Raw genomic sequence first — 57,506 nt, 5'->3', positions numbered from 1 at the left:
TTAACAATCCCGGATTAACAAGCTTTTCCCCGGTATATCTGTCTATAAATCCGTCTCTTACAAACTGCTCATACTTTTCCTTATCTGTATAGCTTCTTCCCTCCGGTTTTAACTTCTTAAATGGATATTCCTTATTTATAAGATTCTTTGCCGATTCGATATTACCTGTGAGAATACTCTTAGCACTTTGTTTGATTGTTGTAATCTTATCCATAAAAACGCACCTGCTTTCCTTTATCAGTTTTATAAACAGGAATTGAGATTTCATGTATTCCAAGGGATTTAATAATTGTTATATTTTATTATCAAATATCTCTCAAGCCTTTGAAAACACTAAGTTTGGCGCAGGTGAGCTTTCCCTTATTGTTTCCCTTGTGTTATATCGTCCCACCAGTGTTTACGAACTCTGATAAGGGCAAATACAAGGGCAAAAAAACTGATAACACATTATAGCACAAAATGAAAATGACATGGTGAACTGATTGAAACGCTTCTGATTTTTGTAAGAAATGATTGATTGAATGATAAGGAGATTTGATACAATGAGAACAATATTTGCAGAATACAATCCACAACGTAATAGTGTTGATGTTTATACCTCTGCGAGCTATATGCTCCGCATTGACTGTTGGGAAGCAGAAAAGAATTTAAAAACTACGCCTGGCTCAGATTGTGCATTAAATGCACTTGCAATTGATGAACCGCTTGAATATGTACGATTATATCTGGATGGGAATATGCAGATGTGGGTAGATGCGGAAGATTCATTGGAAATCTTTTAAAATAATCCAAACTTACGTCAGCTACCACATACATGTAAGTTGTCATCTGTTTGTGTAATCACTAAAAACATTGACTTTAAAAATCAAAGCCGCCGTTATATAAATACATGAAATTGAATCTGCTTTGCGACGGCTTTTTCTTTTACCATTTGTAAAAATAGAAATAATCAATATAGTTCAGGCACTTTTCTTTTAAAGATAAGTAGTGTAGCAATGACGGTAACAATAGCAACTAAGATAACTTGCATTATGGACTCCTGATTGGTTGTGTTTTTGGTGATAATAACTTGCCGTAACACAATAACAATCAAAGAAGTAACGATTGTTGCAGGAACAGATTTTCTGATCATGCCAATAATAAATGACCACAGAGACAGCACCATACATATAATCACAGTGGTTATTGCCATTGGTATCCATGTTCGGAGCATTGATGGTTGAAATGTTCCCTCCAGCATATTAAAGGATTTATCCGCAAATATAATATAACTGCTACAACAGATATATCCAATCGTCATTGAAATCGCTGTATAAACCATGATTATAGTTAATTTGCTGGCAATCAATTTTATTCTGTTTAAAGGATAAGAAAACATAATCGTAATTGTTCGATGATTATATTCTCCAATAACCAGCTTTGCCGTTAAGACCGACGAGTACACAAGAAAAATGAATGACATCAATAAGCCAATGACAAGGTATGTGCTTTCAAATGTGTCTTTGACCTGTTTGGGGTCTGTCATGCTATCCCATAAAGATATTGTAATGAAAAGGATGCTGAAAAGAATTGCGGCAAACATAAAGATAATATTTTGTGCAATACCAAATTTTTTCAGTTCCAGTTTGATCAAATGTGTCATCTCATTTTTCCTTGTATGATAATTAGGAAGTTAATTATCACACGTTTCCTTTCTTTTAATATCGTGGTTCAATACATTCAGATACTGTGGACTTTTGATTATTTCCCTGTAGCTCTGACTACTCTAAGGAGTGTATTGCCGCTACCTTTATCTGAATTGTTTATAGCTGGATGTTGCCGGAGTAATCCGAGTACTTATTTCCATCAAGTCTACGATGATAATCGCTGGTGGATATCACGGTATCAGACTTTAGAAAGGGAGGTACAACCTCATGATTTATGTAGGCATTGATATTGCCAAACTAAACCATTTCGCCTCAGCCATTTCTTCTGATGGTGAAATCATAATCGAGCCGTTCAAATTTACAAATGACAATGATGGCTTCCAACTGCTGATCTCGAAACTCGAATCATTCGATAAGAACAGTCTCATCATTGGTCTTGAATCGACGGCACACTACGGCGACAACCTTGTTCGATACCTTGTTGCCGGTAATTACAAAGTGTGTGTGTTGAACCCCATCAAGACTTCTACTATGCGTAAGAATAACGTGCGCAAAACGAAGACTGACAAAGTCGACACATACATCATTTGTAAAACTCTCATGATGCAAGATTCCCTCAGATTTGTGACCTTCTATGATCTCGATCTGATGGACCTCAAGGCTCTTGGCCGTTTCCGCCAAAAGACCATTAAGCAGCGAACCCGTTTAAAGATTCAGCTGACTTCTTATGTGGACGAGGTATTCCCTGAATTGCAGTATTTCTTCAAATCAGGTCTGCATCAAAAATCTGTCTACGCTCTCCTTAAGGAGGCTCCTACACCGGAAGCTATAGCTTCTATGCACATGACTCATCTGGCTCATTTACTCAAGGTGAACTCCCACGGACACTTTGATAAAGAAATGGCTCAGCAGTTAAGAGTTCTCGCACAGAAGTCTGTCGGTGCTAGCGACAGTGCTCTATCTATTCAGATAACTCACACCATTGCACAGATCGAGTTACTGGATAGCCAGTTAGAAAGAGTTGAAGCTGAGATGACTGATATCATGAAATTCAATGATTCTGTCATCATGACCATTCCGGGTATCGGATACATCAACGGCGGAATGATACTTGGTGAAATCGGTGATATTCATCGTTTCTCCAGCTCCAACAAGCTGCTTGCATATGCAGGTCTGGATCCTTCTGTTTACCAGTCCGGAAACTTCCAGGCTAAGAAAACCAGAATGTCTAAGCGTGGTTCCAAAGTACTCAGATATACACTTATTAACGCAGCTCACAATGTTGTAAAAAACAACGCCACCTTCAAGGCTTACTACGATGCCAAAATGGCGGAAGGCCGGACTCACTATAATGCCCTTGGGCACTGTGCCGGCAAACTTGTCAGAGTCATCTGGAAGATGCTTACTGACGAAGTAGAATTTAATCTCGAATAAGAGGTCTGTATACCAATATCGATAGATTTTGAAAAGCACACTTATGGGAGTCTTATTAAGGTTACCCTTTTTTACCACCGATAGTGAATACGAATTTCCAGCTAATTTATGCTTGACTTTTCATAGCTGGTCTCCTCTGTAAGCTGGAAAAAGAAATCTTCCAGTGTGTCTTGCTTGCGTCCCATGCTCTCCAAACCAATCCCGTTCTCAATGATGGCTTTTGACAGAGCTTTACCTGAAATATCAGAATCATAAATGTGGATAAATTCTTTATCTAATACACTAAAATTCGTGATTCTCATGTTTTCAAGCAGTGCAGCAACACGAGTCACATCGTCAACCTGCAAGCTGATATAATCTGTTTGATGCTTATGGATTTCTTCGATAGGTAATTCTGTTAAGAGTTTTCCGTGTTGAATAATTCCAATCGTATCAGCAAGAAGATCCACTTCGGATAGAATGTGGCTGGATATAAAAATAGTTGTTCCATCTTCTTGATTTAGCCGTTGAAAAAGGGTTCGCATTTCACGAATACCCTCAGGGTCTAAAGCATTGATCGGTTCGTCTAAAATCAAAAATTCTGGCTTTGCCAGAATAGCTCTTGCAATAGCAAGTCGTTGTTTCATACCCAACGAGTAATGACAAACTTGTTTTTTCTCGACATTCTGCAAGTCCACCAAATGCAAAACCTCATCGATTCGTTCCTTGTTGGGAAATCCCATATACTCACAGTGCAGCTCTAAGTTTTGTCTGGCAGTCATTTTATCGTAAAAGTATGGATTCTCAATAATAGAACCAACCTTTTTGAATATTTCATAACTGTGACTGGTAACTTTTTCGCCTAAAAGCTGAACCTCTCCAGCATCTGGCTGGATAAGACTCAAAATCATTTTCATAACCGTGCTTTTTCCTGCGCCGTTTGGACCAACAAAGCCATATATTGCCCCTTTAGATATATGCATATTTACATCGTCTACAACAATATTATCTTTGTAGGCTTTTCGCAAACCTACGGTTTCCATAATATAATCCATTTTGTGTGCCTCCTTTATAGCTGCCATTATACAAAATGGACTTCTCTTTTCTCTGTCATAAATCTAACGATTTTCTAACTTTTTCAAGATGATTGAGAAAATAGTTTGCTCATTTTGTACACTATAAACTTCTAAGTCTGCCCCAATTTGTTCAGCAAGACATTTTGAAATTGAAAGCCCCAAACCACTGCCGGAAGTTTTTCGGGCTGTTGTATAATTCCTTTCAAAGATCTGTTTTTGCTGCTGTGGTGATATCCCATCTCCTCGATCTTCTATTTCAATAATGTTTTTTCCATTTGATGTGATGAGCCTTAAAGAAATATACTTACCATCACCACCATGTCGGATGGCATTGTCTATCAGATTTTTTAAAATGCGTTGTAACGCCTCGTTATCTGTATAGGCAAAAATCGGTGTATCCGGTATCTGAATATTGACTTCAAATTGTTTCTGTTCAAGAAGGTCATAGTAGTCCAAAATTGTATCTTGGCAAATCCTTGATATATTTTCCTTTTTCATTTTAATAGAAAAATCTCCAGAAGTTATTTTAGACATTGTAAAATAGTCGTTAATTGTTGAGATTAAATCATCAGCCTTTTGGTCTATTTTAACAGCCATAGCATGAACATTTTCAGATGCAGAGTAAGTGTTTGTTATATTGGAAAGCATTTCACTATTTCCTTTTAGAACAGTGAGTGGAGTTCGGATGTCGTGAGAGATGTTTGTAAGGACTTTCGCCATTGCCTGTTTACTCTGCTCAAATTGTGACTTTTTTGTATAAAAATCCTGAAGCAGCTTATTAAGTGCAGCGCTTAATTTCTTGATACTATCATTATCTGTAGGTATAAGTACAAAGCCATTTTCAGAAATGACAGAAATAGTATCAAGCCTACTTGTAATATAATCAATTTCTCGTACTAATTTTTTATGCTGTATCTGTTGCCAGATCAATATAAAAACCATAACAAATGAAAGAACCACAAATAAAATCATCATCTATTTCTCCTCCATCTTATATCCAATGCCCCATAAAGTTTTAACATAGGCTGTACTGTCTTCTGCATTGCTCTTCAATTTCAAGCGAAGACGATTGATGTGTGTATTCAACACATTTTCATTTCCAAAATATGGTTCTTTCCAAATCAGTTCATATAGCCTTTCCTTTGAATAAGCCTGCCCCGGATGGCTTGCTAAAATGTATAAAATTTGAAATTCAATTGGCGTTAAATCTATGGTTACTCCTTTGCGCTGAACCATGTGACTATGAGGGTCGATTTCTATATCTTTAATTTTGATAATTGAATTATTCGGTAACGCCTGGTAGGTTCTTGCTCGTCTGATGTTAGCCTTTATTCTAGCAGTAAGCTCAATGAGTGAAAAAGGTTTTACCACATAATCATCAGCACCCAAATTCAATCCTAATGATTTGTCTATATCATTGTCTTTAGCAGTAATAATAATAATTGGTATCTTGCTGACTTTACGAATTATCTTAATAATCTCCATCCCGCTTATATCCGGTAACATAAGATCAATAAGCGCAAGCGCATATTCATCATAGCTTGTAATTTTCTGGATAGCTGACATACCATCATTAAAAGCTGTCACTTCAAATTCTCCTGATAAATAATCGTTTATCATTCCTCTTATTTCTTTATCATCTTCAATCAATATTATCTTGTTTTCTATCATGATTACTCCTTGATTTTTTATTCTTCCGTCAATAGGTTTTTCTGCATCTTTTTTTCTCAACCAAATGGTTGTCTTTTTTACTTCTACCAAAACATTATAGTTCCCTTGCTCGGACAAAACAAGTTATCCACTTTCATTCATTCACAGAATCTGTATATCGACATAATCAGTCTTTTTATCTTGCATCATGAAATGACCAATTATGCCGATTTATTGTTTAACAGTTTTAGGCATGGTATAGTATGTTTTAGTAATATCCCCTTGTTTCCCGCCAGCCTTTCACATACCATCTTATCACGACATATATTACCTGTACCAATAACAATAGAAACAGTAGATTGACTGGTAATATTGTCCTTATCCAATCTGCGAAATAGATTGCTATTGCCATACTTACGAGTATCACCATTATGGTAATCATATCCCAACAGTATTTCTTATATAGCCCTGCAATCTTTATTTCGATGAATGCCAAAAGTATTCCCACACCCACCAGACATCCACCGGAAATCAGTATTCTTATCATCCAGTATATAATTCCGACAACGACAGGATTGGATATTCCATTGCTAACCTGTGCCACATTCTTCCCTGCCAGTATAGTCAATCCTGCAATGTTCTGTATAAAAGTGGCGATTGTATCAAAGAATACCACGCAATCAGAAATAAATATTTTTGACCGTATCATCTGAAAAAGAGTAGTTGATACGGAATACCATATCAGCAGAAACATCAATGCTTCATATATAGCTGTTTTTGCTTTATATCTGCCTGCCAGTTTTTCTCTCTGTGTATCATACCTTTCCTTAGCTTTCAGATAAGCTGTCTGTTTACAATTCCCGCACTTTTGATAGAGCACCGGCTTTTCAACCGGTATCTCTACTTTTTTCTGATGGGAGAGTGCATAATCCCGTTCCTGTTCTGCCTGTCTCTGCTTATCTCGACATTCCTCTATCATGGCTTGGGCGGTGTGCGTTTTCTTTTTCTCGCTCTGCAATAATTCTTTTGTTTTCCTCAAGTCGTTCTTTAAGGCTTGAATGTTCCCTGCTCTGTTCTCGCTGTTTAACCTCTCGTTCAAGGTCAGCGATTCGTCGAGCTGCACTTTCAGTTTCCTGATAGTCCGGTCTTTCTGGTCGAGTTCTTCCTGCATCTGCTCCGTCAGCATTAGCAGTTCTTCCAGTTGATCGTCGTTCTTTGAGTTTCTTAATTCGTTCATCAATCAACCTTCCTTTCTCTAATTGCTGTTCAAGTTCAGTAATTCGCTGTTCTGTTTCTGCAATAGCCGGTTCTCGCTGTTCAATTTCTGTGCCAATTCCTGCCATTGCTGATTTTCGTCTGTGAGTTTCTGTATCTGGTCTGTCTTTTCTTCCAGAAGCATCAACAGTCCTTCTGTATCCGGTAAGATTTGTAGCAGCTCTGACAATTCTTTCTCTAATTGCTGCAATCGTTCTTCCTGCTCCTGAAAGCACATCAGCTTCTCGTCCTTTTCCTGTATCTCCTGAAGCATCTCTGCCATGATATTCTGCTGTTCCTCTATCTGTGTAATCATTGCTTCCATCATGGGAATTACTTCTTTGCTTTCTTCTAATGTCATTCAACCACTCCTTCCATATTGACAATGCACCGGATACCTTACCAAAGGTTGTGATTACCTTTTGCAGTAGTGCATTTTGTTTTTTAATCATCTGGTTTTCCTCTACCTTCCATGAACCATTCCATATCTGTCCGGTGAGATATTTTTCCTCAATCTTTCTTGCATCCGCACCCTCATGAATCGTAGGGACTTTTAATTTGCCCTGTCGTTCATAAGAGCGGTGGTCAATCTGATTGTCTATGGATAAATGCTGGTTACACATCTTAGCCCATTCGCTTCGCCATATCTCACAATTCTTTGGATTGTTCCATCCGGTAGCATCGGTCAGAACCCGTTTCCATTGTTTTCTGTTTCTTGCCCCGACTTTCTGTACTCCGTTTTCATCAAGTACCGGAATACGGATTCCATGCCGGTCAGGGTTTTTCTTATCCTGCCACCAGTCCGGGTGGGATTCATCAACTACGATATTTCCGTCAGTATCTCTGACAAAATCCCAGTCCTTGACTTCTTTGTTGCCCCATGAATGGTTCGGATTGAATGGTCGCATGGTTACAAGTAAATGCACATGTGGGTTCCCGTCGCCCTTATCGTGTATGCTCCAGTCGGCACACATTCCCTTATCTACGAAAGTTTTTTGAATATATTCGGTTGTATAATCAATCTGTTCCTGTCTGCTCCATTCTTTCGGCAGGGAAAATTCAAATGAGCGTCCAAGCTGTGCATCTGCATTTTTTTCTATCTTCAATACCTCATTCCATAGACGCTGTTTCTGAAATGTGATTTTAAACTTTTCCAGTGCGGCATCTTTATCATCCGCTCTTTTATAACGGATAGACTGTTGAAACCTTTTTATATTTTCTTCCGGTACATGCAGCCATTCAGGAGGTGCATTTTCGCACATCATCAGACTGGTGTAGACGACTTCCTTTTTGGAAGTATAGTAACTGATTCTGCCTGTTTCCTCATTCTTCATCACATCTCCATTAAGATATGCCGATGCGGATATGACAGATTTTCCTTTACTGCGCCCGACAATCTTTACTGTAAAGTGAAATATCGCCATGATACGATTCCCCCTTTCTGCCGTATCCGGCATTGATTTCCGACAGCATCTTCTTCTGGTTTGGCAGAAGTGAAGCTGTCGGAACGCCCTCTGCGCAAGAGTGCCCCCTGCGGCATGAGCAGGTCTGGCTGAAAGCCCCGCCGACGGAACGAGCCCGGCAAGCGTAAGCGCAGACCGGTTGCCACTTGTGGCAAACTTATAAGGACGACCTCTGGTTGTCCATAAGTGCGCCCTTCATTCAAAGGCAATGAAGGGAATGGAAAAACCACTCCCTCCGCCATTACACTTCCTCCATATCTGTAAGTGGCTCTTTCTGCATCGCCTTTGAGAAAAACTTTCCGTTTGTTTCCTGCCTTTTTAAGAATCCTATCAACTTTGGTAAATCTTCCTCCTCAATCGGACAGCCAAGAACCGATTCCACTGCGCCACCAATCTGACAGAGCCTGTGGGTTCGTTTTTTACTTTCCTCTGCTTTCTTTCTCTTTTCCAGTTCCTTCCGCTGTGCTATGAGCTTTTTTGTAGCTTCAATGCTTTCCTGTTCCTTTTTCTCTAATGCAAGTATTCTTTCTTCATAAGTCTTTGTTGATTTCGCCATATCGTCTTCATCCTTTCTTTTTCCGATAAACAACAGTTCCCGGTTGCATATCAGGAGAAGCACATGGTATAATCCTCTTGCGTGTAGGTATATCATGGCTTCGGTCTGATAGAACCTTTGGCGGTTTCGTAGGAAGCCGCCTTTTTAAGTTGCCACATTTCTTGTGACAGCTTTTACATTTCCTTTATCCCTCAGATCTCGCCCCTCGTTGGCTTCCATGAACTTTTCCAGAATGTCAGTTTTAATAAGGACTTTTCTTCCGACTTTTAATACCGGAAGCTTCTTCCATTCAACCAGCTTTCTCAAAGTGTTTCTGCCAATTCCTGTATAGTCGGCTGCTTCCTCGATGGATAATGCAATCTTTCTTTCCGTCATCTTGTCACCTCCTGTTAAATTGCATTATGCAATTTTTGTTGTGCTGTTAGTATAGCGGTTTTATATTGCGTTGTCAAGCGTTATGAAATTTTAAAAATAATCATTAAATTGCATATTGCAATTATGTGAGGTACATGCTATAATTCATACATACCGAAAAAGGAGGCAATCAGCATGAAAGATAAAGAACTACGCAAGCTGATAGGTAGCAGGGCAAAACAGCGTCGTCTGGAATTAAATCTGACACAGCCTTATGTTGCAGAGAAGATGGGAGTTACCGCTTCCACAATCCTTCGTTATGAGAATGGTTCGATTGACAATACCAAAAAGATGGTGCTGGAAGGTCTTTCGGAAGCACTTCATGTATCTATTGAATGGCTCAAGGGGGAAACCGATGAATACGAAACCGATATTACGGATAAGAAAGAATTACAGATTCGTGATGCAATGGGCGATATTCTCAAACAGTTACCTCTCGACCTTAGTAAAAAGGAAGATGCTTTTTCCAAAGATTTACTGCTGTTGATGTTAAAGCAATATAACCTGTTTCTGGAATCATTCCAGTTTGCCTGCAAGAATTACAAGGGCAGCACAAATGAAGCTGATATTGCAAAAGTAATGGGGTTTGAATCGAATGATGAATATAACGAGATTATGTTTCTCCGGGAGATCACCCATACTGTTAATGCTTTTAATGACATGGCAGATATTGTAAGGCTCTATTCCAAGAAACCGGAAATGGCAGAACAAAGGCTTGAAAATCTTTTATCAGAAGTTTTGTATGAGGATTCCGATTCGGTATAGAACGACAACCGGAGTTATGATACAATGAGCACGAGCGAGTCAGGCTGTTTACAGATTTGACGAGCGGCGAATTGGCTTATGGACTTGTCCATAAGATGCCTACACGCAAGAAGCATTTCATCAGTTCCGATTGTCTGATATCGAAAGGAGACACACGATTATGGCAAAAGGATCTGTAAGAAAAAAAGGAAAGAAATGGTACTACCGCTTCTATGTAGAAGATGCAAGCGGCAATCTGGTTCAGAAAGAATACGCTGGAACAGAAAGCAAAAGTGAAACGGAAAAACTGCTCCGTCAGGCAATGGACGATTACGAAAGCAAGAAATTCATTGCAAAGTCGGAAAATATTACAGTTGGAGAATTACTTGATATATGGGCAGAGGAAGAATTAAAGACCGGTACTCTCAGTAATGGAACAGTCCAGAATTACCTCGGTGCTATTACCAACATCAAGAAGCATCCAATTTCAGAGAGAAAGTTGAAAAATGTAACATCTGAGCATTTACAAGCCTTCTTCAATCTGCTTTCCTTTGGTGGCACTTATCCAGATGGTTCAGAAAGAAAAGGTTACAGCAAAGATTACATTCGTTCTTTCTCGGCAGTATTACAGCAGTCATTCCGGTTTGCAGTATCCCCAAAGCAATATATCACTTTCAATCCGATGCAGTATATTAAGCTGAAATACCAGACGGATGAGGTTGACCTGTTTTCTGATGATGACATGGATGGCGATATACAGCCAATTCCACGAGAGGATTATGAAAGACTGATTGAATTTCTACAGGATTACAATCCACCGGCAATACTTCCAATCCAGATAGCTTATTATGCAGGACTTCGTATCGGTGAAGCCTGTGGTCTGGCATGGCAGGATGTAAATCTTGAAGAACAGTGCCTTACGATCAGACGAAGTATCCGATATGATGGTTCAAGGCACAAGAATATCATCGGACCAACCAAACGAAAAAAGGTAAGGATTGTTGATTTTGGAGATACACTGGCAGAGATTCTTCGCAATGCCCGAAAGGAACAACTTAAAAACCGAATGCAGTACGGAGAACTTTACCACAAAAACTACTACAGAGAAGTAAAAGACAAAAACAGAGTTTACTATGAGTTCTATCATCTGGACGGAACAGAGAATGTTCCAGAAGATTATAAGGAAATATCCTTTGTCTGCTTAAGACCGGATGGAAGTTTGGAACTGCCAAGCACGTTAGGAATTGTTTGCAGGAAGATTGCTCAGAAACTGGATGGATTTGAAGGATTTCATTTTCACCAGTTGCGACACACCTACACAAGCAACCTTCTGGCAAATGGAGCAGCTCCGAAAGATGTACAGGAACTGTTAGGACACTCAGATGTCAGTACCACAATGAATGTCTACGCCCATTCCACAAGAAAAGCCAAGCGGGAATCCGCAAAGTTACTTGATAAAGTGGCAGGCAACGACTAAATAAAACTTTCCCTTATTTCCCTTACGATTATCTCATAAGGGCAAAAATAAGGGAAAATACATATCATTTCACTAATGAATGGGCTGAAAAGCCTGTAAAATAGGGAAAGTTAGAAAGATATTTCGGCAAACTTGAAATTGTCGATTTCTTTACATCGATAAAGTTCAATTTATCTCTCGATTCATAATTTTCTCTTCAAGTAAATTACCCACATGCTGTGTTTCAAAAAACATTTCTTTATTTATAACAACAATTATAATTGCCGCAATAACAACAAAAATAGTTTGTATACATTTTGTTTCAGGAGTCATGTTTATCTTTTCCTGCATAATATTTATAAACAAATGAAAAATAATTGTTGCAAGCATACTTCTGTTATTCTTTACATATACCCATGTCTGAAGGAAATCAAGTGGTATCACGCTAAGAAGAAAGTTAATCACATACATGATTCCCATCTCTTTAAGTCCATACTGGTACGTTCCAGGTATCCAGAATAATGGCAAATGCCACAAAGACCAGATACATCCAAAGATGATAGACTCCTTAAACCAGCTGTTGTATGCACCAACAGCATCCTCTCCATAACCTCTCCAACCTAACTCCTCTATGCAGGATGCCAACAAAATTGTAAGAAATGCAGACGTACCACCTATAGAAAATGAAAAGTCTTCTGTAAATGAAAACTGATTTATACTGCCGCCAAATAATACTGATGTACCGATTGAAGCCGTCACTATCACAGCAAATATCAGCACTGCAATTAATATATATTTAGGTTTTATTCTATAAAACCCAATCAGCTTCTTCTTAAAGTCATTAATGAGTGCTTTATTCTTAGATGTAAATACAGTTACTACGGCAACTACGGCAGGTGAAACCAAGCCAAGAAACATTCCAAGATAAAGCCCTGTCCCTTCATTAAGTAAAATTGCAAATAGCCACCAGAACCAAGTGCAGGCAAATGTAATCAAATAGAATCTGACCGGTCGATATATATACTTTTCCATGACTACACCTCAGCCTCTACAATCACAAGCTCACTCTTTATACCATTGAGCTCGATGTAATTGTCTGCTTCGGCATCTGAAAAGTCATCAACCTTTTTGCCCTGTCTCTCATAATAAATATGAGTTGCTATTCCCTTTTTTGTGCTTCTAAATCTATAATCTGCAGGAATTGTAAGTCTTGATGTTGCTGACAACTGATTAATCTCAATCGCACCCTCATGTGATAAAACACTGATCTGCATATCAAGATTTGAATCTATCTCAATTTCACTTTTATTTCCCTGAAGGGTAACTTCGCTAATTTTGCCATTTACCTCAATATGTTCATTTTCTATGTCAGTAATATTCAGTGTCCTTGCATTAACTGATAACTCGATTTTTCCAATATATTTTACTGGAATAAAAATAGTAATGACCAAACTCTCCTTTGCATCTGCTTCACTGGCTTCATTAAATCTGTTAAGATCAATATCGATTCGGTTTTTTATATCATCAATCTTAACTTTATAATCTGCCAGAAGATTCTTATAGACATTTGAAAACATTGCGACTTCAATTTTTTCTCCATGATATGCCTTTAAATCTACAGCATATGCTCCACCAAGCTTGATATCAAAATTCTTCTTACCATCAATATCGTATTCAGTACGACTTTCATAGATGTAATTAGACTGCTTTTTCTCTGATTTCTCATTCGAAAGTAATTCATCTACTGATATCTGGAAGAGATCTGCTATTGCCATCAGATTTGCAATATCCGGTGTTCCGGTTCCTGCTCGTGTCAACCCCAGACCAAAAAAAATTGATTTTTTTGTACCCTCAAATATCACTTCCCATTATACCTGCTATTGCAGTATATTGAAAGCAATATTTATACTTGCAGAAGAAAGGAGTGCCACATTTTCTCGGCACTCCAAACTCTGTAACCATCCATCTTACTTGAAAAATGGATCATCTGTATTCCATATAATCTCTATATTGTCCTCTCCATTGATAATCACTTTTTTGATTACTTTCTGGATTTTCTCTCTGTCAAAAGATTCCATATTGATGATACTTTCTAACTGTGTCTCAAACTTACTAGAAGAATTATCTTCTGGTGGTATTTCTGTTTTAAGCTGTTCGATTTCCTGATGCAATTCATCAATCTGCTCCACCATCGCCTTTGAACGCTTGACATACTCTTCTCTTGTGAGCTTGTCATCCTTATAATCAGAATACAACATCATCTTTTTACTGCTGAGGCTCTTCACCTTCTTTTCAAGTGTTGCAATCTTTTCTTCCGGAGATACTTCTTTCGATTTACCAGCTTTCTTTATTCCTTTCTCATCCAGATAAGCTGTTGCATACATATTTACAATTTTCATGATTGTATTTTCAACCTTGGCAATTTCCACCCTGTTGCTTTTGCATGGAGAATTTTCCTCAATTCTAGACGAGGAACAAAGAAGAATGTCACCTTTTACCCTTTTGCTGGGTACCAAGGCTCTGCCACATACCCCACAATAATAAAACGGATTATAGTTTCTCTTACCACGCTTTGGACGAATATATTTTTTTGAATTAGCATGTGCCGTATCAAATAATTTCTGAGTAATAATAGGTTCATGACAATTCTCTATCACAATCCATTCGTCTTTAGGCACATAGGTTGAAGTGTTATTGCTGCCTACCCTCTTCTTTGTTTTATTCCATATCAGTTTTCCAAGATAAACTTCATCGTTTAATATATCGTGGATAGAAGAAGTACTCCACAAGCTTTTCACTTCAACTGCATGGAAAAAGTTTTTGCTTCCTTTTCTCTTCTTATATGCGGATGGTGTATCAATACCGTGAGCATTTAAGTAATTTGCCACTTCTGTTTTTCTTTTGCCCTGTGCGGTCAGTTCAAATATCAGCTTAACCACTTCTGCTGCTTCCGGATCTACAATAATCTTATGCTTATCATTTGGATCTTTGACATATCCATACCTTAACTGACCACTAATGTTCTCCCCATTCAGTATCCTTGTGTGCTTTGCAGAACATATTTTATTGGACAAGTCCCTGCTATAAAGCATATAAATTAAATTCTTAAACGCAACATTCATACCACCGGTGGAACCATCATAGTTATCGCTGTCATAATTGTCATTAACTGCAATAACCCGTACCTGATAAAGTGGAAGTATCTGCTCCAAAAGACTTCCAACTTCAATATAATCCCTTCCGAGTCTGGATAAATCCTTTACAACAATGCATGATATTTTTTCAGCCCGGATATCCTCCATAAGCTTCATATAGCCTGGTCTTTCAAATTTTGTTCCGGTAAATCCATCATCACAGTATTCCTGTACCTTCGTATCCTTAAGCTCCGAATGATTTTCAATATATGCTTTTAACAATTCCCGCTGGCTGGATATACTGTTACTCTCCTCTTTCCGATTTAATGATACATCTTCATCTTCCATAGAAAGGCGAATATACATAGCAGTTATCTTACTCATTCAAATCACCTTCTCTCTTATTTTTTACCTGTAACAGTTCTTCCAGACAATCATCATAAACCAGATTTACGGAAATTCTGCCACCTTCAAACACCTGTACCTTGTCAACAAATGCATCTGCCAGCTCTTTGTTGAGTTTTCTGCATTTCAGATATTTATTGATAAGATTTTCCCAGTCCGCATCAATCTTATAATTCTTTGAATACAAGTTCTGAGATATTAAAAGATTATCTATCTCCTTCTTCAAAGCTTCGCTTTTTAAAAGATACTGCTGTTTTAATGTCAGATATTCACTCTCATTAATCAAATGTTCTGAATAATCTCCATATAACTCAGAGAACTTGCGGTTTACCTTCTCCAGTTCCCTGCGCTGTCTGGTAATGGCTTTTTCATACACATCGTATTTTTTCAGTCCGCTGCTTCTTGCATTTAATTCCCTTATTACTCTTAATGCGTCAATACAGCAACGCATATGATTTGAAATCTGAGCAAAGACAGCTTTGTTGACATCCTCCTGATCAATTTTGTGTCTTGAACATGCCGGATTAATACCATCTGAAAAAGTTCCACAAAAATATACATACGATTTTGTTGTTCTTGGAGAAAGTCTCATTCCCTTGCCACAGTCTCCGCATACAATTTTTCCCTTTAGTAAATTCTTTTCATTAGGTGGGTGTTTTGTAAACTCTTTTGCAAAATAAGCATCCGAGATTTCCTTTACTCTTTCCTGTGCCTTTTCAAATGTCTCTTTGTCAACAAGTGGCTCATGCGTATTTTCAACAATGACCCATTCACTTGGATCTGTTGCATGGAGTGGAATATTATTGTATTTCTCAATTACTACTTTCCCATGCACCGCCGAACCAATGTATGCCTGATTTGTCAGTATTGACTTAACTGTTGTTTTGGTCCATACACCATTGGTTTTTACATTCTGCTGGTAACCAAGAGATTTTAAATACATCAATGGTGACATTATTCCCTGCTCATTCAGATATTTTGCAATTGATGTATATCCTTTGCCCTCCAAAAACAATTTATAAATAAGTCTGACATTTCCAGCAGTTGCTTCATCCACAACAATTCTGTTCTTCTCCGTCTTGGATTTCAGATATCCATACGGAGCAAAACCGCACATATATTCATCCGTAGTCCATTTTCTACGATGTGCAGTTGAAACTTTCTTGGAAATATCCTTTGCATAAAACTCATTTACGATATTTTTCAAAGGCATCATAAGGTCTGTGCCCGGTCTGAACGAGTCAAAATCATCCGTAACAGCAATGAATCTTACATTGAGAAAAGGAAACACTCTTTCAATGTAGTTCCCCATCTCCACATAATTTCTTCCAAGTCTCGATAAATCCTTAACAATAATACAGTTAATTCTTCCTGTTTTTGCATCCTCAAGCATTCGCTTAAAATCCGGTCTTTCAAAATTAGTACCGGTAAAGGAGGCATCATAATATTCCTCTTCAATTACAATATCTTCGTGATCTTTGACATAATTCTTCATAAGTTCCATCTGTGTTTCGATTGTCCCTCTCTCAATGTTCTCTTCCGTTTCATGAGACAGTCTTGCATATAATCCAGCCTTAAAAAGTACCTTCTTCTCTTTATCCGGTAAGGCTGTAGCTTCTAGTGGCATCATATTTTTTCTGCTTTTTCTTGCCATATTACACAGCCTCCCTTCTGCTGATATTTAATTGTCCACCCGGTTCTTTATCTACTTGATAGCCCAGTTTTTCAACCGATTCTAATAACTGCTTATAACAATCATCAAAATCAAATACGATCTCAACCTCTTTATTCTCTGAAACTCTTACTTCACAAATCAGTTTTACAACCACGTCCCTGGTCAGTTCCTTAATATCCTTGTATTCGGTAAAATAATTCATCCAGAGATGCTTATCATCCTTCTCCTCAAGAATTAAAGCAATGTCTCTCTCAATCTGGCGAATTATTTCTTCTCCCTCTTTTGCTTTTTTCAGATATGCCTCATGAAGTTCAAGATATTCTTCTTTAGTAAGAATTCCGTCCTTCATATCTTCATACAGTGAAGTTTTCAGTCTTTTACACTTCTCAACTTCCTCAAGTTTTTTCTGTTTTCTTGCTTCAAGACTTTTTACATCAAGCTGCTGGAAAGGAATTGTTCCAATATAATCAAGTATTTCTTCCAGATTCATTACGTTTTTGATATGAAGCTTTAACATTTCAAGCACCGTATCCTCTAATAACGATACTGATATTGAGTGCTGTGAACACTGCTTTGTCAATTTATGATTAGAGCAGATATAGTAAGCGTATTTCTTATCACCTGCTGTTGTAATTTTTCTTGTCATTGGTGAACCACAGTCTGCACATACTGCAATACCTGAAAGATTATAGACCATATCTGAATCCGGAGATATTCTCGTATCCATTCCCAACAACCTTTGAACAATCTCAAAATCCCTGTCACTAATAATCGGCTCATGATTTTTTTCGATTCTTATCCAGTCAGATTCCGGCTTAACAACCTCCTGCTTCACTTTATGATTTGGTGTCGTTCTTTTGCCTTGAACAAGATTTCCAATGTAAATCTCATTTTCAAGAATCCTGCGGACCGTGACTGAACTCCATACCGATTTTTCATTCTGTAAAAATCCGGTCTGATAACCGCTCCCTGTGCTCTGCTTATATTCCATAGGTGCAAGCACACCCTCATTATTCAACTGTGTTGCTATTGCATCCTGACTCATTCCGTGAAGCTTTAGCCGAAAAATTTCCTTCACAATACCGGCTGCATAAATATCAATAACCAGCTTATGTTTATCATCATCCGATTTTTCATACCCATAGGGAACAAATGCACCGATATACTCACCATTTTTTCTCTTTACATCCAAATGGCTTCGTATCTTTATACTGATATCCCTGCAATATGCATCATTGATCAGGTTTTTAAACGGAATAATAATCTCATCACCCTGTGACTTTCCAGTCACACTGTCATAGTTATCATTGATTGCAATAAACCTTACACCAAGAGCCGGAAATAATCTTTCGATGTATCGACCTGAATCAATATACTCACGTCCAAAACGTGAAAGATCCTTTACCACCACACAATCAATTACTCCTCGCTTAATATCTTCCATCATCGTCTGAAAAGACGGACGGTCAAAATTGGAGCCGGAATAACCATCATCCACATATTCTTTAACTATTCTAATGTCTTTTTTGTCTGCAAGGAAATTTCGGATGAAATCCTTTTGATTTGAAATACTATTACTCTCAGCTTTTGCGCTGGTAGAAACATCGCCATCCTCCTTAGATAATCTAACGTAGATGGCTGCATGATAGATTTTTGAGATTTGTTTACTCATATCGCAACACTCCTTTAAATATTCTACGTCAGATGTACCCAACTAAAATATCAAAGGAAGTTATGCCATATTCATTTAGTCCTTGAACATATCATAGCACAACTCCCTTTCATTTTCCATATGATTCTGAAAAAAGATTCTAAACTGTAAGCAGCATATTCTTGAAAGCTTCTTCTATGGAAACTCCATTATTGGCAAAGCTTACTTTAACTTTCATCTTCCCCACTCTCATCATATAGGGATTTCCAACTTTTCTTATAAACTTCTGCTGTCTCTTTTCAATCGTATCATTCAGATCAGCATGATAAGATGCCATATCGGGCATTTCATTAATCTTGACATCACTAAAATCAGTATCAAGCAATGCTCTGTATTCTTCTGCTGTCATAAAATCTATCCCCCTTTCAGTAAAAATGCCACCCATAAAATACAGGTGGCTATGTAACCCGGAGCAAATGCCCCGGTAATATTTAATTGTACTTTTCATATGCCCCAATCTGGATTTTTACACATTCAGTAATCTTATCAAGTAGTTCCGTATCTGAAATTGAAGCAACTACCCTCTCAATCTGGACATTTACATCAATGGATACAATCTGCTCACATAATGCCATACTGTCAAATACCTCAAAATCTGTGTCAGTAACCTTTACCTTTGCAGCCGGTATTGGACAGTGGGTTGGCAGATATTTCTTTTTCCATGTTTTTGTGGACATGGCTACTGCTGTGACAACCGGTGAATACTGATTTGCCTTGTTATTTGAGATAATAATATAAGGTCTTGTATACTTCTGAATGCTCCCTTTACTTACTGACTCCAGATTTGCAATAACAATATCGCCTCTGTTCAGTTTCATCTATGTCATTCCTCCTGTTCCCTGATATATTCTTCTGCCTCATCCTCTGTCGGACAGGCAACAATCCGTTTCCCATATTCATCAATCACTACTGTTTCGCCCGGAAATATAATCAGTTTTAATTTTCTATTTTCTTCTGTCATATCATTCAAAAGAAATGAGAGCAGGTTCATAGCCCCTGCTCTCTGCATTAATACTGATTCCATGTTCCGCTGCAAGTGTCATTACAGCTTTAATCTCATTAAGTTCCATTGAAATGTCTACCACATCTCTTACTAGCACACAGATAATGGCATCTCTTTCAATATAATATCTTAATCGTTCAACCGCTTTTTTATCTGTATTGAAAACTGTCTCAACAACTTCCATGCCGGACTTTTTTGCATATGCCTCGATACGGTCAGCTGTATCATTTGCATTATTCCTTACAAATATCAGACACTGCTTTTCTTTGGAATCCTGCATATTGCCTCCTATCTGCCGTCCCTGATGTTATGATAGAACTTTGATACCGTATCAAGCACCAGCCCTCTTATATCACTTTCCTGAACAGGCTCTTTGTACATCATCTCATAACACTCTTCAAGTTCTCCATTAATATCCTCCACATAGATATCATATTCGCTGAGTTTTCCAAGTGTATCAATAACGGTCTCATCTGTTGCACCAATCATATCCTTTGAAAGTGTTATGATTGTATTAACATCTTCTTCCATATTTAAACCAATAATGGCATATTTCATCGGAAATGAAACTCCTTCTGTAGAAGCAGGCTCTGAAAGCATAGCTACAATTTCATAGCCATTATCCTGACAATACTTTTCAAGCAACTTCGGCACAAAATGATCTGTAGCCTCTAATCCTGTTTTTGCATAATATATAATTGCTCTTTCCATCTTAAAATCTCCTTATAAATAATATTGATTTGATACTGTGCGCACTTTATCTCCTCACATAAGCTGACTTATCTGTACTCTCCACACCATCACACCTAAACATTTCTTTTCTGTCGGTGACCATAAATCAGTTTGTGTGGGAAGATAAAATACTATCTTCCCGGTTTCTTAACCATCCCCGTATCGGGTAACATATCCTTTGCCAGCCACAAACACTTCGTAGTTTCCTGCCCATCTGGACTTACGAAAGTAGCCACTCTCTGAAAATGCGTTTTGCTGAAATTCAGGTGCACTTATTATCTCATTACCTCCGGCTGCTAACCCGGTAGGCACAACCCTCTGCTCTTATCCTTAAAGGCTCCTGCTGTTACGTTTCTCATAATCGGCTACAGCTCTGAGGATAGTCATCGCACGAAATGGGATTCTGCCACCCTGTCATAGACAAGGCGATATAAGCTCGTGGGATATGCGTGTCCTATTCTGTTTTCAATATTCAACGGTTCTTTTCTCAGAACCTGAACAGAGTATAACTGACACCACGCATCTTCTACAGTAACCGACACTCTTTTGAACTAAGAGTAACACTCCCACCTGTTCCAAATCCTTATAAAAAAAGCCGGACTGCATCATCCAAAATGCAATCCGACTTTTTTATTCTGTCAGAAGTTTCATATTGTCAACGGCATTTAATACCATATTCCGGATAAACTGTACTTCCTTCTCCTTCAGACCAACCAGCAGATCATCGACTTCTGCCTTTCTTTCACACCCACACACAAGATAATCCAACGTTATATGAAACAATTCAGCAATACTAATCAGCGTATCTATTTTTGCTCCATTTACACCAGCTTCAATTTTCCGCAGAGCATCCACTGACAATCCAATCTGCTCGGCAAGCTGCTGTCTTGTCATTCTTCTTGCCGCACGCAACTGTTTTATTCTTTCTCCACTATTAACAATATCGTAGTACACCTTCCACTCTTTTCCGGCACCTTATATATTTGCTTAAGCTGTATTCATTGTACCGTAAGCGAATCTTTTGTCAGAGTGACTAAACCAGCTATTTCAAGTGGAATATTGTACACCTTAATACCAAGAATATAAATATTTGCGGATTAAAAAAAGAGATATTTCCAAACCATTACATTTTGGAAATATCTCTTTACTTAATATCCTCATCCGGCACAAACTCCATGATGTCCTCTATCTTACAATCAAGTATGGAACATAATCTGTTTAGGATTACCGTTTTTACGACCATATTCTTTCGCAATCGCTGTAACTGTGCTTTATCTATTCCATAATCTTTAATTAGTGCATACTGGCTAATATTTTTCTTCTTGAGTGTAATCCATAACCTGTCATATACTATCATTACAAAGACCTCCTCCTTGTATTCTACGCAAGAGTGTCCTATAATGATATGGTGTGTGTATGCACCATACTGTATGTATATGATAGAATAGAAAATAGCCATAATCTGCATAGAAAACAGCTCTCAAGGTTATTATGTAATATAGAACGGATTATCTGTTTTACTTTTATGGTATTCAACCGGGACAATTCAATCACCTGACAATTTGCCCGCAGATACCCTTTTCAGAAAGGATTCACAACAACACTATGAATGATAAAAACACATACTCTGTTGATAAATATTTGAAAATCATTGCCGAAAAAGAAGGAATCACAAAAGAAGAAGTCCAACAGGAAATTGGGTGGGCAGTTTCTATTGCTTTAAAAAGCCCTGATCCACAAATGCAACGCTTCTGGACAGACTTTCCATGTGAAAATGAAACTCCCACCATTGAAGAAATCATATACCATCTCGCTGAAAAATTTGCAAAAGAGTCATAGACAAATGACAGGATAACTACCCGTCTATTCACTCAGATAATCTTCCTGTCCTCTTAATATTTGTTCAATCATATGTAATGCAAATTCTATTTCTCTTTCGTCACACTGATTCATCATAAATGCAAAACGCTCAATGTGTTTTTCTGGGTGCTGCTGGCTCATCAGAACCGTAGGCGATGACTCCAATGCATGAACAATATTCAAATATGTATCAAGACTCATTGCCCTTCTGCCATTTTCAACACTTTTGATAGTATCCAATGATACATCCGCCCGTTCTGCAAGCTCTGCCTGCGTAATTCCAAGCCTTCTTCGTTCTTTTCTGATATTCTCTGCAATAATTTTGTATATGTGCTCTCTTTTCCCCATAGCCCCATCATCCTTTCTGACTTATCGCATTATATCAGAAATTATTATGGGTTTTAGGAAACTGTAATCCTTTGACATTTTCATGTAATACTTTGCATATTCTGTCAAAATCCCTTTAATTTTATGCTATCAGGATGTTTATTATTTATCGCCAACGGAATACCTTTTTGCCAACAGTCCATTTCATACCCTTGCTGTTTTAATTTTTCCAAACACTCTCCCTTAACAATAATATATTCTGGTTTCGCTCTTCCAAAAAATCCTTGATCATACCTGTCAAAATCTTCCGGAACATACTTCATCTCATATTTATCCTCACCCTTAGGCGATAATACCATATGCCCAATACTTTCTTGACAATTCCTTATTAACGATATTGGATAAGAAATTAGGATTCTGTGCTTGAAATGCTTTCAAACTTTCAATAAAAGCAGACTTACTTTCTGTTTTCAAATCCGAAAAAATTGAATCTACTTTTTGATTTTTTACATTTTTTTCAATATACTCATCCGATTTAGCTTCATATTTCTCTACCATATGCGGATTTTTCGTTACAGCATTAGAATACCAATTTGTCAAGTATTTTAAAGTGTTAAGCTGTCTATCAGAATTACTACTTTCTCTACTGATCCTTTGATATTCATCATATGCACCTGAATCCATTGACCTCATCATATCAAGACCATCTGTAGTGTAAACAAGATTACTACCATGTCCTAAATAATTTCCTTTTTTTACCCCGTAATCCATATTTCCATCTGCATTCATCTTTCCGGCACTTGCCAGCTTTGCTATAGATTCCATTGCATCCAAAAAGGAACTTTTTTTATCTTCTGATATAAAATTATTTGCAGCATATTCCGCTTTTTTCATTCCTAATGATATATTAGCCTGACGCTCCTCCTCACTCACAGAGCTGCCATTTCCAATAAGAAAATTTTCGCGGATAATATCATATACAAATCCCTGTTCCTCTTTGCTACAATTTTCAAGAGAAGACGATATCGTCTTGTCAACATCATACATTCCTGAATATGCTGGTAAATCATCTGCACTTTTATCCACTTGAACAATATTCTGCTCAAATTCGTTTTTCTCTTTTAGCTGTATTGCTCTTTTACCTTTTGCACTTATTTCCAGAATAACCGCATCATCTTTTTCCTTAGAAATATCAATTTTCTCTTTTCCATTCCAGTGATTATTACCATACGGAGTGATCACGCTGTCCTGATAATGTTGGGTAGCTATCTTCATTTTAACCCTCCTGTATTTTGCATAATAGGTTGACACACCAAATCGTGTGACAACCTATTTTTATATTTTCTTAGTTACAATTTACACATTAAAACGGATGATACATAGTATATGCCAAATGGAAAATAGTCTCTGAAGCACTTATGCTACTATCATCACTTGGCGATACAGAAACTCCACATATATCAAAATAATGAGTGGATGTTGAACCATAATACGAATATACACCAATTCCAGGTGGTAAAGAAATATCAATTTCAAATTTACCACTTGAGTCTGTAGTACCTGTACCTCGCCTTATTGCATTCGCAGAGGTATTATTAGCCTCCCATGCCGGACTATAATATAATCCGTTAATCTGCTCTCCCCCAACTGCATACGTTACACCCGTCGAACTGTCTGTTGCTGTCAGCACTCCATAAACAGTTAATGTTCCAGATCCCTGCGTTCTGAAATGTGCTCCATATCCAGGATAATTAACAACCTTATTTAACCCTTCTGAACCTTTAAGATCAGTTATAACAATACCTGTAGCCTTCAAAATAGGAGTAATAGACAATTTATAATTCTGAATGTCCAAATCATCAAAATTCTCCATAGTTTTTGCATTGGAAACTCTAATATAATATTTTCCTGACGAAACAGAAATAGTGTTTCCGCTGCCTACTCGTTTCATTTGATACCCTTCTGATGCAACATTCTGATATACTTCTACAGAACAGGTATTTGTTGAAGCTGTAGTAGCAGAAATTTTTAATTTGTCATAAATTCTACTGCTTGGCACTGTAATTACATACCAATCATTATCAATCGGAGAACTTAAATTTCTTGATTCAATATAAGCCCCTCCTGCTCCATATGTAAATGCTAATGCCTGTCTTACAGACTCGTCAATCTCATAAGAATCACACGCTGTACTTACTGAATAATCCAATGTGAATGATTCACTTACACTTCCGCCCTCAGATGCTAATACATACAAATAATATGTTGCTGTATCACCTGATGTTATATAGCCTAACGCTTCCGGCAATGTACCTGCGGTGCCATTAATATAAGTATAATAATCTGAGCCCGTTAAAATATTGCCTTCTGCATCCAATAAATACAAATCGTAATCCAAATCTGCATTAGCAGGCGTTGTTAACTGTGCTTGCAAATATACCCCTGCTGGCAAATTAATATTATAAAGTTTTGCATCGCCCTTTGCTGTCAAATAGTCACTAACCGTACCGACTACAACCGCAGTATCAGCTTGTGTAGCCAAAATATCCTCTGCAATACTTTCATCTACTGTAATACTTTCTGACGATTTCGATAAGTCATTATTTTCGGTTGTTTCCAATTCTGAAATTTCTACAGGTTCCTGTTGCTGGATATCCACCGATTCATTTCCAACATTAGTATCTTCTGCTGCGACTAAAGAATCCTCTGTGATTTCTGCTGCTTTAACATCCATTCCATTAGCCAATGAAAATGTCATTGTTAATGCCAATGCTGTCGCAACCACTGTTGTTATAAATTTATTTTTCATATCAATTCCCGCCTTTCTAAGCTTATTTTGTACAACAATTTGAACATTATTTTCAATAACCTTTTACCTTTTTTTAATGTTCGGACGTTTCGGCTGATGCCATATTCCTAAACACGCAGGTGGAAATCCATCTATCCCATATACAGCTTCTTTTCTCATGACACGTTCTACAACCTTCAACACTTTCTTATTAACCTGCTTCATTCTCTCTCACCTCCTGTTTAAAAATTTTTGCTATACACAGCAAAGCTGCACATAATATAACAGCTATTGCCATGTAACTAATGTAAACCCTATCTGTCTCTAACATAACACAACCAAGTATTATGCCCCTCCTGTAAAGCGATTTCAAAACTTCTCGTCTATACAAGTATGTTTGTTCCAACACAACGATAATTTTTTATTGGAAACAATTTTTTGTTACCTTTTTCCACTCTTTAGCAATAGTTCCTACCATATTTTTTCTAATTTGCATTTTGTCTGAATTTTTCCACACAAATTCAGTAGTGCAGCAACTATCATACCGTTTAATAACCACTGGCATACTTCAATATGAATTTTGTGTGATATAATAATTGCCATATCTGCCAATACTAAAATTATTAACGCCTGTTTTCTAAATTTTTTCTGTTCCTCTTGATCTAATGTTCGATTTTCATTTTCTATTGGAGCAAATGCAAATATAATTGCATTTGCCCCAAATGTAGTTATAGTACATAACCATAGTGGAAAAATGATTTTATCCAATAAACATACCGCAACAACTATGGAACATGAAAATAAATAGCATCCACTCCTTGTTCTCGCATGAAAGCCACCCGATTTTCTACGCAATGGTATTAACACCATTGCAGTTACAATCATGGGCATTATCATTCGCATAGCAAAACCAATTACTATGTATGACAAGTAATGTACCACCTCTAACAATAAGCATTCTAAGCCAAAGCGATATACATCTTCCTCATTTTCATCCAGAAGTCCTTTTGTCCTCATGCAAGATAGAACATTTTTCAGCAATTTGTCCATAGGAAAATATTATTTTCTTTCTTTCAGTTCTTTTACTTTCTGTGGCATTTTAGGCTGATAGCCAATAAACAGGCACGCTGAATTTGCCTCTTTCTCTGCGTTTGCATATGCTGCTTTTGCAAGTAATTTCAATGCTACATCATTAAGTTTTTTCATGCTTGAAAACCTCCCATAATAATCTTTGTTTTTCTCTTGTTAACTCGCTTTTTCTCACATTTTCATTTCTTCATAGAGATATTTTCTAAGTCTATGTCATTCCCCTTGGCCATAAATCATGGATATTCGGATGTTTAGGGTACACAAAACAAGACGTCGTCTTATTCTGCTATGATCGGCCTTTCTTTCCCCAACTCCTTACGGCAGCCTAACCTCCCATGTCATACAGGATCTCCTTTACTTCTGGGTCCTTAATTCCTTCGTTCTGCTTATCCATAAAGGGGCGTCATGATGCTCCTTCGCTGAGTCTCTGCTCTGATGGTAAGAAATCTGACTTGGCTCTCTATGTTTATGAATTTCTTCTGTTCCTTTCAGCACCTTGCGGCGGACGTCTCCTGAATCTCACAGTCGTTCTTTTTATGCTGCCTGCGGCTGCCTGTGAATGTCAGAAAGCATCTTCTGCGCATCATAGGTCACTCCATTTGCAAGGATGGCATAAAAGACCCGTATCAGCTTACAGCTGATCGCAATCACGGATTGTTTCTTCTTGAGCGGATTATTCGCTCTTGTCGTGTAATACTCATGCAATGACTTAAACTCTGGGTTCTTCGCTATCAGCGGAATTGCTGCATTGAACAGCACTGCCCGCAGCTTACTCCGACCTCTTTTGCTTATGGTCGTCTGTCCTTTGTGCTTTCCAGAGCTGTTCTCCCGTAATGAGAGTCCTGCCAGCTTTTGTATCTGTCTGGGTGATTCGAAACGCCTCACATCACCCACTTCTGCCAGAAATCCGGCTACCGTGATCACTCCTATACCTTTGATGGCAAGCATCTGCTCGCTTTCGGGTATCTTCCTGCACAGCTTTTCTATCTCCTCCATAACGGCGTCCAGCTGTGCCTTTTTGTATTCGTAATCCTCGAGCAACAGTTTCATTTCATACCGGGCCGCCGAAGAGCCTTTCTTTAAGCCGATGCTACGTTTTGCTGTCTCACACAGGGTCGTTGCCCTTTTCATTCCCACAGCCCTAAGCTTTGCATCACGCCAGATTTGATTGATTTTCTCAGCTCCCAGTTCCACGATTGCTTCCGGAGTACAAACTTTCTTTAGAAGCAGCATACTGCTCTGTGCTTCATAGTCCCCAAACACATCTGTGTACTCGGGGAAATATATGGCGAACCATCTGGCAAATCTGTTTTTGATCTGGGTCATCTCCCTGATGAGTCTCTTACGATTGGCCACCATAATTCTTAAATCAGCATACACACCATCCGGTGTATACGGTGCAGAATACCGGCCCTCGGTAACCAGCTTTGCGATCACCTTCGGATCCTTCCTGTCATTCTTGCTTTGGCTGTTATCATCCAGTTCCTTGGTCTGCTTTACCGCATAAGGGTTAACCATAACCAGGAGGATGCCCTCATCCTCAAGATAAGCGCCAAGGTCAAACCAGTAATGACCTGTCGGCTCGATACCTACGATTGCATCCAGCTTCTTATACTTGTCCTGTAAATGCTGCATCCATGCTTTGAAAGATTCAAATCCTTCTCTGCTGTTGCTGAACGGAAAGACTTTTCCAAGCTCAATGCCTCTCCAGTCAAATGCCCTGGCGTACTGTGTTGTACTTCCGATATCGATTCCGACTACCAAAGTTGATTCTTTTACTTGATTGATTTTTTCATTCTGCTTATAATTCATTTGTGGGTGTCTCCTTTGAACAATGATTCTTATTAACCGCCAAGTTAACAATCATTATTCTATGGGTGGCACTCATTTTTTGCAAACCGGTTATTTGTTACTTAACAGGAATGCTCCTTATTTTTTCTTTTTCTATCGACAAGCATCTTATAAAATTTTACCTTTTTTGCACCAAGTACGATTTTTTTGCACGAAGTAAGACTTTTCACTTATTAAAAAGCCAAAATGCTGATGAATATAATATCATCTGTTTTGTTACTTCATATATTTTTATTGATAAACATATTGATATTACGAGCGATCGCATTCATATTGTCAAAAAAATAGCACCTAAACCACAAATGGATTAGATGCATATAATTTTTTCTATTATTTTATTTGCTTATCTACAATTTTAATTTTCTGTTACTGCTTTAAATCCGAAAATTGCTTACCTACCTAAATAAGTCTATCATTACCTCTTACATGATTTTCCTCGATATCTTTCAGACTTTTCTGCATACTTTCAAAGTATTATCCTATCGGGGCACCATTTTAAGATTTCTGATTGTCAACAGACCTTTTTCTCCATCAATATATGTACTATTGAAAAATACAACAAAACAAACCTGCGATATTTTTTTCCACGCAGTTGAATCTCTTGTTGTAGAAGGAATCCATATTCGGAAATGTTCTTCCTCGCAGCTAACCTGTAATGTTCTATCAATTACCTTATTTCGTATATCATCTTTTATTTCCAATTGAAAAGCTCTTATATCGCCACTACTTGCCGCATCAAATTCAAAAAAATATCCTGCTTCAAAAAAAGCTGACCAGTTATCACATGGAGCATATTCAAATAATGCCATTGCAAATTCCTTATTTTCTATTTTATTTACATTGATTATGTCAATATCCATTTCAAAACTATCTTTATGTGTTCTTATTTTCATAATATTTGAATCAGTATAAGAACTAACCTGTTTTATATCATAAAACTTAGTATAATCGTAAATTAAATCAACTTCTTTTCTCTGTGATATAGAATCGTCAAATCTTGTATGCTCATTCACACGATTTACTTCATTTGCAAGTTCCGTTGTAAGATAGCGTGTAAGGTGCATACTGACATAATCATTAAATTCCTCATCAGAAGCATAAACAACATATATTCCTCTGTCCTTGTATTTCTCCTTAAATGCCTGTATCTTTGTCTCCGCTTCCATATCAATTTCACTTTTTCGTACTGGCTTATCAGAAAAATATACAAATACCTGTTTTCCCTTCTGTATCATCAATTCAATTTCTTCTATTGTCCCTGATTCATAATGTTGTGTAGGACTTCCTATTCTATTACCAAATATAGCAATAATTGCATCCGATTTATCTAAAATCTGTTTATTAATAATGCTTTGTGGATACTCTCCTGCTTCTGGCATAACATTCTTTGACCAATACAATGTCTTAACAAAAATATTCATAGAAAAACCAATGGAATCATTTATATTATCCACAACTCTGTTGATAATCTCTATCTCTGTTTTCACATCGGAAGGACAGGAAATCATTAATCTACATACCGGCATCTTCTTAAACATAACTTTTCCCCCTTTGCGTTTTATTTAGTACAGCAGACTACTATAATTATTACCATAATACAACACTGCCTACTTTTTTAAATTCTGAGATTTCATTCAACAACAACCAATTTTTTATTATATTATACCAGTTTTTTCTACTTTTTTAAATATATTCATTACAAACTCACAACTCATATACAAAACAGAATAAACAAAAATTCCATTTAACTTAATAAAACAACAATTTTGCACTTACTACGAATTTTTTTATTACAATTTCTCAGCAAGACATAAAATAACAGGGAAATCAGAACAACTCCTAATCTCCCTGTCACAATGTCAAACATATTCTGGAATCCAATATTTTTACATTATTTGGTATTCTCCATAAGCAACTTATAAATATCCAATGTACTTTATAATTTTAATCTTCTAAAATATAAGATACTTTCATTTTTACAGATGAATATTTTGTACCTCCAATAAATGCCGAGCCAAGATTTGGCGACGCAATATTAGTTCCCGTCATATACACAGACCATGTACCTGCTGCTTTTTCTGCAATGAACAAGTTGGTTGTCGTTACATTTCCTTTTCCCCAACTAACTGTATGTGTTTCACCACTAGGACTTGTAATTGTAAGGCTCTTTGCCAATATTGCTCCTTTTCCTCCAATAACAGATGCATTTGAACAGTCAATTTCAACTTCTTTTACTATCGCTTTATCTGGTAAGCTGTTAAAATTAAATGTGATGGTATTAGAATTTCCAGTAACTCCTGGTAACAATGCAACAGACATTGCCTTTGATGATGTAACAGTTTTTGATGATGTAGTTGCTGCAAAAGCTGTTACCTGAGATGCAAACAGCATCGTAAATGCTATAGCAAATGCCATTATTTTATTTATTTTCTTTTTGCTTAAATTAAACATAGATATTTTCCTCCAAATTATAGACCTTATTTTAATTGCATACTTCATGCCTTCATATCAAAATTATCTTGCAATATTATGTTTTCACCTACACTACCAGTCTTTTCTTCACTATTTAATGCTTTTCTCGCCTCACTAAATGCCTCATAATATGTCATTTTTAATGCTGAATGAACCTGTGACTCTGCTTTTGTTTCTTTTTCCTGCCAGCCTACTCCCCCTGTATAGGTCAAAACTTCTTCGCCCTCTTCATTGTATACATGAATTGCCGAGCCTGTCCCTGTTCCCTGATATTTTGCCTCATAAGGTATTCCAAACAGCATACAGAGCCATTTTTTGTCTGCTTCCTCAACTTCTTTCACTGCTGACATATTACCTGAATTCATTGATTGACTAAACTTTCCAATTAAAGCAGCTCTATTCGGGGCTACTTTGCTTACTTCCGTCTTTCTCAAATTCATAAATGCATTTCCCATATATACATTGTCCTGTGCATCTTTTTTTGCCAGATCAACAATCTTCTCTTTTAAAGAATCCGTTAATTTCCATTTGTTTTTTTTAGAAGATTTAGAAACATTTTTATTCGATGTGTTCCACACTTTTGCTGTGCTATAATTATTTGATATTTCCATTTAATTGAATCACCTCTCTGTTCTGTCATTTATGTAATCATACAATTCCTTATATGACAGATAACCTGATAAGTTGTTCGAATCATATTGTAACTGCATAAATTCTTTAATCATGCTCATATAGTCTTTCTTTTCATTTATGCTGTCAGAATCATAAGTGATGTTGCCATTCACACCACCAGCCGCATTCATGAAATCTCCAAAAGCATTTTTCGTAAAGCCTTCTACATCACTATATGTTGTATATGCAAGCATTTCCAAATAACTTGCATTTCTTGGATCAACATCATTTATCTGTACATTTGTATCTGTGTAATTTCCTTCTTTGTCCCAATATCTTACCCTGTATTCTGGGTTTGCCGAATCATATGCATCTGATTTATATACAGATGCACTACTGCCATCCGGAAATCCTACTGCTGTTAATGCATTTCCACTATCTTCTGTTCCCGACATATGTAATGTAATATTAGAAGATGTACTGCTTACATTTGATAACAAACCGGAATTCATACCGTTCGCTTTCGCAGTGTTTCTTTTTGTTCCTGTATAATAATTTGAATAATTATAACCGTTAATTCCTGCTATACTCATTTTCGTTTCCTCCAATTATTTTCATTCCTCTGTCATTCGGAATCTACTCACTCTCCATAACGGTCCAAGTGATTTATTGCTTTTTATAAAAGGACACCTATTATACACACTTTCGTTTTTTATTTTACTGTTATTATTGAACTTGTAGACATTGTATTCCACGGTGAGTTTACAGATGTAATTCTAAATGTAAAATTATGTGAACCAACAACTGCCTTAGCACATTTTACTTCATATAGATATCCTGTCACAATCGGCTTTCCAACAGAAGTTGTTGAAGATACATAGCATTGCGATCCATCATATGTCGCATAAATATTTTTCCCATATCCAGCTACCTGCACTGTAACATACACATATCCATCACTTTTTATTTGCGCTGCAACTACCTTTACGCTCGACACTGCTGGTGCAGGAGCTCGAACTGAAATTCCAGGTGTCACATCTTCATCAACTGTATTTATCATTCCTTCATCCGTAAAAGAAACCTTTAAATTACTTGTTTCATCTGTTTCTGCGGCAAATGCCGTTACTGAAAAGCACATTACCATCATCATAACTAATGATATTATTTTAAATATTTTCTTCATGTATTTTTCCTCCATTTTTATAGGTGTCCTTTTTTATCCATTACAATTTTCTGCTATTTTATCTTCCCTTTGCAGCAACATTCGGATCATTGTTCGCCTCAAAGGAATATTGTCAAGTGTGTAAACCGTAGTCCGTAATTCTTGACATAAGCGAAACCTCCCATCATTAAATTTTTTATATGTATCATCCACTTTATTTTTTTCTATCGACACACCCCTTCTGATATTTTACCTTTTCTGCACCAAGTACGATTTTTTTGCACGAAGTAAGACTTTTTACAAAAAAATAGCCAAAAATGCTCTTTTATGAATTAAGGAATAACTCAGCAGCAAATTTATTTCCATCATTCTTCAATGTTAAATTTCCATCATATTTTTTTACACTGCTCTGAACATTCAGCAGTCCTATTCCACCGCCTTTTCCTTTCGCTGATACCGGAAAACCATTTTTCCACTTTACCTCCCCGCAGTTATTTTCGATGCTGGCAGCTATCATTTTATGGTATGAGCCAATCTTAATCGAAATATATTTCCCGCCTTCAAGCTTCTCTGCAGCCTCAATCGCATTATCCAATAAATTTCCAAAAATAGTTGTAATGTCGATTGGTGCAAGGAAATTCAGATTCACATTATCCACCTTTATGGTTACTGAAATACCTTTTTCCTTCATAACGGATTCTTTATCGGTAAGAAGAATGTTTAATATTGGATTTTCTGTGTATTGAACCGGAATGAGCGGCTTTAACAGTTCTCTGATTTCCGCTGCATATTCTCCTGCCGTATTCCCCTGCTCTGCACCATATAATCCTTCGATTGCTTTAATATGCTTATTTACATCATGTAATATGTGGACGGTTTGATCATATTTTTTTGTCTGCGTCAAATAGTATTCGTATTGTACCTTTGCCTGTTGCTCTAAAGCGATGAGCTGCTTTTCATAATAGTTCTTTTCATCTGCCATTTTAACAAAATATAAAAGGTATAGATCTGCCAGAACAATACACCCCATATTGACTGCACATAAATAATTTTCTTCTCCATTTTTAAAATTCTCTACAATTACACCCATGTTAATCAGATTGTATAGGAGTATCATTCCATACATGATGTACCTTGTCTTTGCATAAGGAATATCGCTCTTTTTCACAAACCTGTTTATGAATGTATAATACAAAAAAATAAGTATTACTTTTGAAAATGTTACCTCAAGGCAGTAAAGCATCGTTTCATTCACATTTTTTATATCTGCTGCCTGCAAAATACATTGTAAAAGAATCACTCCTAATGATTCACAGACAGACATGCAAAATACCAATGCCTCACATTCAATGATACGTCTTAACGGTTTATCCATATCCTCATAATACAGAGCATATGCGATCACCCCCGTCAACACGCCCCAGACCACCAGATTTAATATGGAATGATTGAACATATTGATACAGGTTGTAAAAATCACTGTGACAGTCTCAACCACAATATATACATATCTATTTTGACTGCTTCTTTTATACTTTCCATTCATAAACTGGAACAGTATGGTACTTATGATAAAACAGGAAAGAGCATTACATAATATCAGTAAAATCGTATTCATCGTTTCTCCTATGAATTTTTCTGCAAAAATTTATTTACTTCTTCTCTAAAATCGCTGCTTCTCTTTTGCGCAATCTGGAGTTCTTTTCCATTGTCCAGATAAATGGTAAAGCCTTTTATTTTTTCAATATGCCTTAAATTAACCAGATTTCCTCTGCAATTCACAACAAAATCATAGGGCTGCAGTTCTTCAACCAGTTTTTCAAAAATGCAGTCATACTCATATGTTATATCAGACAACGCTATCAGTACTTTTCTTGATCTTTTTATGTATTCAAAATATAAAATGTCCCTGAGTTTCAATTTGATTGACAGATACTCTTTCCCATTGCTGTCCGTCACTTTATAAAAATCCTTTTCTGCTCCGGTATCCGGCAGTTGATCCAGTAGTTCCAACATCTGCATTTCCAATTTATCATATTCCAGTGGTTTACATAGAAATGAAAATGCATGAACTTCGTTAATGACCTGCATACAATATTCTTCATAACTCGTAATATACACTAATTTCACATCTGGAAATTTTTCTTTCAATGTTCTCCCCAGTTTAATACCATTCAGTTCTTCCATCGAAATATCTAAAATTCCGATATCAATGTTGCTGATATTTTCAAGCATTTGATTTGCAGACGCAAATTGCTCAATATGATAAGCAATCTTTTGACTTGTAAAAATCTTATGCAGCATATTCACTGCACGCTCAAGATCTGCTATATCGTCATCACAGACAACAATTTCCAGCATAGCACTCACCTTCTTTCTCATTTATATATCGGTTCAATCTTTATTCTGTTTCAAATCTCACCTATAAAAGATATCACATGAAACAAAATATTATGGTATTTCTTCACCAAATACGATTTTTTAACACGAAATACGATTAAAAAGAAAAGCAGTAAACCATTTGCTCCTGTTAATACACAAAAGCACTGTATCTCAAACTCTTTGAAATACAATGCTTCCCTGCATTTTCTATATCGTCATGTTGATATTATTACTTTACTATCCTGCACACTCTCTGGGAGTGACTGTATCTATCAAAAAAGAAGCCAGCAGTTTATTCACGCACTACTGACTTCCTATATTATTCATTTTATTTACTTCGCTGCGTCTCAGACAAGTTTTCCATCTTTAAACACAATCTCTTTTATTTCTTAATATGCTTAAAAAGTTTCGTAACAAACAAGGCTTTCAAGCGCTTTTCTATCCTTTGAATGTCTGTCTGGTGATGCCTTTTCTGTGTCAGCATATCCCACCGCAATAATTGCTATTGGTTCAAGGTTACTTGGAATATTAAACTCATTTCTGATAATCTCAGGATCAAAATATGTAAGCCAACAAGAACTAAGTCCTAAATCCTCTGCTTCTAATACTATATGATCCGCAACTATTGTTGCATCAACACTTCTTTGGTATTTATCAACGATAATATGCGATTCATCATAGCATCCTCATTATCCTCAAATGTCAGAACTAACATTTTCCCATACACATCACCTGCCTTATTACATTTATCTACTGCTGAAGCTTTGGTCAATACAAAAGAATAATTCCTATGTCCAGCCAAGAAGTACATTATCTGCTGTTTGGTTTTTCTTTGATAACTTCAATGAAACTATCTTTTCCCATGTGAACAGTCAGTTTGACCTTGTTCCCCCCTGCTATGCTGAGCCCAAAACTCATCTGCCTGTTTAATCTTTTCTTCAGCTGTAATTTGTTTCTCCCCAGTTTTTGTCTCCTGAGTTTCTATCAAGTTATCAGCCGCAATCGGTTCATCTTTTTTTGTACCTGCGGTTTGCAGTATTGCATACGGGGCTGTGGGTTTTATTTCCTGCTATGCTTTGGCATCAAAGCTACTCTGCATATCTACCACATTTACCATTTCTTCGCCTGCCATCGGAATCCCTCTCTTGGCATTTCCCCATGCCTCGTTATAGATCATGCACATTTCCGTCTGTCTGGCGGCCTCTGCATTAGTCGTATACATCGTCCACCCATTATTGGAATAAGTCGTCACCATCTCCCCGTTTTTATCGTAAAACTCTATGTAATCGCTGTTGCCTGACGGCAGTTTCTGATATTTCACTTTCCCTTCAAGCAGTGTTGCCACAAAATCTATTGGCTTCAGCACATTCTGTCTGTTCCTTGAAATAGCTTTCAGCCCGGAAGTAATAATCCCTTTTCTGTCCGGGGACACTTCCGATGTGTAGCTTTTCATCAGCCTATTAAATCCTTCGGATTTGTTTTGGAACTGCCCTTTTTCAAAATCCTCATAAGCTTGTTCCCTGATCTGCTTCCGGTATTCTTTATCACTGACACCGCTTTTCTTTTTAGAGAAAATATATTTGTCATTGAAGTCCGGCAGATGGATGCCGCCTATACTGCCTGTTCCAGAAAAGAACCTTTGTTGTAATGAACCATTGGACGAATTAACTTGCATTATACCACCCTCTCCTGTAAATTTCCTAGTCTATTCAATATTTGATACATCTGGCTATTGCCAAACATATAACTTTGCAAAACAAGCGGTCTCTCTGCCCGTCTGTTTTCTCGGTACAGCTTCATATAGGCATCCTTAACCTGATAAAAGCTGTCCTCCAATTCTTCCATCTCCTCTGTTGGCATTTCAGGAATATTCCCCTGAATGACCTGCCCCTGGGCTGTTATTCTGGCACAGGATTTCTGCCATGCCACTTCCTGCTCAAATTGTATATCCAACCACTCTATCTCATCTTCTTTTGTCAGCGGCGTCCCATCTACCTTATAATACTGTTCATTTTCATAGCGCTGTTCAATTTCAGAATACAGCCTTGCATAACTCAGCCCACAAGCATTCACAACATCCGAATAGCCATACTGCCCTTTTTCTTCCCTGATTTCCTTTAATATTCCGGCTCTCATATCGCTGAACGATGTAACCGAATGCACAACTGTATGCTTAATTTTATCCATTAAATTTTCCCTGTTTTTCGATAATTGAGAAACCTCTAAAGTATCCTTATGAAACACCTTCTGGTCTTCATTTTGGCTTTCCTGTTTTCCCAAATATTCCCTATCAAACATGGAAAAATCCGGCAAATGAATAGGATGACTTAAAAATGTAATTGACATATCTCTTTCTCCTTACTTAAAATCACTATCCAAGCGAAAAAGCACTATCCGTAACCGCTTCCGTCATAGCATTTGCTTCATAAGCATTAGACGCTTTTGACAACAGCCTTTCATTGTTCCACGACCGTAATAATCGGCTTCTTTCCTGTTCCTGCTTTGCAATCTTTTCATTCAACATTTCCTGCTGCTGTTTTTTAACCTGCGCCCGTTTTTCCAGATATTCTTCCAAAAGCTCTTTTTGTCTATCTTTCTTGTTGCTTGTCTTTTTATAAAAACTGTTTTGTGAACGAGCATAAAATTCCGATTGATTATTAACACCAGACCATGAATCGCCCCTATAATCTTTAGCAGTAGCTCCTACAGTGAGCACCATAGAAGCTTCCAACGGTGCAAAGGATGAAGTTAAGTCACGTTTAAGTGCTGATAATATCTTTTCCCTGTACTCCGGATCATCTTTCATATTCTTAAATGCTTCCTCTGATATGTTGATAGCCACATTGGTTATAGTTCTATTTCTGGGTATCTTATCAATTTCAGCATAAAATTCCTTTTTGAAAATCGCCATTTCTTCCGCTTCTGATAGTTCCTTTGTATTGCCCGTTTCTCCCATGCTGTTTACGCTCTTTGTACTTTTCGTTGTTGCAACATTGTTCTGATAATAACTCTGTCCTACTCCACTAATAGCCATTTTTAATCCTCCTTTATCAGCACTTTTTCATAATATCCGATAGTATGCTTGTTGCTGTTCCTTGTTTGTAATTTATACTTTTAAAGGCTACCAAAAACTTCTCTTTAGCCTGCTCCATTATTGATACTGCGGTTTTCTGATATTTTGTATCAAACATTTGAGCCTTTTCTTTGTATTCATCATATTTGCTTGTATCATTTACAATATTGCTTGTAACAAGTGTCCCTATGTGAAAGGCACACTCTACACTTTATTGTTGTTATCTTCCATTTTCCGAGCAATTATAACTTTTCCAATTTACGTTTATCAAATGCTCCAAAATTTAGATGCCAGCTCCCGATTTATGATAGATGAAAGAAAATTAGGATTATTATTCTGGAACACTTTCAGACTTTCAAGAAAAGCTGCTTTATTCTCTGTCTTTATATCTGAAAAAGTTGCATCCAGCTTCTGATCTTTTACATTTTTCTCCACATATTCCTCCGACTGCTTTTCGTAATTATCAACCATCGAAGGATTCTTTTTCACTGCCCCTTCATACCAATTTGTAAAGTATTTTAACGCATTAAGCTGTCTGTCCTCATTGCTGCTTTCTTTACTAATCTTCTGATATTCCGCGTATGCACTGCTGTCCATCGTCCTCATCATATCAAGTGCATTTGTAGTCTTTACAAGATTGCTGCCATGTCCAAGATATGTACCTTTCCGTACTCCATAGTCCATATTTCCGTTATTGTCGGCTTTTCCTGCGCTTGCAAGCTTTGCGATAGACTCCATCGCTTCCAAAAATGATTTTCTGCTATCTTCCGGGATAAAATTCTCTGCCGCATATTCCGCTTTTTTCATACCAAGTGAAATATTTGCCTGCCGTTCTTCCTCTGTCATAGAGCCAGTATTTCCGACAAGGAAATTCTGACGGATGATATCATATACAAATCCCTGCTCCTCTTTGCTGCAATTCTCCACCGCAGATGCAACCGCCTTGTCCGCACCGTACATCCCGGAATATGCCGGAAGTTCTAAAGTATTATCAACCTGCGTGATTTCTTTTTGGAACGCTGCATTCCTCGCTTCCATTGCTTCCCGTTGCTCTTTCGTTACATTCTCGTCCACTATGCCTTTCTTGTTTTCCACAAGTGCAGCCATTCCATCTCCCGAAAACTCCACGATGACAGCATCTCCATACTGCGAACCAATGTCCTTCATCGCCTGCAGGGTTTCTTCCCTCGACATCTTGTCCATAACCTTGTTGCCATGTTCATCCGTAGTGTTAAATTCATACTTTACAAGGGTATCTTTCTTATATGTACCGTTCCCATATGAAGGAATATTCGTTGTTCCTCTGTAAAACTGACTGTAATCAATATTCATAATATACACACTCCTCTACTTTATTTTTTCTTAGGTATTTGTGAAATACCAAAAGTCTCATAAATACAATATTTTTACCACATAAAACATACTATATTTTTATAGTTTCATACTTGTATATATATCTTATGCAAACATATAATATCTGCCTAAATCATCAACTTTATATACATTATTTGTCTGAGTGGTGCCATAATTATCACCATAATATATCTTTATTCCTTTCAAAATTTTCGTCCATGTACTTATGTCTGCACAATCATTTTCTGCCGCTAAACATTTTCTGGCAGTAGCATAACAGGAACCCGACATATCAATTTCCCATGCTTTGCTAGAATCACCGTCATACGGAATATATGTAATTCCATTCGGAGTCAAAAATGTAAAACCATCTTTTTCACGTTTCAGATTTCCTGATATCTCAAGTAAAGCATATAATTCTGCCGTAGACAGCTGTGAACTTACCGGATATTTTTGAAATTCATCAGCTAATTTATTCAGCGTCTCTATATCTTTATCGGATGTTATGATTACCGAAACTCCTTGTGCCTCATTTCCCTTTATCGACAAATAATTTAACCCTGTCTTTGGATCACGGTTTACTACCAATCCCCCCTGTAGCGGTATCTCCTTTCCATAATTATTACATAAAAGGTAACTATTCAGAACCCCATTCGCAAAACCGCCTCTGCGAGGCTTTTCTTTTGCTCATGTGGTGACTTCGCCCTATAAAGATTATCAATTGCTCTTACGAATGCAAGCATTCGACGCTCATTTGATAATCTTTACATGGCTCTGAATAGACCATAAAAGTATAAATGAATTTATTTATACTCAAATGTTCCAGCTTTTACTTTCTTGCATTCCCAGCAAGTAATCTTGAACATACTTCTGGTCAACTACATTCTGTGCAAGAGCTTTCTGATCGAGTAATTGTCGCTGTGCCTTTTGGTCGATATGCTTTTCCAGTATCATCTTCTGCATAAGTTCCCGCTTTTGGCGTTCACTTGCCACATACTCGCTGTCCCGCTTACGCTGTGCAGCTCTACGGTCAGCATAGGTACGATCAGAATGATAAAACGAACCTTCTGCTTTCTTATCAGCCCATTGCTGTTTGGATGCTTTTGTCGCCGCACTATCATTATCAAAAACATTCATACCATAGCTGGTTGCTCCAGACCCTGTAATTGTTGTTGTAACATGGGCAGCAATAGGAACCCCATGAGAAGCTCTTGCATCTGCACGAAGCCAATCCATAATTTCCTTACGGTATTCTGGATCTTCCTTCATTCTTTTGAATCCATCTTCTGTGATATGTACAGAATTGGACAAAATAGCCGAGGAGTTCATTTTATCAATTTCAGCCAGTTTCTCATAGATTTCCTACTTGAACGCTGCCATCTCATCAACTTCGGAGACTTCTTTTGTCGCCGCTGTCTTATCTGTTTGGCTTGTTGCCTGTGCGCTTGTGTTCTGTACCATCTGAGAAAAATCCTGCATTTTCACTGTGCCTGCTTTTTGCTTCATACCAGAAGAACGATATGCCAACATTGCGGCACTGGAATATCCACTAATCTGCATAGCTATAACCCATCCTTTCATTAATTTCAAGCCCCAAATCATTGATTTTTGGACTTTTTCTTTAAACAGTTACCTCATAACAAGTGCTAAAGTGCATGAACATTCATTGTATCAAGTACTGAATAGCTGAAAACAGGTACACCAAATAAAGCATCCATTGCTTTATAAAGGCTATAATTCCTCTGTTCTACTATGATGATGAACCTTCTGTGTCTAATGGCATCATGTGCCAACTTCCTTCGTCCCATCTGCTCATACACTGAGTGCCGGCTAAGCTTTCAAACAGGGTCATGCCCTACGGAGAGAACTACTGCCAGCTACAGCTCTTGTTTGTTTTGATTGTTACTGACCTTCCTTTGCTGCAGGGACTCTTTTCAGTGGACGCCTCCCCTGCTTTATCAGTTGGTCTTAGTGCTGATGTAGTGCACTCCACACTCCATCTGGTTTACGGGTTTCTTTTCCAGACCCCTGCCCGAATCCAGATAAACTCTGAATCCCGGCAAGGGTCTGGATTTGTAATGCTATCTTAAGTAGTACTTATGCTGCCTGTGGTATTGACTGATCTGGTCTTACAATGTCTCCCAATCCCGGCAGCTTTTAACTGGGACTGAACAGAACTGCTGTTCAACTGAGACAACTGAAAACTGCCTATTACATTTACTCCTGATGTCCCGAATGTTTTTTTTAAAAAAGCATAATCTGTAATCTTTGACATAAAACATCCTCCCATCTCTATTCCAAAAAATTATAACTTTTCCAATGTTAATAATCTGCTCAGTTTCTCTATTTCCTTTATCGGATAAAATAACCTGTTCTCCTAGTCCCATATCATCAAACGACCATATTACGCACACAAAGACCATCTCTTTACAAGATGACCACTGCCTTAAATTCATTTTCATCGCAGGAAAGCACCATATCACCGCCATATTTATCCACAACTGCTTTTACATTTAACAATCCAATACCGTGATGATCCCCTCTTTTGCTCTTTATCGTATCATTTTCAATTTCCACCTTTTCTGTCACCGGATTTCTTACCGCAAATATCAGTTTATGTTCTTCGCACTCTAATTTCAGATGAATGACCGCTTTTCCGGTATTTTTCAGTACCTTTTCACTCTCCCGGATTGCATTATCCAATAAATTGGAAAGCAAAATCACAATCTCTTCCTCTTCCAGACAAATCTCCTGCAGATCCCCTACTTTTAGGATCACTGCTATGTGCTTCTCCTGCATGCTGCGGTATTTCTGGTTTAAAATAGCATTCACCACTGGATGATTCGTATTTATCGCCGACATCTCGACTGCTATGCTCTCTGTCAGCTTCTGCGTAAATGAAAGTGCCTCATCTATGTGTCCATTCTTTATCAACGTTTGGATCGTAGAAAGCTGATTTTTATAATCGTGCATTTTTCTTCGCTGACGCTCATAGATTTCTTCCCGGTCCTGATAATCTGCAATACGATTTTTCTGATTTTGTTCCGTAAGTACCGCAATTTTTATTCTCTCTTCTTTTTCAATGGTATTCTGCATGAACTCCATAAGGATAAGGTTAATCGCAACCAGTCCCACCGAAAGAAATAAAAATACATTCTGCATATCATCGTTTTCTGAATAAAACATAAGAATGAAACCGACCACCGTAAATACAGGAACACAGAAAAACTGTAACCATTCTTTTCCTGTAATCAGACCGCAGCTTTTTCTTGTTTTGCTAAATCTTCGAATAAACAACATCAGAATGATAAAAACCGTTTTTGATATCAGTGCCTGTAAAAACCATTTTTCTTGGATTGAACCTCCTCTTCCCAGCAAAACAGTCACATAATCAATCAATACAAGCATTGTATAGTTGATGATTGAAAACAAAAAACTCTGCCGGAAGGAAACTTCATAATAAGCCAGATTCAGGAAAGACATAACCAGTATAATCGGGATACATTTTAACATTCCGATCCATACCCCTGTGACTGCTGCCAGATAAAGCACTCCGCAATAAACAAAAAATCTGTATCTGTTCCTATATCCGCCATCTCTTTTTTCCATAAAAGTATCAAAAAAGTATAGCGTTCCTTTTACTTCCAGCATTTCCGCAATAAATGTCAATACCCAGAATGTCATGTTATTCTTCTCCCTTATACAGCATATATTCCCTCTTTACCTGTGCATATCGTGCCTTGGGAACCGAAATCTTTTTTCCTGTCGTAAGTGTCATCACATAACTGCTGATTTTGGTAATGTATTTCATATTTACAAGAAAACTTAAATGCGCCCGTACAAATCCCATATTCTTTAATTCGTTTTCCAGTTCATCCAGTTTTTTATAAATCTGAAATGTCCCTTTTTCTGTATAAAATACATTTTTGTGAAGCTCTGTTTCTATATAAATGATGTCATCTGCATAAAGTTTTATCGTTCCTTCCACAAAACGAAATTCGAGAATCCTACGGTTTTTATTAATTTCTGCTATCAAATCATCCATACATTCTTCTATAGTATCTGCAAGGTTATCTTTCAGCAGAAAACGGCTTGCTTTCACCTTATATCCATCCAGTGCGTAATTCATGTATGCCGTCACCAGCACAACTGGAAGTTTTGGATATTTTTCTTTAATCCTCATAGCTGTTTTCAGCCCATCCATCCCCTGCATATTGATGTCCAGAAATAATAGCTGACACGCTTCCAAAGCCGATTGTTCTTCGCATAACTGTTCTCCGGATTCATATTCTGTAATAGTAAACTCATAATTCTTTTTTTCACCATAGTCTGACAGCAAATCTGAAAGATTTTTTCTGTCATCTATCCTGTCATCACAAATAATAATGTTCATATTTTTCATTCCTGTCTTTGATTGCTCTCATACCTGTAAACCATACAAGTCTCACCTAGCACTCTTTATTATATCAAACAAATCTTCCACTCGATCATTCTCTGCATCAAATGACTATTTTCCGCATAGAACGACCATCTCCTATAGAAACGCAGAAGCATTGTATCTCAAACTCTTTGAAATACAATGCTTCCCTGCATTTTCTATATCGTCATGTTGATATTATTACTTTACTATCCTGCACACTCTCTGGGCGTGACTGTATCTATCAAAAAATAAGCCAGCAGTTTATTCACGCACTACTGACTTCCTATATTATTCATTTTATTTACTTCGCTGCGTCTCAAACATGTTTTTCATTTTAAACATAACCTCTGTTTTCCCACCAGCCTTTTACATACCACCTGATTCCAACATATACCAGTTGCACGAATAATAAGAAAAATAGCAGATTGATTGGCAAGACTGTCTTTATCCAATCTCCAAAGTAGATTGCTATTTCCATGCTTATAAGTATTACCATTATGGTAATCATGTCCCAACAGTATTTCTTATATAGACCTACAATCTTTATTCCGATGAATGCCAAAAATATTCCCGCAACCGCCAGACATCCCCCGCAAATCAGTATTCTTATTATCCAATACACAACTCCTGCAATGACCAGATTGAATAATCCGTTACTGATTTGTGCAGCTTCCTTTCCAATCTGTATTATCAAGCCTGCAATGGTCTGTGTGAATGTTGCGATTGTATCAAAGAATACCACGCAATCAGAAATAAATATTTTTGACCGTATCATCTGAAAAAGAGTAGTTGATACGGAATACCATATCAGCAGAAACATCAATGCTTCATACATGGCTGTTTTTGTTTTATATCTGCCTGCCAGTTTTTCCCTCTGCATATCATACTTTTCCTTAGCTTTCAGATAAGCTGTCTGTTTACAATTCCCGCACTTTTGATAGAGTACCGGCTTTTCAACCGGTATCTCTACTTTTTTCTGATGGGAGAGTGCATAATCCCGTTCCTGTTCTGCCTGTCTCTGCTTATCTCGACATTCCTCTATCATGGCTTGGACGGTGTGTGTTTTCTCTTTCTCGCTCTGCAACAATTCTTTTGTTTTCCTCAAGTCGTTCTTTAAGGCTTGAATGTTCTCTGTTTTGTTCTCGCTGTTTAACTTCTCGTTCAAGGTCAGCGATTCGTCGAGCTGCACTTTCAGTTCCCGGATAGTCCGGTCTTTCTGGTCGAGTTCTTCCTGCATCTGCTCCGTCAGCAGAGTGTATTATGAATATTATCATCTGGACGGAACCGAAGAAATCCCGGCAGATTACAAGGAAATCTCCTTTGTCTGCCTGAGACCGGACGGATGTCTGGAACTGCCAAGCACACTCAGCATTGTCTGCCGGTCAGTTGCGAAACGATTGGACGGATTTGAGAATTTCCATTTTCACCAGTTGCGACACACCTACACAAGCAACCTCCTCTCAAACGGAGCTGCCCCAAAAGATGTGCAGGAACTGTTAGGACACTCTGATGTCAGTACCATAATGAACGTCTATGCCCACTCTACAAGAAAAGCAAAGCGGAACTCTGCCAGACTTCTTGATAAAGTAGCAGGCAACGACTAAATAAAAAATTCCCTTATTTTCCTTGCTGATTCCGCATAAGGGCAAAAATAAGGGAAAATACATATCATTTCACTATTTAAGGGGCTAAAAAGCCAGTAAAATAAGGAAAGTTCAAGAAATCTCTCCACAAATTCCGATTTTTCAAAGTCATTATATTGGTAATACAGAAATCCCCATATTATCTAACCTAACAATTTCTATTTTAGCAAATAAAATATTCAAAATTCAAACCACTTTTGATGTGATTGTTAATCATATTCCTTTCGCATTGACCAAATAATTCTTTTACCTTATCAATAACTTCCGTAACATCATCACTTTCAAATATTACCTCTTTTTCTTTGTTTAACAACTGCGTTTACATCCACACATATGAAGGCAATTTTTTCTTAAGCGCATTATAAACAACTAATGTCGCTTTGACATCCTCTAAACTATCGTGAGCCAACTCATCAAAATTATAACCATAATAACATGCCGCATTTGTTAGCTTTTGATATGTATGGTTACCATAATAATTGTTTCATTCTCCATATATCTTAGCAAATTCTATCATTGGATCGTATATTATAGTACCATGTTTAAACCTAATTCCTGCATTAGCTAAAAATGCATAGTCAAAATCAACATTATAGGCTATCCGCTCGACACAGCCATCAAATACAGCTTATCTTACAGAAATATTAGTTATTACTCCTTTGTAATTTTCTTTTATTATATGAATCTTCATCAATAGCTCCAGAAGCCAACATTCTTTCTGACCATAACTGAAGTGTTTCAACATTTACCGATATTTTTTCTAATTCCTCCTGAATATATATGAAATCATCTAATTCGTCGTTATCAATTATACCATCAGCTGTAATCTCAATGAGGCGTTCCTGCTTCTTGTTCATCTTATTAAGAGAAGCTACCGTTTCAAGTATAATCTGAGGGAGCTCTTTCATTTTAATCTCTGGAACATATTGCTGTCCAATTGGACACTGATTTGAGCAATAATAATTACACAATTCCGGTGATTTATACTTATCAGCCATTATGAGTACTTCTTCCGGATGTGGCAGCACCTTCTCACTGTCTATTTTTCAATTCTCTCTGGAGGCACGCACTCTAAAAGTTCACTTGCCTTTTCTCGGCTAAGTCCTAGCTCCTCTCTTTTTAACTGGTATACATTCTTATTCTCTTTAATTGATGCTCTTCCCATTCCTTATTCCCTCACTTAAAATCTTACTGTATCTTTGCTATAATTCCTTCTTCTGTTATAGTTTGTAGACATTCCATAGGCACATCTGAATGCATTATCTGCCTCTACATGACCACCTGGGAAAGTCGTACCAGAATAATTCTTGCCCACTTTATCCAAGGCCAGTACATTTCCTTTATTATCACTAATCATGCACATGTTCATGAATACTACTTTTTCTATCATCTGTTACTCCATTTAATATAGCTTATCAACTTCTTTTTCATATGCTGCTTCTGTATCTCTGTCAAACAGAACAAAATATATTTCTTCTATTTGCTTTGGAAATTCCTGCTCAAATCTTGCCACAACATTTACAGCAATGTGTGCTGCCAGTTTAACAGGAAAACCATAAACACCTGTTGATATAGATGGAAACGCTATTCTTTTTATACCTTTTTCCAATGCAAGTTTAAGCGAATGATAATAACAGCTGGCAAGCAACTGCTCCTCATTATCCTTTCCGCCTCTCCATATAGGTCCGACTGTATGTATAATATAATCACATGGCAGATTATAGCCTTTGGTAATCTTTGCTTCTCCTGTTTCACATCCATGAAGCATCCTACATTCTTTTAAAAGATCAGGACCTGCTACCCTGTGAATTGCTCCATCAACACCGCTACCACCTAAGAGACTGTTATTTGCTGCATTTACTATAACGTCAACATAATCTATTTTTGTTATATCACCTAGAACAGTTTTAATCATCGTAATTTCTCCCAAATATTTTCTTTAAATAATTTCCCATTATACCGTCAATTGTACCACCGCCAATATCGCCTTCAATTACTCTTTTTCTTCCATCCTTATAAGTAATCTGCAAGGTATATCCATATCCGTCGCAAACTTGTGCTTCCATAATATTCTTTTTCCATAATGGTGCACCAAATAACTTTTGATATTTATTGTATAATCTTAATACATTCTCTTTTTTTGTTACGCATATGTCTTTGTATGTGTAACGATTAGATTCTCCTTGATATGTATATTCAATCCACCTACCATCCGGATATATCTCATACACATATCTTCTTTTCATATCTATTGTTCCTAACCCGAAATCTTCTACCTTAAAGCGTATTTTCTTAATATACATTCCCGGCAACAAATCTAGCGACCATCTGTATCCGCATTCCTGACATCCATAATCTTCGTGCGGCTGGTCATCAAGCATAATGCTACCACCATATATTATTTTATTGTTATCAATTAATTCTCTGATTTCATTATTGTCAGGTTGTATTCCATAATATATTGGTGCTACATTCTCTGAATCACACTTAGGACATTTCACTATCATTTATCTGCTTCTTCCTTACTATATTGACAATTCCTTCTTCAGCTACTTCCCAAACTTCAATATCTTCTAATAAATGTCCGTAGATACGGCAATAGTACTCCGCAAGACTCTCACCTGTCCTTAACCTAACATCTTTCTTCATTGCCAGTATTTTCCTTGCATTATAATTAACACTCCTTAAATAAAGAACAGCTTCATTAAGAGTAGACATTTTTGCACTTGGAACATTTCCACCATTTGTCCATGTATAACACTTACATTCTATAATAATGTCTCCATCTGCTGACACAACATCAAATTTATGTTCCTTTGGCGGATTGCCTACAGGCACAACTTTCTCCTCATCAAATGGCATATTAAATGTTTTCTGAGCAATTGATAATACTTTTCTTTGAAAATCCTTACCTACCTTTGGATTGTCACTATTAGAATTCATTCGTATTCACCTATCCTAAAAACAATATAGTTATTATATCAGATTTGTTACAATATGTCCTTTTAATTAGATGTTTTGTTACACTTAAAATTTTAGGTATGTAACATCCATATATTCATCAGAAATTTTGTTACCACAGTAACAAAAAAAATGGCTTGTTACTACACCTTAACAAGTCATTTTCAAACTGATTAATATATAAAAAGATATATTTTTACATGGTGCCATAATATAAGCTAAGAAATCTCCTTGCCAGATTCAATTCTGTTTTCTCACACATAATCACATTTTCAATACATATGAATATTCTCTTATTCTTAATGAAATTCCATTCCGTAGCATTGATATTTTTGAAAATGCCGTATCAGCCGGAACCGGTAACTTCCTTGTAGACGGACCGAAAGAGACTGTACGCATAGATGAATCTATCCTGCCGGAAGATACTACTTTCGGTGTCCGCATTAGTGGTGACAGTATGGAACCTGAATTCCACGATGGTCAGATTGCATGGGTATTACAACAGGAATCTGTTGCTAATGGAGAAATCGGCATATTCGCTCTAAACGGAGAAGCCTACATCAAGAAATTACAAAACGATAAAGACGGAATTTTCCTTATCTCGCTTAATGAAAAGTATGCACCTATCAAGGTTGGAGAAAACGACCGCTTAGACATATTTGGAAAAGTTCTTGGAAAATCTAATGCTTCTGCTATCACAGGACATTGCTGATAAAATTGCAAGTCCTTTTTATTAGACACATTATTTTGCATAATTGAAAATAAGAAAATATCTATAGAACTGAAAGAAGGGATTTTTATGGCGGTTACTAATAATATCAGAGAAATCCGGGAACAGCGTGGCATTTACCAGGATGACCTTGCCGCTGCTATCAGATACAGCACCAAAACTGTCGGCAGGATAGAACGTGGGGACAGCACCCCATCTGCCGAATTTATGCTGCGGATATCAAAGTACTTTAATATGCTGGTCGAAGATGTATTCCATGTGGAAGATTGAGCTGGGTATTTTATCCAGCTCAATCTTCCGCTCCCTGTAAATGAGAATTTGTCCGCTCCTTTATATAAAATAATTCCATTTTTCAGAACTACTAACTATTTTTCTTATCTAAATGACATTGATTATCTAATTAACTACATTATTTTCTGTCTAAAATATCCATAAATTCGTCACCTGTAATTGTTTCCTTCTCATACAGGTACATAGCCAGTTCGTCCAGTTTTTCCCTGTTTTCAGCAAGGATTTTTCTTGCTTTTTCATGCTCTGCTTTTACGAGCTGCACGACTTTTTCATCAATTTCCTTCTGTGTATCTGCAGAACAGGAAAGAGACGTATCGCCGCCAAGATACTGGTTGGTCACGTTTTCCATTGCCACCATGTCGAATTCATCTGTCATGCCGTAGCGGGTGATCATCGCTCTTGCAATTTTTGTTGCCTGTTCGATATCATTGGAGGCTCCGGTCGTGATCTCACCAAATACGATCTCCTCTGCTGCACGTCCGCCTGTAAATGTAGCAATCTTATTCTCAAGTTCTTTTTTCGTCATCAGATATTTATCACCCTGCTCAACCTGCATAGTGTAGCCGAGTGCACCTGAGGTACGCGGGATGATCGTAATCTTCTGGACCGGTGCTGAATGACTCTGTAATGCAGCTACCAGAGCGTGTCCGATCTCATGATATGCAACAACCTTCTTCTCTTGATCTGAAAGTACCGCATTCTTCTTCTGATATCCTGCAATAACCACTTCTATACTTTCTTCGAGATCAGATTCATTTACAACGGTCCTTCCACTACGGACAGCACGTAATGCTGCTTCATTTATAATATTGGCAAGCTCCGCACCGGATGCACCCGATGCCATACGTGCAATCGTATGCAGGTCAACATCATCAGATGCTTTTATCTTCTTTGCATGAACCTTTAAAATTGCTTCACGGCCTGCAAGATCCGGCAGTTCAACCGGCACACGTCTGTCAAAACGTCCCGGACGTGTAAGTGCCGGATCTAACGACTCCGGACGATTCGTTGCAGCAAGAATGATGACACCATTATTTCCTTCAAATCCATCCATCTCTGTAAGAAGCTGATTTAAGGTCTGCTCCCTCTCATCATTTCCGCCAATTTGTCCGTCACGCTTTTTACCAATGGCATCAATTTCATCAATAAACACGATACATGGTGCCTTTTCCTTTGCCTGTCTGAAAAGATCTCGAACCTTGGAAGCTCCCATACCGACAAACATCTCTACGAATTCTGATCCGGACATTGAGAAAAATGGTACATTTGATTCACCTGCAACTGCTTTTGCAAGCATTGTTTTGCCGGTTCCCGGAGGTCCTACAAGAAGGACACCTTTTGGCATAGACGCACCTACATCGGTATACTTCTTCGGATTGTGAAGATAATCAACGATCTCTGAAAGGTTTTCTTTCGCCTCATCTTCTCCTGCAACGTCTGAAAAACGGATTCCCTCACTGGATTGCACATAAATCTTCGCATTGCTTTTTCCCATTCCAAAAGCCATCGAATTTTTTCCTCCGGCATGCTCCATCAGTTTCTTCGCCATATAATTTCCCAGTGCGATAAAAAGGATCAATGGCAAAACCCCGGTCAGCAGGAAGCTGATGATCGGTGACATCTGCTTATCGATATCTTTTGCGAATACTGCTCCACATTCATATAGCCTGTCCGTCAGGTTCGGATCGTTCATCAGACCTGTTTTATAAATATTTTTTTGATCTTTATCTGTAAAGATGATCTGATTGTCATTAACTTCTACTTCACCGATATTCTTCTTCTCGATCATGCTCATAAAAGTTCCATAATCCGTTTCCTTTACCTGATGCTCCATAAGGATTGGTGTGACAACCAGATTAAATACGATCAGCACTATTAACACAATCCCATAATAATATGCCAGTGGTTTTTTCGGTGTTTTAACTTCTTTCATGGTCTTTCCTCCTGTTGTTCTGCGTTATGCTTTCTCCGTGCATTTTCGTATTATTTATTCTGCCATCTGACTTCGCCCTTGGACAGAAGCGGATAACAGATCAGCTGATCTGAATCCAGATTTTCCGCATGCATGTCAACCGCTGTGATCTGATGATTATCATAAGTCGTATAATAATAAATACCTTTTGCTGTATTACAACAGGACGTGTATATCGTGATCTCATATTTGCCTTCTGTCACCTCACAGCATCCACGCTGCTGATCTACGGATCCTAAGATATGGAAGAACTGGCTTACACTCTCATCCTCTTCTTCACCGGAGATCGAATTTAATTTTGTAAAGGCAACTTTCACAAATCTTGACTGGCTGGAAAGATCTCCAGGTATTCCCATTCCACCCATTCCTCTGCTATATGCATCAAGCTGTAATACTCCTGCAAAAGTACTCTCCGGCTGTTTTCTGGATACTCCGGCATAATTATTCAGTGCAAACATCTGACTCGGGAATGGTGGATTATTGGTAAGCACTCCTACCGGATTATCATATACATGCAGCCCATCCTTCATAGACTCAACAACGATACAGGAGTCTTTGTCTGCAATGATCCAGTGAAGCTGTGCTGTCGGCAGCTGTTCACTGAATGCTGTACCTGTCAGTCTCATTGCTGCCAGCTTCTCTCTCGCCTCTGCTACAGTAGCACACTGTGTAAGGATCCATGGGATGAACTCGAACTGTGCCACCTGGCTGACTTCTGTTTCATCTTCCGGCAAAGCCTCTTCATATGCCGCATTGCCGACAAAATTAAGACCTGCCATTCCAAGGCCTTTTTCATTAACAGCATCATAATAAAGCGGATAACCTTCTGCAACAAATGCCATTCCGATCAAAGCATAATGGCTTTTTATCTTCCCGGCAAACCGGAAATCAAATTCGTAATTTCTTGGCGTTATCGTGATCTGTTCCCCATAGGAAAATTCATAATCAAGCGTTCTGCCCATATAAAAATCTTTTGTTTTGTAAGTTGCTGCTGTACACATATCGAACACCTCTTCTTTCTGCTATAATAGTCCTGCAAACAATCTCATAAACAACTGTCCGATCCGTAAATATGCACTCCGTCCTGTGCGGTACTTTTCGGTCACTTCCCTGCATTCATTTATTGTTGCTCCAAGATCATCTCTTATATCCAAAACTGTCTGACTACCATTATACTGCATTATAAGGCAGATAAGTAATCTGTCTTTTTGTCATAAAAAACCTTATCTAAATGACATTGAATGATTTATTTTCTATCTAAAATTTTATTAAACCGACTAAAGACTCCATAGTTTGTGTGTTTGACTTACTGTTTATATCTATCTTCTCCTAAATATTTTTCTAGTCATTGCAATATAAAATTGCTTATACCGTCTCTCCCTTAAGAGTCCTGGTATTCTGGATAATATACAGAGCGACCGATATGACCATCATTATAGCGCACAAACCAATCAACAGATCTGATACCATCGGTGTAATTTGGAACCATATAATATGAACCGCTGCAGTTCCATATAATAAAAAGGTTACTATCTTTCCATGCCAGTCTGCACCATGTACTTTTCCTGTCTTTCGTATCACAAGACATCCACTGACTACCATATACAGTTCCTTACCTGCCATTATTACGATTAAAAGAAGCATATGCGGAAAACGAGTAAACAGACAGATTAACATCGCTGCCTGTGTCAGCTTATCAGCCACCGGATCAAGTATTTTTCCCAAATTACTAATCCTATGGAATCTTCTTGCGATATATCCATCAGCAAGATCCGTAAGACCAGACAGCAATAAGATTTCACCAGCTAACAGAGGATTTTTCTTTACACAATAACTCCATATAATTACCGGAATCAGACAAAGCCGAAAAAAAGAAAGAAGATTAGGAACCGTAATAATTCTATTCAAATTTTCTTCCTGATTCACTTCACTCTGCATGTACGATCACATCACTTTCCTTTTTTTTAGACATAAACCAATAAAATATAACACAAAATGCTAAAGCAAACACAACACCAAAAACATTTTGAATCACTCTAAGACTAACCGCTCCTTGTAGTCCATAAGTCTCTGCAGCAATGGCTAAAGCACCAAATGTGTTAAATACTGCCTGCCAGCCATATTGTGCTGAAAATCCTACACCGATTCCTCCAAGAATTCCTATATATGCATAGATTGACGAAGGAAGCAGAAAATATAACACTGTAAAACATATAACACCTGCAATATTTCCGACAATCCTTTTACGGACTCTGTAGTGCATATCTTCCATAAATGGCAAAATCGCGGACATGGCTGCAATACCAGCCCACATTGCACGTGGCATATTACAAAGTTCTGCAATGCAAAGGACAATCGGCACGCATAAAATCTGACATATCTGCCATTTTGTTCTGGAAGAAGTGATATCAAATTCTTGTATCAGATCTTTCAGATTTCTTTTATAAGTTCTGTTTTTATGATTTCGATAAAATACGAAGCAGGTAAGTGCTGCACCTAAAGCCATTCCGACTAATCGCATCTGATAGCTTTTTCCCGTAACATCATAACCATATAGCAGTAGATACCCAAGAACCAATGTAGATTGATTAAACATGAATGGATTATGGCATCCGAACAGAATCAACACAGCCAGTGCCGCAATATTTAACAGCATTCCCAATACCGGTGAAAACTGATTTGCTAAATGCGGACATACAGTCATAATTACAAAGAACAAAGCCAAAAGCATCGTAGATTGTCCGGTGTGGATCCCCAGATCCGCATTCCGAAATACCATAAGGCATAATAAAACTACTACACCCACAATACTATTCTCATTTCCAAATAAGATACTGAAAATAGTAACAAATAAAAAACAAAATGCCATTGTAACAGCTATCTTTACCAAATATACCAGTATATGATATGATTTTTCTTTCGCTGTTTCACTCTTTTTCAACAGATTTTTAGAACCTGCCTGATTTAACTGCAATTCCTGATAAAATGTCATGTAATTCCTCCTCTATCTGTTTTTCTTAAACTTATATGGCCTCATCTTTCTGTATTGGAAGCTCTACAACAAATCTGCATCCACCATATTCACGGTTTTCTGCTTTGATTGTTCCTCCGGCACTATCTACAATCCGTTTTACAAGTGCAAGACCTAGGCCATTTCCTTCTGCTTTATGAGATCCATCTACCTGATAGAACTTGTCAAATATTCTGGATTTTACATCATCCTCTATTCCTGGTCCTTCATCTTCCAGAATGAACTTAACAGAATCCTGTTCTTGTTTCAGAAACATCGTAATTGTCCCCTTTGAAGGGCTGAACTTAATCGCATTATCCAAAAGATTTATCCAGATATGCATAAAAAGTCCTTCATTCCCAGTATATTTAACTTCCTCCAATTCTACCTGAAAACCAATTTCTTTTTCTGTCCATTTTGTCTCCAGGGAAAGAAATGCCTGACGGATCTGTTCATCCAAACGATATTCTGTTTTTTTCATTGGTATGTTCTGATTCTCTAACTTGGATAACAGCAAAATATTTCCAACCAATCCGGAAAGCCTTTGGGTATTAAACAGGATTTTTTCTACATATTCCTCTTGCTCCTGAGACAGTTCTTCTCCCTGAAGAAGCATTGTATACCCTTCAATGGCATTAATCGGGGTCTTAAACTCATGAGAAACATTAGATACAAAATCCATCTGCAGCACCTCTGTTGCACGAAGCTCTTTTGTCATCACATTAAAACTCTGATAAGATTCTCCAACTTCTGCTATACGGCTGTTCGTTTCCAAATGCTGTTCAAAATCTCCCCGAGAAACTTCCTTCATTGCTTTACTAAGTCTGGTAATTGGTTCCAGTAACTTTGCATTAATAAAGGAAGTGATCAGCCCTGCAATCAATGTATTGAAAATCAAAAGCCAGCCAAGCACAGGTATACTGCCCGGCAGATTAAAAAAATGATTTAAAATAGCAAATAATAAAGCAGATATAACTGTTGAAAATACAAGTGCCAGCCAGATTGCACCAGTCAGACAGGATCGGATCCGCAATCCTTTTTCTTTCTTTTGTTCCATTATTTTTTCACCACCTTGTATCCAATTCCACGCATTGTTACGATTTCAAAATCAGGGTTATCTTTAAAACGCTCTCTGATTCTTCCTATATGTACCTCTATCGTATGTGGGTCTGCCTCCGTCTCGTATCCCCATACTTCATCCATCAACTGTTGTTTTGTAAATGTTCTGTCTAGCGAAGCTGCAAGCTTATATAAAAGCAGGAATTCTTTTTTAGGCAAAACAAGACTTTCCTTATCAGTTGTAACCGTCATTGCATCATAATCAAACTCTGTTGAACCGATCACAATTTTGTGTTCATTCAGTATCTGTGCACGGCGAAGCAGTGCTCCGACTCTTAAAACCATTTCATTCACATTTACCGGTTTTACCATATAATCGTCACTTCCCGAAAGAAATCCCTGGCGCATATCATCAAAGGAACCTTTCGCAGTGATCATAAGCACTGGTATCTGATATCCTGCTGAACGAAGTTCTGACACCAGTTCATAGCCATCCATAACCGGCATCATAATATCAGAAATGATCAGATCAATATATTCCTTATCCAATACTTCCAATGCCTGTGCTCCATCCGATGCACTTCTGACTTGATATCCATTCTTCTCAAGCACTTTTTGGAATAGCTGGCTTAATTCTTTATCATCTTCTACAATCAATATTTGAAACACGTTTTCCTTCCTCCTTATTAAAACAGATACCTTGCCCATCCAAGCAGATGCTGTACCAAAAATATTTTTCTCTGACGTTTCTTTGTTAATTCGATTGGCTCTACATGATATGGATCACGATAGGTTCCATCTTCCAATACCTGGCGGGACACTCTTTCATATTCCATCATGCCCTCTTCCAACTGTTTATTAATATCTTTACTGCGAATTACAAGCATCAGTTCCGTATCCAGATATGCACTTCTCATGTCCATATTAAAGGAACCGATTACAGACAGATCATCGTCAATCAGAATACTTTTTCCGTGGTATGAATAACCGCCTTCATATTCCCAGATATTAATTCCTGTACTTAAGATTCTATTTCTGTTTTTCGCATAATCGGCAGCCCCAAATGGATTCCCATTATTCGCAACTGAATTTGTCATGATAGAAAAATCTGAAACGTTCTCTGCAATCTCCTCCCATGTATTATACATCATATCATTACAGATAATATATGGCGTGTGGATCTTCACACGATTTTTTGCATTTTTCATCAATTCTCCCAACTGATACCACACTACTGGTTCTTTGGAACCTGTGTGAATAGGATTTGACACTAATGCAATCTTTTCTGTCTCAAAAGTTTCGTCCGTGTAATCGGTATCGCAGATTCTTTCCTTATTCTCTTCAAAATATTTCTGATAGCCGTTCTGCAGCTCTAAAACTGCGTTCTTTACAGATTTTCTATTTGCCAGTTTTTTATTGTCATGAAAATAACCACTGTCTTCTTGTTCCCATATCGTTTCAAAATACTCTAACAACTGGTTAACTGAATTTTCTTTCTCAGGTTCATCGCAAACCACTAACACATCTCTGTCATAGTTCTTATGTCCCGGAAAATCACCCAGGAAATAATTGTATGTATTTCTTCCCCCAAGAATATATCTCTTTCCATCTGCAATCAAATATTTATCATGCATTCTACCCATCATCTTCCATGGTTTCAACGGATTGGCCTTATTATATAGTTTAATTTCAACATTCTCATGGGAAGATAATCCATAGAAATACGGATTTCCTTCCATATCAATCCAGCTCTCCATTCCATCTACTAACAGACGAATATGTACACCTCTGTCTGCCGCATCATGCAGTGCTCCTAAAATCAATTTTCCACTTTCATCGGATTGAAATGCAAAAGTAGAAAGAATAATTTCCTTTTTTGCATTCTTGATCAAACGCACTCTTTGTAAAAGCGCTTCTGGATTCTTTTCTATGATTACTGCCCGTTCTGTATTTTCACTGCATTCGTTCCATGACCCATTTTTTGTTTCTTTTTTGGTTGTATTGGACACTTCCGGCTGCTTTTTATATGCAATGCAGATTCCGATCAATTCATAAAAAGCCACACATAAAAAAATTGCCAGTATAACAAGAAGGATTTTACATATTTTATACTTTTTCA

The 57,506-nt window shown here is 37.5% G+C and carries 67 protein-coding genes and 3 pseudogenes (2 of these 70 running past the window's edge); 8 read left to right on the top strand and 62 right to left on the bottom strand.

Features of this window, described 5'->3' with window-relative positions; translation table 11 throughout:
* Nucleotides 1-214, bottom strand: partial view of an HNH endonuclease gene (locus WMO42_RS02145; protein WP_055175126.1) — the beginning only. Its footprint begins 350 nt before the window's first position; only the first 214 of its 564 coding nucleotides appear in the window; the start codon lies at nt 212-214; its stop codon lies off the left edge, out of view.
* A gap of 328 nt (nt 215-542) precedes the next feature.
* Between WMO42_RS02145 and WMO42_RS02140 the strand changes: the two genes are divergently transcribed.
* Nucleotides 543-782 (top strand): DUF6061 family protein, encoded by a 240-nt coding sequence (locus WMO42_RS02140; protein WP_015515240.1) that lies wholly within the window; start codon nt 543-545, stop codon nt 780-782.
* A gap of 167 nt (nt 783-949) precedes the next feature.
* Here the strand turns inward: WMO42_RS02140 and WMO42_RS02135 are convergent, their stop codons facing one another.
* Nucleotides 950-1,642 carry an ABC transporter permease gene (locus WMO42_RS02135; protein ID WP_005334737.1) on the bottom strand — a complete coding sequence of 231 codons (693 nt, stop codon included), beginning with the start codon at nt 1,640-1,642 and terminating at the stop codon, nt 950-952.
* 271 nt (nt 1,643-1,913) lie between these two features.
* Here WMO42_RS02135 and WMO42_RS02130 point away from each other — a divergent pair, with 271 nt between their 5' ends.
* Nucleotides 1,914-3,080 (top strand): IS110 family transposase, encoded by a 1,167-nt coding sequence (locus tag WMO42_RS02130; protein ID WP_349191419.1) that lies wholly within the window; start codon nt 1,914-1,916, stop codon nt 3,078-3,080.
* Nucleotides 3,081-3,181: 101 nt separating this feature from the next.
* Here the strand turns inward: WMO42_RS02130 and WMO42_RS02125 are convergent, their stop codons facing one another.
* The 8 genes from WMO42_RS02125 to WMO42_RS02090 form a co-directional block, all read right to left on the bottom strand.
* On the bottom strand, nt 3,182-4,114 hold the full coding sequence (locus WMO42_RS02125; RefSeq protein ID WP_349191418.1) for an ABC transporter ATP-binding protein: 933 nt from the start codon (nt 4,112-4,114) through the stop codon (nt 3,182-3,184).
* Nucleotides 4,115-4,177: 63 nt separating this feature from the next.
* Nucleotides 4,178-5,110, bottom strand: coding sequence for a HAMP domain-containing sensor histidine kinase (locus tag WMO42_RS02120; protein WP_021738955.1), 933 nt, complete (start codon nt 5,108-5,110; stop codon nt 4,178-4,180).
* Complete coding sequence (locus WMO42_RS02115; RefSeq protein ID WP_226851416.1) at nt 5,111-5,896, bottom strand: response regulator transcription factor; 786 nt, start codon at nt 5,894-5,896, stop codon at nt 5,111-5,113.
* Nucleotides 5,897-6,053: 157 nt separating this feature from the next.
* Nucleotides 6,054-6,764, bottom strand: coding sequence for a DUF6040 family protein (locus tag WMO42_RS02110; protein WP_015515237.1), 711 nt, complete (start codon nt 6,762-6,764; stop codon nt 6,054-6,056).
* Entirely contained in the window at nt 6,742-8,463 is a 1,722-nt protein-coding gene (locus tag WMO42_RS02105) for a MobA/MobL family protein (RefSeq protein WP_349191417.1), read from the bottom strand. Before WMO42_RS02105 ends, WMO42_RS02110 begins: the two co-directional genes overlap by 23 nt.
* Nucleotides 8,439-8,744, bottom strand: a complete 306-nt coding sequence (locus WMO42_RS02100) for a hypothetical protein (RefSeq protein ID WP_005345966.1) — start codon at nt 8,742-8,744, stop codon at nt 8,439-8,441. The genes WMO42_RS02105 and WMO42_RS02100 overlap by 25 nt, the downstream gene beginning before the upstream one ends.
* Nucleotides 8,744-9,058: a relaxasome subunit MobC gene (locus tag WMO42_RS02095; RefSeq protein WP_349191416.1), complete on the bottom strand. Its 315-nt coding sequence runs from the start codon at nt 9,056-9,058 to the stop codon at nt 8,744-8,746. Before WMO42_RS02095 ends, WMO42_RS02100 begins: the two co-directional genes overlap by 1 nt.
* A 144-nt stretch (nt 9,059-9,202) precedes the next feature.
* Nucleotides 9,203-9,433, bottom strand: a complete 231-nt coding sequence (locus WMO42_RS02090) for a helix-turn-helix domain-containing protein (RefSeq protein WP_003505382.1) — start codon at nt 9,431-9,433, stop codon at nt 9,203-9,205.
* Nucleotides 9,434-9,607: 174 nt separating this feature from the next.
* Here WMO42_RS02090 and WMO42_RS02085 point away from each other — a divergent pair, with 174 nt between their 5' ends.
* Together WMO42_RS02085 and WMO42_RS02080 are read left to right on the top strand one after the other, a co-directional pair.
* A complete protein-coding gene (locus WMO42_RS02085) occupies nt 9,608-10,237 on the top strand; it encodes a helix-turn-helix transcriptional regulator (protein ID WP_015530039.1) in 630 nt (209 codons plus the stop codon).
* A 160-nt stretch (nt 10,238-10,397) separates the two neighbouring features.
* The gene (locus tag WMO42_RS02080; protein WP_349191415.1) at nt 10,398-11,693 is read left to right on the top strand and encodes a tyrosine-type recombinase/integrase; all 1,296 of its coding nucleotides are present in this window, start codon (nt 10,398-10,400) and stop codon (nt 11,691-11,693) included.
* Nucleotides 11,694-11,858: 165 nt separating this feature from the next.
* On the opposite strand, the gene WMO42_RS02075 is transcribed toward WMO42_RS02080, so the two are convergent.
* The 12 genes from WMO42_RS02075 to WMO42_RS02020 form a co-directional block, all read right to left on the bottom strand.
* On the bottom strand, nt 11,859-12,704 hold the full coding sequence (locus tag WMO42_RS02075; RefSeq protein ID WP_055307252.1) for a CPBP family intramembrane glutamic endopeptidase: 846 nt from the start codon (nt 12,702-12,704) through the stop codon (nt 11,859-11,861).
* Nucleotides 12,705-12,706: 2 nt separating this feature from the next.
* Nucleotides 12,707-13,534 (bottom strand): transcriptional regulator, encoded by an 828-nt coding sequence (locus WMO42_RS02070; RefSeq protein ID WP_349191414.1) that lies wholly within the window; start codon nt 13,532-13,534, stop codon nt 12,707-12,709.
* A gap of 105 nt (nt 13,535-13,639) precedes the next feature.
* Entirely contained in the window at nt 13,640-15,190 is a 1,551-nt protein-coding gene (locus WMO42_RS02065) for a recombinase family protein (RefSeq protein WP_055238822.1), read from the bottom strand.
* On the bottom strand, nt 15,183-16,865 hold the full coding sequence (locus WMO42_RS02060) for a recombinase family protein (RefSeq protein WP_178496059.1): 1,683 nt from the start codon (nt 16,863-16,865) through the stop codon (nt 15,183-15,185). Before WMO42_RS02060 ends, WMO42_RS02065 begins: the two co-directional genes overlap by 8 nt.
* 1 nt (nt 16,866) lies before the next feature.
* Nucleotides 16,867-18,558, bottom strand: coding sequence for a recombinase family protein (locus WMO42_RS02055; protein ID WP_006859318.1), 1,692 nt, complete (start codon nt 18,556-18,558; stop codon nt 16,867-16,869).
* A gap of 139 nt (nt 18,559-18,697) precedes the next feature.
* On the bottom strand, nt 18,698-18,946 hold the full coding sequence (locus tag WMO42_RS02050; RefSeq protein ID WP_015559318.1) for a DUF6870 family protein: 249 nt from the start codon (nt 18,944-18,946) through the stop codon (nt 18,698-18,700).
* Between the two features lie 82 nt (nt 18,947-19,028).
* Nucleotides 19,029-19,415, bottom strand: a complete 387-nt coding sequence (locus WMO42_RS02045; RefSeq protein WP_006859319.1) for a type II toxin-antitoxin system PemK/MazF family toxin — start codon at nt 19,413-19,415, stop codon at nt 19,029-19,031.
* A gap of 5 nt (nt 19,416-19,420) precedes the next feature.
* Nucleotides 19,421-19,588: a hypothetical protein gene (locus WMO42_RS02040; RefSeq protein WP_155177762.1), complete on the bottom strand. Its 168-nt coding sequence runs from the start codon at nt 19,586-19,588 to the stop codon at nt 19,421-19,423.
* Nucleotides 19,560-19,880, bottom strand: a complete 321-nt coding sequence (locus WMO42_RS02035; RefSeq protein ID WP_055067727.1) for a hypothetical protein — start codon at nt 19,878-19,880, stop codon at nt 19,560-19,562. Before WMO42_RS02035 ends, WMO42_RS02040 begins: the two co-directional genes overlap by 29 nt.
* 8 nt (nt 19,881-19,888) lie before the next feature.
* Nucleotides 19,889-20,311, bottom strand: coding sequence for a hypothetical protein (locus tag WMO42_RS02030; protein WP_007889575.1), 423 nt, complete (start codon nt 20,309-20,311; stop codon nt 19,889-19,891).
* Nucleotides 20,312-20,962: 651 nt separating this feature from the next.
* Nucleotides 20,963-21,286, bottom strand: a complete 324-nt coding sequence (locus tag WMO42_RS02025) for a helix-turn-helix transcriptional regulator (protein WP_178286607.1) — start codon at nt 21,284-21,286, stop codon at nt 20,963-20,965.
* Between the two features lie 190 nt (nt 21,287-21,476).
* Entirely contained in the window at nt 21,477-21,689 is a 213-nt protein-coding gene (locus tag WMO42_RS02020) for a helix-turn-helix transcriptional regulator (RefSeq protein WP_014081251.1), read from the bottom strand.
* A 248-nt stretch (nt 21,690-21,937) separates the two neighbouring features.
* On the opposite strand from WMO42_RS02020, the gene WMO42_RS02015 reads away from it, so the two are divergent.
* Nucleotides 21,938-22,171: a hypothetical protein gene (locus WMO42_RS02015; RefSeq protein WP_055067726.1), complete on the top strand. Its 234-nt coding sequence runs from the start codon at nt 21,938-21,940 to the stop codon at nt 22,169-22,171.
* Nucleotides 22,172-22,195: 24 nt separating this feature from the next.
* Here the strand turns inward: WMO42_RS02015 and WMO42_RS02010 are convergent, their stop codons facing one another.
* From WMO42_RS02010 to WMO42_RS01880, 27 genes and pseudogenes are all read right to left on the bottom strand, one after another.
* The gene (locus tag WMO42_RS02010) at nt 22,196-22,540 is read right to left on the bottom strand and encodes a helix-turn-helix transcriptional regulator (RefSeq protein ID WP_055067725.1); all 345 of its coding nucleotides are present in this window, start codon (nt 22,538-22,540) and stop codon (nt 22,196-22,198) included.
* A 104-nt stretch (nt 22,541-22,644) separates the two neighbouring features.
* A complete protein-coding gene (locus tag WMO42_RS02005) occupies nt 22,645-22,842 on the bottom strand; it encodes a hypothetical protein (RefSeq protein ID WP_226947687.1) in 198 nt (65 codons plus the stop codon).
* Nucleotides 22,843-22,861: 19 nt separating this feature from the next.
* Nucleotides 22,862-23,794, bottom strand: coding sequence for a hypothetical protein (locus WMO42_RS02000; RefSeq protein WP_006859581.1), 933 nt, complete (start codon nt 23,792-23,794; stop codon nt 22,862-22,864).
* Nucleotides 23,795-23,882: 88 nt separating this feature from the next.
* Nucleotides 23,883-25,328 carry a hypothetical protein gene (locus tag WMO42_RS01995; protein WP_006859580.1) on the bottom strand — a complete coding sequence of 482 codons (1,446 nt, stop codon included), beginning with the start codon at nt 25,326-25,328 and terminating at the stop codon, nt 23,883-23,885.
* 63 nt (nt 25,329-25,391) lie between these two features.
* Nucleotides 25,392-25,532: a cyclic lactone autoinducer peptide gene (locus WMO42_RS01990; RefSeq protein WP_006859579.1), complete on the bottom strand. Its 141-nt coding sequence runs from the start codon at nt 25,530-25,532 to the stop codon at nt 25,392-25,394.
* Nucleotides 25,533-25,778: 246 nt separating this feature from the next.
* A complete protein-coding gene (locus tag WMO42_RS01985; RefSeq protein ID WP_227250037.1) occupies nt 25,779-26,324 on the bottom strand; it encodes an accessory gene regulator B family protein in 546 nt (181 codons plus the stop codon).
* 42 nt (nt 26,325-26,366) lie between these two features.
* Nucleotides 26,367-26,513, bottom strand: coding sequence for a cyclic lactone autoinducer peptide (locus WMO42_RS01980; RefSeq protein WP_006859576.1), 147 nt, complete (start codon nt 26,511-26,513; stop codon nt 26,367-26,369).
* Between the two features lie 417 nt (nt 26,514-26,930).
* Nucleotides 26,931-28,208: an IS110 family transposase gene (locus WMO42_RS01975; protein ID WP_015567867.1), complete on the bottom strand. Its 1,278-nt coding sequence runs from the start codon at nt 28,206-28,208 to the stop codon at nt 26,931-26,933.
* Nucleotides 28,209-28,726: 518 nt separating this feature from the next.
* Entirely contained in the window at nt 28,727-29,785 is a 1,059-nt protein-coding gene (locus WMO42_RS01970; RefSeq protein WP_006859574.1) for a hypothetical protein, read from the bottom strand.
* Between the two features lie 406 nt (nt 29,786-30,191).
* The gene (locus WMO42_RS01965) at nt 30,192-30,698 is read right to left on the bottom strand and encodes a hypothetical protein (protein WP_015559315.1); all 507 of its coding nucleotides are present in this window, start codon (nt 30,696-30,698) and stop codon (nt 30,192-30,194) included.
* Between the two features lie 44 nt (nt 30,699-30,742).
* Nucleotides 30,743-31,330 carry a hypothetical protein gene (locus tag WMO42_RS01960; protein ID WP_015567863.1) on the bottom strand — a complete coding sequence of 196 codons (588 nt, stop codon included), beginning with the start codon at nt 31,328-31,330 and terminating at the stop codon, nt 30,743-30,745.
* A gap of 9 nt (nt 31,331-31,339) precedes the next feature.
* Complete coding sequence (locus tag WMO42_RS01955; RefSeq protein ID WP_015517456.1) at nt 31,340-31,924, bottom strand: hypothetical protein; 585 nt, start codon at nt 31,922-31,924, stop codon at nt 31,340-31,342.
* 119 nt (nt 31,925-32,043) lie between these two features.
* The gene (locus WMO42_RS01950) at nt 32,044-32,514 is read right to left on the bottom strand and encodes a hypothetical protein (protein WP_015567862.1); all 471 of its coding nucleotides are present in this window, start codon (nt 32,512-32,514) and stop codon (nt 32,044-32,046) included.
* A gap of 304 nt (nt 32,515-32,818) precedes the next feature.
* Nucleotides 32,819-33,868 (bottom strand): ATP-binding protein, encoded by a 1,050-nt coding sequence (locus WMO42_RS01945; RefSeq protein WP_349191413.1) that lies wholly within the window; start codon nt 33,866-33,868, stop codon nt 32,819-32,821.
* Between the two features lie 251 nt (nt 33,869-34,119).
* A complete protein-coding gene (locus WMO42_RS01940) occupies nt 34,120-34,854 on the bottom strand; it encodes a LytTR family DNA-binding domain-containing protein (RefSeq protein ID WP_055307270.1) in 735 nt (244 codons plus the stop codon).
* 1,090 nt (nt 34,855-35,944) lie between these two features.
* Nucleotides 35,945-36,550 carry a hypothetical protein gene (locus WMO42_RS01935; protein WP_116443705.1) on the bottom strand — a complete coding sequence of 202 codons (606 nt, stop codon included), beginning with the start codon at nt 36,548-36,550 and terminating at the stop codon, nt 35,945-35,947.
* Nucleotides 36,550-37,221 (bottom strand): hypothetical protein, encoded by a 672-nt coding sequence (locus tag WMO42_RS01930; RefSeq protein WP_116443704.1) that lies wholly within the window; start codon nt 37,219-37,221, stop codon nt 36,550-36,552. The genes WMO42_RS01935 and WMO42_RS01930 overlap by 1 nt, the downstream gene beginning before the upstream one ends.
* A gap of 25 nt (nt 37,222-37,246) precedes the next feature.
* On the bottom strand, nt 37,247-37,909 hold the full coding sequence (locus WMO42_RS01925) for a hypothetical protein (RefSeq protein WP_116443703.1): 663 nt from the start codon (nt 37,907-37,909) through the stop codon (nt 37,247-37,249).
* Between the two features lie 306 nt (nt 37,910-38,215).
* Complete coding sequence (locus tag WMO42_RS01920; protein ID WP_116443702.1) at nt 38,216-39,280, bottom strand: hypothetical protein; 1,065 nt, start codon at nt 39,278-39,280, stop codon at nt 38,216-38,218.
* 126 nt (nt 39,281-39,406) lie between these two features.
* Nucleotides 39,407-39,889, bottom strand: a complete 483-nt coding sequence (locus WMO42_RS01915; protein WP_318295564.1) for a hypothetical protein — start codon at nt 39,887-39,889, stop codon at nt 39,407-39,409.
* Between the two features lie 225 nt (nt 39,890-40,114).
* Nucleotides 40,115-40,570, bottom strand: coding sequence for a hypothetical protein (locus WMO42_RS01910; RefSeq protein ID WP_116443701.1), 456 nt, complete (start codon nt 40,568-40,570; stop codon nt 40,115-40,117).
* Nucleotides 40,571-40,663: 93 nt separating this feature from the next.
* Nucleotides 40,664-40,882, bottom strand: a complete 219-nt coding sequence (locus tag WMO42_RS01905; protein WP_116443700.1) for a hypothetical protein — start codon at nt 40,880-40,882, stop codon at nt 40,664-40,666.
* A gap of 505 nt (nt 40,883-41,387) precedes the next feature.
* The gene (locus WMO42_RS01900) at nt 41,388-41,576 is read right to left on the bottom strand and encodes a hypothetical protein (RefSeq protein WP_116443698.1); all 189 of its coding nucleotides are present in this window, start codon (nt 41,574-41,576) and stop codon (nt 41,388-41,390) included.
* A gap of 152 nt (nt 41,577-41,728) precedes the next feature.
* Nucleotides 41,729-42,985 carry a GHKL domain-containing protein gene (locus WMO42_RS01895; RefSeq protein WP_349191412.1) on the bottom strand — a complete coding sequence of 419 codons (1,257 nt, stop codon included), beginning with the start codon at nt 42,983-42,985 and terminating at the stop codon, nt 41,729-41,731.
* A 1-nt stretch (nt 42,986) separates the two neighbouring features.
* A complete protein-coding gene (locus tag WMO42_RS01890; RefSeq protein ID WP_349191411.1) occupies nt 42,987-43,694 on the bottom strand; it encodes a LytTR family DNA-binding domain-containing protein in 708 nt (235 codons plus the stop codon).
* A gap of 361 nt (nt 43,695-44,055) precedes the next feature.
* A complete protein-coding gene (locus tag WMO42_RS01885) occupies nt 44,056-44,766 on the bottom strand; it encodes a DUF6040 family protein (RefSeq protein WP_349191429.1) in 711 nt (236 codons plus the stop codon).
* Nucleotides 44,744-44,974 (bottom strand): annotated as a pseudogene (locus WMO42_RS01880) (conjugal transfer protein); the annotation flags it as partial. The pseudogene WMO42_RS01880 and the gene WMO42_RS01885, both read right to left, overlap by 23 nt.
* On the opposite strand from WMO42_RS01880, the pseudogene WMO42_RS01875 reads away from it, so the two are divergent.
* Nucleotides 44,969-45,325 (top strand): annotated as a pseudogene (locus tag WMO42_RS01875) (tyrosine-type recombinase/integrase); the annotation flags it as partial. The pseudogenes WMO42_RS01880 and WMO42_RS01875 sit on opposite strands and share 6 nt — an antisense overlap.
* A gap of 683 nt (nt 45,326-46,008) precedes the next feature.
* Here WMO42_RS01875 and WMO42_RS01870 read toward each other — a convergent pair.
* Genes WMO42_RS01870 through WMO42_RS01845 form a run of 6 tightly spaced genes read right to left on the bottom strand, consistent with a single transcriptional unit; the run spans nt 46,009 to nt 48,307 of the window.
* Nucleotides 46,009-46,362 carry an XRE family transcriptional regulator gene (locus WMO42_RS01870; RefSeq protein WP_242858628.1) on the bottom strand — a complete coding sequence of 118 codons (354 nt, stop codon included), beginning with the start codon at nt 46,360-46,362 and terminating at the stop codon, nt 46,009-46,011.
* A 41-nt stretch (nt 46,363-46,403) separates the two neighbouring features.
* Nucleotides 46,404-46,529, bottom strand: coding sequence for a hypothetical protein (locus WMO42_RS01865; protein ID WP_278320121.1), 126 nt, complete (start codon nt 46,527-46,529; stop codon nt 46,404-46,406).
* A 15-nt stretch (nt 46,530-46,544) separates the two neighbouring features.
* Entirely contained in the window at nt 46,545-46,754 is a 210-nt protein-coding gene (locus WMO42_RS01860) for an NUDIX hydrolase (protein WP_055306512.1), read from the bottom strand.
* A gap of 12 nt (nt 46,755-46,766) precedes the next feature.
* On the bottom strand, nt 46,767-47,279 hold the full coding sequence (locus WMO42_RS01855; RefSeq protein WP_055306511.1) for an O-acetyl-ADP-ribose deacetylase: 513 nt from the start codon (nt 47,277-47,279) through the stop codon (nt 46,767-46,769).
* Nucleotides 47,272-47,871: a hypothetical protein gene (locus tag WMO42_RS01850; RefSeq protein ID WP_082437103.1), complete on the bottom strand. Its 600-nt coding sequence runs from the start codon at nt 47,869-47,871 to the stop codon at nt 47,272-47,274. Before WMO42_RS01850 ends, WMO42_RS01855 begins: the two co-directional genes overlap by 8 nt.
* Nucleotides 47,852-48,307 (bottom strand): hypothetical protein, encoded by a 456-nt coding sequence (locus WMO42_RS01845; protein ID WP_055175189.1) that lies wholly within the window; start codon nt 48,305-48,307, stop codon nt 47,852-47,854. The genes WMO42_RS01850 and WMO42_RS01845 overlap by 20 nt, the downstream gene beginning before the upstream one ends.
* Before the next feature lie 325 nt (nt 48,308-48,632).
* Between WMO42_RS01845 and WMO42_RS01840 the strand changes: the two are divergent.
* Nucleotides 48,633-49,037: pseudogene (locus WMO42_RS01840) on the top strand (S24 family peptidase); the annotation flags it as partial.
* Nucleotides 49,038-49,124: 87 nt separating this feature from the next.
* Nucleotides 49,125-49,325 (top strand): helix-turn-helix transcriptional regulator, encoded by a 201-nt coding sequence (locus WMO42_RS01835; protein ID WP_055175192.1) that lies wholly within the window; start codon nt 49,125-49,127, stop codon nt 49,323-49,325.
* 139 nt (nt 49,326-49,464) lie between these two features.
* Here the strand turns inward: WMO42_RS01835 and ftsH are convergent, their stop codons facing one another.
* The 7 genes from ftsH to WMO42_RS01800 all read right to left on the bottom strand — a co-directional run.
* Nucleotides 49,465-51,279: an ATP-dependent zinc metalloprotease FtsH gene (gene ftsH / locus WMO42_RS01830; RefSeq protein WP_090140685.1), complete on the bottom strand. Its 1,815-nt coding sequence runs from the start codon at nt 51,277-51,279 to the stop codon at nt 49,465-49,467.
* Nucleotides 51,280-51,329: 50 nt separating this feature from the next.
* The gene (bsh, locus tag WMO42_RS01825; RefSeq protein ID WP_008396540.1) at nt 51,330-52,319 is read right to left on the bottom strand and encodes a choloylglycine hydrolase; all 990 of its coding nucleotides are present in this window, start codon (nt 52,317-52,319) and stop codon (nt 51,330-51,332) included.
* A gap of 364 nt (nt 52,320-52,683) precedes the next feature.
* Complete coding sequence (locus tag WMO42_RS01820) at nt 52,684-53,256, bottom strand: CDP-alcohol phosphatidyltransferase family protein (protein WP_006858451.1); 573 nt, start codon at nt 53,254-53,256, stop codon at nt 52,684-52,686.
* Nucleotides 53,246-54,310, bottom strand: a complete 1,065-nt coding sequence (locus WMO42_RS01815; protein WP_090140691.1) for an FUSC family protein — start codon at nt 54,308-54,310, stop codon at nt 53,246-53,248. Before WMO42_RS01815 ends, WMO42_RS01820 begins: the two co-directional genes overlap by 11 nt.
* 31 nt (nt 54,311-54,341) lie before the next feature.
* The gene (locus WMO42_RS01810; RefSeq protein ID WP_055175206.1) at nt 54,342-55,385 is read right to left on the bottom strand and encodes a HAMP domain-containing sensor histidine kinase; all 1,044 of its coding nucleotides are present in this window, start codon (nt 55,383-55,385) and stop codon (nt 54,342-54,344) included.
* The gene (locus WMO42_RS01805; RefSeq protein WP_090140694.1) at nt 55,385-56,095 is read right to left on the bottom strand and encodes a response regulator transcription factor; all 711 of its coding nucleotides are present in this window, start codon (nt 56,093-56,095) and stop codon (nt 55,385-55,387) included. Before WMO42_RS01805 ends, WMO42_RS01810 begins: the two co-directional genes overlap by 1 nt.
* Nucleotides 56,074-57,506, bottom strand: partial view of a phospholipase D family protein gene (locus WMO42_RS01800; protein ID WP_090140696.1) — the 3' portion only. It continues 1 nt past the right edge of the window; the window shows 1,433 of its 1,434 coding nt (coding positions 2-1,434); the start codon is cut by the window's right edge — 2 of its three bases fall inside, at nt 57,505-57,506; the stop codon is at nt 56,074-56,076. The genes WMO42_RS01805 and WMO42_RS01800 overlap by 22 nt, the downstream gene beginning before the upstream one ends.

The sequence above is a fragment of the Lachnospira sp. CLA-JM-H23 genome (assembly GCF_040096425.1).
In the GTDB taxonomy this organism is placed as follows: Bacteria; Bacillota; Clostridia; order Lachnospirales; family Lachnospiraceae; genus Lachnospira; species Lachnospira rogosae.
This window is presented reverse-complemented; position numbering and strand designations above follow the sequence as displayed.

Coding starts and splice junctions, on each gene's coding strand:
- WMO42_RS01930 (WP_116443704.1), bottom strand. CDS start 37,221: ATGTCAATTACATTTTTAAGTCATCCTATTCATTTGCCGGATTTTTCC.
- WMO42_RS02015 (WP_055067726.1), top strand. CDS start 21,938: ATGAATGATAAAAACACATACTCTGTTGATAAATATTTGAAAATCATT.
- ftsH (WP_090140685.1), bottom strand. CDS start 51,279: ATGAAAGAAGTTAAAACACCGAAAAAACCACTGGCATATTATTATGGG.
- WMO42_RS01985 (WP_227250037.1), bottom strand. CDS start 26,324: ATGAGGACAAAAGGACTTCTGGATGAAAATGAGGAAGATGTATATCGC.
- WMO42_RS01820 (WP_006858451.1), bottom strand. CDS start 53,256: ATGCAGAGTGAAGTGAATCAGGAAGAAAATTTGAATAGAATTATTACG.
- WMO42_RS02090 (WP_003505382.1), bottom strand. CDS start 9,433: ATGACGGAAAGAAAGATTGCATTATCCATCGAGGAAGCAGCCGACTAT.
- WMO42_RS02065 (WP_055238822.1), bottom strand. CDS start 15,190: ATGAGTAAGATAACTGCTATGTATATTCGCCTTTCTATGGAAGATGAA.
- WMO42_RS01865 (WP_278320121.1), bottom strand. CDS start 46,529: ATGGGAAGAGCATCAATTAAAGAGAATAAGAATGTATACCAGTTAAAA.
- WMO42_RS01895 (WP_349191412.1), bottom strand. CDS start 42,985: ATGACATTCTGGGTATTGACATTTATTGCGGAAATGCTGGAAGTAAAA.
- WMO42_RS01925 (WP_116443703.1), bottom strand. CDS start 37,909: ATGGCTATTAGTGGAGTAGGACAGAGTTATTATCAGAACAATGTTGCA.
- WMO42_RS01860 (WP_055306512.1), bottom strand. CDS start 46,754: ATGATAGAAAAAGTAGTATTCATGAACATGTGCATGATTAGTGATAAT.
- WMO42_RS02075 (WP_055307252.1), bottom strand. CDS start 12,704: ATGGAAAAGTATATATATCGACCGGTCAGATTCTATTTGATTACATTT.
- WMO42_RS02140 (WP_015515240.1), top strand. CDS start 543: ATGAGAACAATATTTGCAGAATACAATCCACAACGTAATAGTGTTGAT.
- WMO42_RS01995 (WP_006859580.1), bottom strand. CDS start 25,328: ATGAAAAATAAATTTATAACAACAGTGGTTGCGACAGCATTGGCATTA.
- WMO42_RS01975 (WP_015567867.1), bottom strand. CDS start 28,208: ATGAATTATAAGCAGAATGAAAAAATCAATCAAGTAAAAGAATCAACT.
- WMO42_RS01805 (WP_090140694.1), bottom strand. CDS start 56,095: ATGGGCAAGGTATCTGTTTTAATAAGGAGGAAGGAAAACGTGTTTCAA.
- WMO42_RS01910 (WP_116443701.1), bottom strand. CDS start 40,570: ATGAAGGAAGATCCAGAATACCGTAAGGAAATTATGGATTGGCTTCGT.
- WMO42_RS02030 (WP_007889575.1), bottom strand. CDS start 20,311: ATGGAAAGAGCAATTATATATTATGCAAAAACAGGATTAGAGGCTACA.
- WMO42_RS02035 (WP_055067727.1), bottom strand. CDS start 19,880: ATGCAGGATTCCAAAGAAAAGCAGTGTCTGATATTTGTAAGGAATAAT.
- WMO42_RS01960 (WP_015567863.1), bottom strand. CDS start 31,330: ATGGAAATATCAAATAATTATAGCACAGCAAAAGTGTGGAACACATCG.
- WMO42_RS01815 (WP_090140691.1), bottom strand. CDS start 54,310: ATGACATTTTATCAGGAATTGCAGTTAAATCAGGCAGGTTCTAAAAAT.
- WMO42_RS02055 (WP_006859318.1), bottom strand. CDS start 18,558: ATGAGTAAACAAATCTCAAAAATCTATCATGCAGCCATCTACGTTAGA.
- WMO42_RS02125 (WP_349191418.1), bottom strand. CDS start 4,114: ATGGATTATATTATGGAAACCGTAGGTTTGCGAAAAGCCTACAAAGAT.
- WMO42_RS02105 (WP_349191417.1), bottom strand. CDS start 8,463: ATGGCGATATTTCACTTTACAGTAAAGATTGTCGGGCGCAGTAAAGGA.
- WMO42_RS01905 (WP_116443700.1), bottom strand. CDS start 40,882: ATGAAAGGATGGGTTATAGCTATGCAGATTAGTGGATATTCCAGTGCC.
- WMO42_RS02045 (WP_006859319.1), bottom strand. CDS start 19,415: ATGAAACTGAACAGAGGCGATATTGTTATTGCAAATCTGGAGTCAGTA.
- WMO42_RS02000 (WP_006859581.1), bottom strand. CDS start 23,794: ATGAAGATAGCTACCCAACATTATCAGGACAGCGTGATCACTCCGTAT.
- WMO42_RS01900 (WP_116443698.1), bottom strand. CDS start 41,576: ATGTCAAAGATTACAGATTATGCTTTTTTAAAAAAAACATTCGGGACA.
- WMO42_RS01835 (WP_055175192.1), top strand. CDS start 49,125: ATGGCGGTTACTAATAATATCAGAGAAATCCGGGAACAGCGTGGCATT.
- WMO42_RS02110 (WP_015515237.1), bottom strand. CDS start 6,764: ATGATAGAGGAATGTCGAGATAAGCAGAGACAGGCAGAACAGGAACGG.
- WMO42_RS02005 (WP_226947687.1), bottom strand. CDS start 22,842: ATGAAGTATGTTCCGGAAGATTTTGACAGGTATGATCAAGGATTTTTT.
- WMO42_RS02130 (WP_349191419.1), top strand. CDS start 1,914: ATGATTTATGTAGGCATTGATATTGCCAAACTAAACCATTTCGCCTCA.
- WMO42_RS01870 (WP_242858628.1), bottom strand. CDS start 46,362: ATGGCTGATAAGTATAAATCACCGGAATTGTGTAATTATTATTGCTCA.
- WMO42_RS02010 (WP_055067725.1), bottom strand. CDS start 22,540: ATGGGGAAAAGAGAGCACATATACAAAATTATTGCAGAGAATATCAGA.
- WMO42_RS02120 (WP_021738955.1), bottom strand. CDS start 5,110: ATGATGATTTTATTTGTGGTTCTTTCATTTGTTATGGTTTTTATATTG.
- WMO42_RS02050 (WP_015559318.1), bottom strand. CDS start 18,946: ATGACAGCAGAAGAATACAGAGCATTGCTTGATACTGATTTTAGTGAT.
- WMO42_RS01950 (WP_015567862.1), bottom strand. CDS start 32,514: ATGAAGAAAATATTTAAAATAATATCATTAGTTATGATGATGGTAATG.
- WMO42_RS01970 (WP_006859574.1), bottom strand. CDS start 29,785: ATGTTTAAGAAGATGCCGGTATGTAGATTAATGATTTCCTGTCCTTCC.
- WMO42_RS01940 (WP_055307270.1), bottom strand. CDS start 34,854: ATGCTGGAAATTGTTGTCTGTGATGACGATATAGCAGATCTTGAGCGT.
- bsh (WP_008396540.1), bottom strand. CDS start 52,319: ATGTGTACAGCAGCAACTTACAAAACAAAAGATTTTTATATGGGCAGA.
- WMO42_RS01920 (WP_116443702.1), bottom strand. CDS start 39,280: ATGAATATTGATTACAGTCAGTTTTACAGAGGAACAACGAATATTCCT.
- WMO42_RS02100 (WP_005345966.1), bottom strand. CDS start 8,744: ATGGCGGAGGGAGTGGTTTTTCCATTCCCTTCATTGCCTTTGAATGAA.
- WMO42_RS01890 (WP_349191411.1), bottom strand. CDS start 43,694: ATGAACATTATTATTTGTGATGACAGGATAGATGACAGAAAAAATCTT.
- WMO42_RS01850 (WP_082437103.1), bottom strand. CDS start 47,871: ATGATAGTGAAATGTCCTAAGTGTGATTCAGAGAATGTAGCACCAATA.
- WMO42_RS02040 (WP_155177762.1), bottom strand. CDS start 19,588: ATGAACCTGCTCTCATTTCTTTTGAATGATATGACAGAAGAAAATAGA.
- WMO42_RS01810 (WP_055175206.1), bottom strand. CDS start 55,385: ATGGAACAAAAGAAAGAAAAAGGATTGCGGATCCGATCCTGTCTGACT.
- WMO42_RS02080 (WP_349191415.1), top strand. CDS start 10,398: ATGGCAAAAGGATCTGTAAGAAAAAAAGGAAAGAAATGGTACTACCGC.
- WMO42_RS01935 (WP_116443705.1), bottom strand. CDS start 36,550: ATGCAAGTTAATTCGTCCAATGGTTCATTACAACAAAGGTTCTTTTCT.
- WMO42_RS02020 (WP_014081251.1), bottom strand. CDS start 21,689: ATGATAGTATATGACAGGTTATGGATTACACTCAAGAAGAAAAATATT.
- WMO42_RS01945 (WP_349191413.1), bottom strand. CDS start 33,868: ATGGATAAACCGTTAAGACGTATCATTGAATGTGAGGCATTGGTATTT.
- WMO42_RS01965 (WP_015559315.1), bottom strand. CDS start 30,698: ATGTTTAATTTAAGCAAAAAGAAAATAAATAAAATAATGGCATTTGCT.
- WMO42_RS01990 (WP_006859579.1), bottom strand. CDS start 25,532: ATGAAGCAGGTTAATAAGAAAGTGTTGAAGGTTGTAGAACGTGTCATG.
- WMO42_RS01980 (WP_006859576.1), bottom strand. CDS start 26,513: ATGAAAAAACTTAATGATGTAGCATTGAAATTACTTGCAAAAGCAGCA.
- WMO42_RS01955 (WP_015517456.1), bottom strand. CDS start 31,924: ATGAGTATAGCAGGAATTAACGGTTATAATTATTCAAATTATTATACA.
- WMO42_RS01855 (WP_055306511.1), bottom strand. CDS start 47,279: ATGATTAAAACTGTTCTAGGTGATATAACAAAAATAGATTATGTTGAC.
- WMO42_RS01845 (WP_055175189.1), bottom strand. CDS start 48,307: ATGAATTCTAATAGTGACAATCCAAAGGTAGGTAAGGATTTTCAAAGA.
- WMO42_RS02095 (WP_349191416.1), bottom strand. CDS start 9,058: ATGGCGAAATCAACAAAGACTTATGAAGAAAGAATACTTGCATTAGAG.
- WMO42_RS02135 (WP_005334737.1), bottom strand. CDS start 1,642: ATGACACATTTGATCAAACTGGAACTGAAAAAATTTGGTATTGCACAA.
- WMO42_RS02085 (WP_015530039.1), top strand. CDS start 9,608: ATGAAAGATAAAGAACTACGCAAGCTGATAGGTAGCAGGGCAAAACAG.
- WMO42_RS02060 (WP_178496059.1), bottom strand. CDS start 16,865: ATGGCAAGAAAAAGCAGAAAAAATATGATGCCACTAGAAGCTACAGCC.
- WMO42_RS01885 (WP_349191429.1), bottom strand. CDS start 44,766: ATGATAGAGGAATGTCGAGATAAGCAGAGACAGGCAGAACAGGAACGG.